This is a genomic window from Tessaracoccus rhinocerotis (genome assembly GCF_007197885.1).
GTDB lineage: Bacteria > Actinomycetota > Actinomycetes > Propionibacteriales > Propionibacteriaceae > Arachnia > Arachnia rhinocerotis.
On record NZ_VKKG01000006.1, the window covers coordinates 1 to 57,671 of the forward strand.

The following is a 57,671-nucleotide window of genomic DNA, read 5'->3' on the forward strand; positions in this document are numbered from 1 at the left end:
GACCAGCGGCCCCCAACCACGCCACCACCGGCCCCCAACGAGACAATCAGCACCGCCAGCCAGTGGCCCCCAAACACACGATCAACGGCCCCCAGCAGCGCTGATATTCAAGCAGTCGATCCTCGGTGGCGGACCCACTGCCAGGACGGACACCACGCTTGGCCAATGCAGTGGCATGGATAGCAATCACCCGCCCCTCCACGTCTTGTGGGGTACCAGTAACAAATGCTCCTGCGGCAGCCGTGATTCCACCAGGGTCAAGTCCGGCTTGGTGGTGTAACTGTCGTTCCTGGTGGTTGGTTGGGTTAGGCGGTCCAGAGTAGTTCTGGGTGGGGTTGGTCGGTGTTGTGCAGGACTTTGATGAGTTTGCGCATGGAGACTTCGGAGAGGTAGCGACGTTCGCCGTATTGCCACTCCTCGTGTTGTTCTTGGAGGACTGCACCGACGAGCCTGGTGACGGAGTCCCGGTTGGGGAAGATCTGGACGACGTCGGCTCGTCGTTTGATCTCGCGGTTGAGGCGCTCGATGGGGTTGTTCGACCAGACTTTCTGCCAGTGCTCCCGCGGCATGCCAGCGAACGCGGTCAGGTCCGGCTCGGCGGCCTCGAGCATCGCGGCGATGTCGGGGAACCCGGCGCGGAGACCGTCTGTGACCTGCTGGTACTGGGCTGTGACGGCCTCGGGGGTGGTTTGAGCGAAGATGGTGCAGATCAACGCGTTCACGGGCTTGGAGTGGGCCGAGCCGAGGTGACCGGTGATGTTGCGGGCGAAATGGACCCGGCAGCGTTGCCAGCCGGCTCCGGGCAGGATCGCCTTGGTCGCGGCCTTGATCCCGGCGTGGGCATCAGAGACCACCAGGGCGACGCCGAGGGGGTCGGAGTCGGTGGCGACCTTCAGGCCACGCTCCCGCAGGCCACGCAGGAACTCGGTCCAAAAGTCTGTGGTCTCGGCGTCCCCGACAGCCATCCCGAGCAGTTCCCGGCGTCCTTGGGCCGACACGCCGGTGGCGACCACGACGGCCTGCGACACGACCCTTCCCCGGATCCGGACATCGAGATAGGTGGCATCCAAGTAGACGTAAGGGAACCAGGTGTGATCCAAGCGCCGGTTCAGGAACTCACCGACCATCTCGTCGATGTCGGCGCAGATCCTGGACACCGTCGAGCGGGAGATCCCAGTCTCGTTGCCCAACGCCTTGACGAGGTGGTCAACCTTGCGGGTGGAGACCCCGTCGATCCAGGCCTGACAGATCACCGCGTAGAGGGCCTTGTCGACCCGGCGGCGTGGATTCAACAGCGACGGGAAGAACGACCCCTCCCGCAGCTTCGCCGATCGCCAGCTCGATCTCCCCGGCCGGGGTCGCCAAGGTCTTGCCGCGTGACCCGTTTCGGCGGGTCGTGCGCTCAGGGCTGCGTTCGTGACGGCCCGCACCGATCCGGGCGGTCGCTTCGGCCTCGATCAGGTCCTGCATCCCGGCCTGCAGCATCCGACGGAACACGTCGGAATGCGCAAGGTCGGGATCAGCCAGAACTTCACCGATCAAAGTCGACAGGGCAGACTGGGTACTGGTCATCGTGGGATCACTCCTAGGGTTCTTGGCGGAACAACAGGTCTCCCACGATGACCCCTCTCACGTCAACAACGCCGTCGAGGGCCTCACGGGAAGTGACACCACGCTATGGGACTCACCCACAAATATCCCCATACAGAGAACCTCTGGGAGCCTCTTGTGGACCAACTGCCGCAGAACTGAGGGTTTCACACTGAGATCTACGCGTTCGGACAGATCAGGCACCGCCGCAATCCGGGATCCACCCTGCTCCACCCGCATGCTGACGATCGTCCGGAGACGCTGTGCCTTATCCGGAAAGCGCGCCTCGACCCGTTCGGCGATTCGGGCGATCAGCAGGATCTCTGCCGCCAAGGACAGTGCCGGCCACAAAGCGGGATCTGTGCGCTCCCCTCCAATGATTCCACCCACGCCCCGATCCCAAGCATCGCCCTCATCTGATGAATTGTGCGCGTCCACGATGTCCTCTACCCCCAATCATCGACTCTAGGCAAGTCACGCCCTTGGCGTGGATCCACTCTGATCAGCACCGGGCGTCCCCTGCCGAGCAGGTTACAGCCGTCTGCGGCTGGATGAGCATCAATCCGAAACTCTGCTGAACAATCCCCAGTCACGATTGACGTCGTTTGGGCTTGGCCTAGATTACGTCCGTCAAGACAATCGTGACCTGAGTTCGGACAACAGCACGTGCTGCCTGCCAGTGTCCTGTTCCAGCTTCGACAGGAATCCGTTGATCGTCTTGCGGATCATCATCTTCTCGATGGGCGTCTGAACATATTCCAACTGCTCAGCCAACGCCAGGTAATACTCCTGCGCAAGGTGCTGAACCAAGATGGCGTCTTGTGGGTATCGCGACTTGTAGGCGAGGTAGAAGGACTCCTTGTGCTGGACCGCCATGCGGTTCTCGGCCTCGGCAGCACTGTCCTCGTCCCCCAGTGCGAGATGCAGGAGGTACAGGTCCCGATGCAGGTACCCGCGGTACAGGCTGCTGTAAGTGGCCTGCTGTGGGAACTGACCGACGATCTCCTCCAGGAGTTCAAGCGATTGCTGGGTCAGTGAAATGGTCTCCCGCAAGAACCCACGTCGGTCTTCCTCGCCGAAGTCAGGGTTCTCGGCCACTGTTCGCTGCAGGAGTGCCAATCGACGGACAGCGAAGAACTGGAACCACAGATCCAACTCCAGATCTTGGAAGGCAACGTCATAGGGTCGCTCGAAGAACGTCTTGAGTTCCATGTAGGCATCAAATGGGAGCGCCCGCTGCAGACCCCCGGTTTCACGGAACAGGCGGATATTCGCCTTCACTACTGCGACGGCGTACTCGAGGACGCTCGAGACCGGGCGCATCAGATCCAGGAGTTCCTCGAAACGCTCCTCAGCCATGTAGTAGTAACAGGTTTCGATGCTGTGCAGGAGGTAGTGGGCCAACTCGATGTCCGAACATTCGGGCTTGTCGTTGTAGGTCTCGACATAACGCAACACCTTGGTCCACATGTGCATGACCTCGAGCTTGTCCATCTCCACCTTGTGGCTGGCGTCCTGCTTGAAGGTACTGGTGATCCTGTCGGCCACCTCGTCCGGCGTCATGCCGTCCGTGACCACCTCGGATGCCCACGAACCCGCCAGGTCGCTGGGGAGGTCACGGGCTGAGATGTCGATCAGGAAGACATGCACCTTGTTGGGCGGGAAGGTCCCGGTGATGTAGCCCCATTCGAACATCAGGTTGTCGCTGAGGTTGTAGCCGGTGGCGAGTTCCGCACCGCTGGTGTCCTCAACCAAGATAATGGCCCGGGTGCACTGGTGGATCTGGGACAGGATCTGGGACCCGATGAACATGTCCGACGGCTGCCCACCCCCGACGACGGCGCTGAAGTGTTGTTCATGCAGACGATTCCCGACGAGCCGGGCCAAGGCCTGATTGCCTCCCCAGACCACGAACACCGACTCCGTGACGTTCCGCGCCATCCTGATCTCCCAACCGTCCATTGCAGCAGTGGCTCCGCCCAGCATGTCCATGACGGACGAAGCAGTTTGGTGAGCGGCCGACGACACAACGCACTCCCTCATCAGGAGGCTTGTGATCCAGCCACCCCCGTCCGTCTGCGGGCGACAAACCAGACGAGGAGCGCGATCAACCCAGCGGCAACAAGTCCCAGTGCTACGTAGGGAGACAACCCGAACCACCAAGGCTCCGGCGCTCCTACGCGCACGTCGAAGGTCTCCTCGTGCGGGCTGAATGACGGGTCGAAACCGGAGACTGTGATGCGATGTTGCCCTAGTTCCACGTCCGCAGGAATCAGCACCACCTCGTCCAACCGGCCTGATTCGTCGGCGCGAGCACTCAGCAGGGCCACACGCACCGAGTTGATAGCCACCACCGCAGGGCTCCCCGGCAGCATCCCCTCAGCCACCACACGGACCGGATCCCCCGCACGTACCTGACCGGAATCCGCGGCCCCCACCCCCAGGGTGAGATCAGGGTCCGCGTTGAGGTGCTCAATGTAGTCCTCCAGGATCGCTGGTGAAGGGAAGATGTCCGCGGGATCGAGGTCCTGGGTGAAGGACCAGTTCTGGATGGCACGGGTCACATCCATGTATCCGCGGGCATCCAGGTGTCCCCACTCCGGGGCGTCCCAGGTGTCGAGGAGCACGTCAGGCGCCGAGTCCACAATGGTTGGGGTGTTGAAATGCGGATCCTCCGTGCACATGCCGTGAACGCCTAGTGCGGTTCGCACCTGGCTGGCGAAGATGATGCCGTCGTGCATCCCGTCCGCCCGCAGGTAGTTGACGGCGTTCTCGATGGCGGAGTTGAGGCTGTTCACCAGCGCCTGCGCGAACCGCAGTTCGTCAGGATCCAGACCACACTTCCCCGTGGCCCGTGCCGGCACCAGGTTCGGGTATGGGAGGATCACGAGAGGCGCCACCCGAGTGTCCCTCGCGTTCAGCAGCTCGGGTGTGTTGATGGCGGTGTAGACGTCCTCGTAGGCGTCACGGAGGGAGTACTGCAGCATCGCTACGTTGCTGAACACGTGACCCCAGCCGTCGTCACAGGCTGGCACTGAATTGAACACGTGATCGGATCCCACCAGGCACTGTGTGAGGATGTCCGCGAACTGGACGTTGTTGCCGCCCATGGTCATGAAGGCAACCTCGACAGGGTCGTCCGTATTCGCGACCAGGGGGTTGTGGACCTGTGGCGGCTGGTCGTACTGGCCTGTCTCGGTCAGGTTGTACGTCATGGCCCCGGAACAGGCCACGATGCCCGTGTTCAGGGTCGTGTACGCCAGATAGGTCAGCCTGGTCTTGTGACAGTTGTTGGATTCGGACATCGTCTCGGGGTAGTATTTGCCAGCTCCCTCCCCGGAGGAGTATGAGTCTCCGAAGATCAGGATCCGGTGCTGGCTGCCCGACGCGACTACCTCGGAGAGCCAGGTCGGGGTGCGGACGTCGAAATCCGGGCCCAGCGCGGTTATCAGGACATCCTGCGACGCGGGCGTGACGAAGCCCGTCGACGAAGCCGTGGCCGTCAGCTTCACCGTTCCACCAACCTCGATCGAGCCGATCGGAAGTTGCCAACGGTATTCCCTGGCTGTTTCGGGAGGCAGGTTGCCGAGCGGGACCACCGGCGGGATGACGGCGGGGAAGATGGTGGTGGCGTCCCCCGCCTGCGGACGCATGCTCAGCGTCACGCCCTGGATCGGCTGGACGGAGTTGTTGGCGACGGTGACCGTCACGTCGACAACGTCACCCGATGCCACATGCCCCGGGGCGTCCACATCCAACTCCAGTCGCGGCACCCCGTACTCCTCGATCTTCTCGATGAGGTCGTCCGCGTCCTCCGCGTCGTAGTAGCTGCCGTCTGTTGCATTGGCGATGCACTCCAGTTCCCGACGGCCTGCCGTATCCACCTGGAATCCCATCGCCTGCACCGTCAGCTGGAACCCTTCGTTGACCAAGTCCTGGGCGACTTCGCATGGTGGCGTGCCGCAGTTGGAGAGGCCGTCGGAGACCAGGAGCAGGACGGCGCGGTCATGGCCTGCGGACTTCAGGTCGTCCGCGACCTCGCGCAGCGCAGGACCGGTGGGTGTTCCCCCGATGGCCGTGAGTGAGTTGATCCGTGCAACCAGTGTCGTGGGGGCCTCCCCAGCCCTGGAAACCCACGAGCCCGGCGCGCAGTCGTCCTCCGGCCCCGGGTAGGTCCACAGGCGGATCTGGTCTCCGCGGGCGGCCTGCGTGCGCACGACGCTCACCAGCGCCTCCTTGGCACCATCCAGCTTGATGGTTCCGGTCCCGTCGTCGTCGTTCATGGAACCGGACAGATCGAGCACCACTGCGAGGGGGCCGTAGTCAACCGGAGTGGGGCTCTCCGCAAGGGCTGCCCACGGCATCGGGGAAGCCGCCAGGACCGCCCCCAGGAGGATGGTCACCAGTGACCCGACGACGCCGCGGCGCGTGCGAGTGCTCATTCCTTGGTCAGCCCTTCCACGGCGCTCGCCTCTCCGACGATCTGCGTGTCCGCAAGAGCCACCACGGTGCTGTTCAGTTCGGCGTTCGTGTTGGTGATCCTGATGACCAACCGCAGGGCCCCTGTCGCGTCTATGTCGACCTGTGTCGCAGGCTGTCCATAGGCGACGGTGGTGTCCAATGCGACCGTGCCGTCGACGATGATCTCCACTCGTGCGGTGGTTGTGGGATCCGCGGTGTCAGGGATCCCTACCGCTCCTTCGATGCTGTCGACGACCCGAGCGAGGAGCCACACCGACTCGCTCGTTTCCCGCACCGAGCAGGACATCCCGAAGTCGTAGGTGGGTCCGTCGAGCCGGACGCTCTCAGCGCGGCAGTCGCTCTGCAGTGCCTCCACTTCGCGAAGGTACACCGACGATGCCGGGCTGGCCTGCGTGACTGTGACCATCGCTGGCAACGGGTTACCCGCAGCCGGTTCGATCCCCAACACTGTTCCGGCCTCGGCACCCGGCTGATAGGCCTCCACGATGGTCACTTGTGCACCGAGGTTCGAGACTTCCCTCGAGATGTCGGCTGCCCTGCGTCCCACCGCTTCCGGCACCTCCGCCGGTACCGACAGAACGAGGTCGATCTCCGCTGGCTCCGCCACGCCGAAGACTGGGCTCTGAGTGACGACCAGCCCCTCGGGACCGGCCCATTGGGTGCTGGATATGGTGATCTCCGACGAGCCCAGGGCAGCATCGGCAATCACCTGCCGAGCCGTCTCCTCCGAGAGCCCTCGGACATCAGGCATGCCGACAGGGGCGGTCTCGACCGGATCCGCCGTCACGGTTACGACGCTGGGGTGCGGGTGTGACTGGGCCATGGCTTCACCGTCGTGGACCCTCCAGCCCACAACCGCGCCACCAATGAAGGCCCCAGCAGTGAGCAGCACCACGGCGATCAGCAACACCCACCCCCACGGGCCACTTCTCGGCCGTCGGCCGGGCGGGGCGGCCTTCGGATCTTGGGTCATCGAGACCTCCCTAATGGAGACGAGCGCCTCAGCCGCCTACTTCCAGTGACCGCCGTGTTCACTGCACACAACACCGGTGGTGTTGCACTTGCTGCAGGTCAGCTTCCCGAACATTCCCGACGCACGGCCACCATTGCAGGCCTGACAGTCATGCAGGGGGCGATGGCACTTGGTGCACTTCATTCCAGTTCCTCCCGTCATGGCGGAACCCAGTGTTCCGCCATATGCACCGGCATGACGGACAGCGACCCTGGGGCCCGGCGGGAACCCCCCCATCGGTCTGTTCGCCAAGTGCTACCTGGGCGAACCATTCTAGGATCACATCGTCAGCTTCACCGGGGACATCGTGGAGCACTTCGAGCACACACAGGCGGTTCCCGGGGAGGTGGGCAGGCGAAACGGAGATTTCGGTCCCCGTGTCCGTCAAACCCCTACAAGTGAGTGCCTCGACGGTCAATTGGGGCGAACACGGAAGAGGAGAGATGGAGCATCTGGGTCTGAACCTCGGTTTCGCGCAGGACAGGCGTTGCGGGCTCGAAGCTGAGCGGAATCACGTATGCAGGATCAAATGAGGCTGGACGGACCCCGCAGACCGGTCGGCTTGTTCGCGGCGCTGATGACCGGGGTGGCTGTGATCGTCGCCGCGATCGTCGGGCATCCTGCCTGGGACGAGATCGCACCCGCCACTGATCTGAACCCACCGAACACAGCACCCGCCGTGGCCGAGCTATTCCCTGACGCGGATCTTATCGCAGAACCGTTCGGCCGCGACCTGATCCTTGTGATGGATTCCTACCCGGACAACAGGCTGTTCGACCTGGACACGGTGATGGCCCAGGACGTACGGGAAGCGACGGTGGACCAGGCCTGGGAGCGACGCTGGCAGGATTTCGACGGCCTGGGCGAAGTGGTCATCGTGGCAGATGTGATGCGGACCGCGGCCCTCACTCCACGCCGAGCAGTCTGTGAACCAGAGGTACCGTTCAACGTGGCCGGGGCCACCACCGCCGGCTATCGGTACAGCGGTGGGGCGTTCAGTGAGGCGTGCGCCCTCATCTCGGTTGGGAGGCAACACCTCGCCATCAGGGTCTCCGCGGTGGGAGAGGACCACGCAGACCGCAGCCGCAACACCGTCGAGCAGTTCGTGGACCACGTGGCACCTCAACTGGCCCCGCTGGCCGACCTGCCCCACGTGACCTCGCTGACGCGCTCCAGAACTGTCATCATTCGGGCCGAATTCGTGGGTTTGCTGGCTCTCACGGCCATCACCGTGCTGGCCTCTCTCCTCGACCGTCGCCGCTGGCAGGGGCTGGCGTCCGGGCTGCTGCGCCAGGCACCGGACCCCGAACGTGTGGATCTGGGACCAACGCGTCGCCACGTGTCCTCCACCATCACAGCACTGGCCCTGTGGCGCATCGCCCTGATCCTGTGGGCACACCGACTCACTTGCTCAGTTTCCCTGCTCAGCGGCACGTTGGCGACAATGGTGACGCTTGTGGTGGCGTACATCGTCGGCGTCGCTGTCGAACGCGCCGTGCTGACCCGCCTCTCACCGCTTAGGCGGGTGAAGCTCATCCGCGGCCCAGCGCGAATACCGGCACTCCTGGGAACGCTGGGCACTTTGGGGATCATCGCGAGTGCACTTGCCCTTGTGACACTGGGCTTCACATTCTCCGGGTTCAGCGGTACCGCCGACGTAGCCACGTGGCAGATTCGTGGCTTCGCCATCGTGTCGCTGATGGGCGCCGTGTTGTTGCTCACCTGGGCACTACTCCCCACCGCCCTGGGCAGGCGGTTGGCGATGGCGATGATGCGCAACAAGACCATCGGTTCGGGACGTCCTGTACTGTTCCTGCGCACCTTCGGCGATGACCGCCTGAAGTTGCGGGTACGGCGCAGCGACCGTGTCGGGTTCCTCGACTCCATCGTGATGAAGCGCAGGGAGCGATTCGAAGAACTCATCACCGTGAACCTCGCCCGCTACGGCTCCCCGCTTGCGGTGGGGCGCCCCGGAGAGGTCCTGCCGCCAGGTCTTGGCGGACAGCGGGTGACGTACTCCAACGACACCTGGCAAGCCGGCGTTGCCGGCCATGCCCAGAGTTCTGCCCTGATCTGCATGACCATCGGCAAGACTGCAGGCTTGAGCTGGGAGATGAACCTCGTTGCCAGCTCGGGAAACCTTCACAAAACCATCTTTCTGGTGCCACCGGTGAGGCCCTCGGAGCAAGTCCTCCGGCTGGCGTTGTTCGCGGACTCCTACGGCCTGCCGCGGGAAACCGTCCTGCCGGAGTCAACCGGAGACCGGGTGCTCGCCCTGTGCTGGCCGCTCGGTTGGGTGCGACCCATGGTGGTCACGTCGGGCAGGACTGATGACCTGAGCTACGATCTGGCGCTGCAGCGCTGCGTGGAGGCACTGGATACCCCCGCCACACCGCCAGCCAGTCACCTTGAGCAGCCCCCGGCACTGCCCGCGTACCGCGACATGGGGTTGGCCTCGGCTCCCCCTGACACCATCTGGGATGCTGCACGTCGTTCACTGCCAAAGGTTTGGATGGCGAACGCACTGGTGAGCGCCATTGCCATCCCCTTCGCACTCCCGCTCCTGAACGGTGACCCCATCGGCTCGGAGGAGACCATGACGAAAGCCATCTCCCTCTCCAGCGGGTACACCGTGACGCAGTCCCTCGGAGGCAGCGGCTCCACCGCATACGGCGTGGTCAACAGCAACGCAATCGTGCGCGGCGACTTCGATACCGGGAGTGTCCTGGGGCTGGACCAGTCCGAGGATGGCATCGCCGTCGCCACGCTGACAGACGACGCCGTGTACTACGTCAACCTCGGTCTGGGAAGTGACGACATCACCCTGACAGCCGTCAGCCTCACATCGGAGGAAAGGATCTGGCAGGTTCCGCTGCCCGCCAGGACAACCGAGCTGGTGGTGTCCGGGGACACCATCATCGTGCCGCACTCCCAGGCAGCAGAACTGCAGATCTTCGGCCGGGCCGATGGCGCACTACGGAACACCCTCGAGTTGCCGTGCAGGCCGCGGGGAGCCGCGGCCCAGCGCTCGGTCATCTGGGTCACGTGTCCGCTGGACGGGCAACTGCTGCAAGTCGAGGGGGAAGAGATCACAAGCCATGACGTTCCACCCGGTGCGATCGACGCCCACCTGATCGGTGACGACATCCTGTATCTGGCGGTGCCGGCGGAGAGCCGTTTCGTGAACGCGGCCAACCCTGAGGGGCAGATCTTCCACCGCAAGACGCTCCCGTTGGCCGCGTCCGGGATCGACTACCTCGTATCCGAAGGGGTGGACAGGGTATCGATCTTCGGTCCCGGGACAACCCTGAGGCGCAACACCCTCCCGAACATCCAGTCCCTGGCCCTGAACGCCGAGGGCAACATCCAGTACTCAAGCGGAAGTACATGGTTCCTGCTCTCGGTCGACGGGCAGTGGTGACACAGAACACACGGGGTGGGCCCGAAACGCAAGCACTCCAGGAGGACGTATGACAACGGAGATGACACCCGTGTGGCTGGCTGAACTTGGGCTTGTTGACCTCACACCGGAAGAGGCGCACGAACTGCTTGGCCTGGTCGCCGACCAACTGGAACTTCGGGTGGGCAATGACCTGTCCGAAGGAATGACCGACGAACAGCTCGATGAGTTCGACTTGATCACCCAAGGTGACCCACCCACCATCAAGGCATGGGCCAGCAAAACGGGACTCACCGGGGAACTTGCGGCATCGGTCCGCAGGACAGACGGCATCCCGGGCCTTGACCTGGACCAGGAGGTTCGCGAATGGGCGACTGGAAAGTGGTTGGCCATCACCCGGCCTGACCACAAAGACGTGGTCAAGTCCGTGATGGATCAACTGGCCTCCGAGATCCGGGCTGCAGCCAAAGCCCGGTAAGCAGTAACCCGTCCGTCATGTGAGTACAGGCCGACTGCTGCGTGGGAGTGATGTGGATGGGAACCGAGTCGATAGAGATCACCGAACTGCTCCGGAGCCCTGACGCAGGCATGACTGCGATGCTCTCGGTGCGACGACTGGTCCATGCGGTGGCCGAATGGTCCCCCGACGTGGGGCTGGACGTCACGTTCGCCAGCCACGACAACCACCGGGTGCTGTTGTTCGCCAAGTACGGCGGCGAGCAGCCGGGGTGGGATTCGGACCTGGCGTGGGCGTTGGAGCACTCCGCCGCGGTCGGACCCACACGCGCAGAGGTCCCACCCGGTGACTCCCCCGACTGGGGATCTGTGGTGGAGGTCCGCCCCACCCGTGCGGTCAAGCCATCGATCTCCGGTTTCATGGTCCCACCTTCGACCGACGACGATGACGACCCACTGGGCCCGGACAGGGTTGACCCCTTCCTCCGCAGACAGCTGACACGACTGCGCACCCCCTGGCCCATGTCGATGAACGACAGCCTTCACAGCACCGCCGAGTTGTTGGCCAGGCATCCCGAACTTATGATCCGGTTCCGGTTGTCGGCCGCGACAGCAGCCGAGACCGACATGCTCGCCACCACCATGCTGCGGACGTGGACCGGCGACGACGGTGAACTCTTCCCCTACCTGGGCACACCCATCCGCCTCCGTGCGCTTCTGGCGTCCACCACCGGGGACGTTCCGGCCCGCGCCAGAGCGCTGGCACGCCGCTGGGCCGTCGGCCTGACGGTGGCCCCCGTGCCACCCGACGAAGCCCCGTCAGCCTGGGACGGCGAGGTGGACAGCCTCTACGGAAGGACCGAGCCCGAAGGGGTGGCACTCAGTCTGCTTCGGTTGCCGGCCACCGGCAACCGCCCGTTCCCGGGAATGCGAACGCGCCATCCGAAGACCAAACTGAGGCCCCTGGACCCGGTGCCCCCTGCCCCGCCCACCCCGATCCGGCTGGGCAAGGCAGTGACGGTGACCGACGACGAGGTTGACGTTGCCGTGGATGTCCAGGACCTGCGGCGCCACCTCTACGTGGAGGGCCAGTCCGGTTCCGGAAAGTCCACACTCATCGCTGCGCTGGTGCATGAACTCATCGCCAAGGGCTACGGCTGCACCTTCCTGGACCCGCACGGCACCACCATCGACCTGATCCTGCGCGAACTCCCGGCCGACGCCGGCAGCAACTTCCTGGTCCGCCACCAGGACGCGGAGCACATCCCGCTGGACATCCTGACCGGGACCGTCGAGGAAACAGAGGTGGTGGTCGACGACTTCGCCGAGATGGTGCAGAACATGTACGACCGCGGGAACACGGGGATCGTCGGCCCTCGCTGGAGGCGGTGGTTCAGCCTGCTCGCCCAGGCGACGCGTGCTGTCATGGGAGATGCCGCCTCCCTGGTGGCGGTCACCGAGATTGGTTCCGACGTCGCCCTGGTCAAGAATCTCGCGGAGGCCGTCCGCCCGCTGGACCGCATGCTGCACCAGACGCTCATGACGGAGATCGTCAACAACCGCAGCCAGGAAGCGGGCGACATGCAGGCCTGGTGCGTCTCGAAGCTCAATCCCGTGATCCAGAGCCGCTACATGCGCGCCATCCTCGGCACCGGGTACGACGCCGTCGACGTTACAGAACTGATGGACGATGGCCGGTCCTTGCTCGTCGACCTCGCCACACCAACGCTTGGCACCCAGTCCTCCCGGCTGCTGGGGGCACTGTGGCTGCTGAAACACCAGATGGCAATGGGGCGCCGCAGGACGGATCGCCCGCACGTGATCATCGTGGATGAGGCGCACCTGTTCCAGTACGGGTCCCTCCCCAAGCTCCTGGCGGAGGGACGCAAGTTCGGGATCGGCGTGGTGGTGGCCACCCAGCACCTCAGCCAACTCCGGGAGGACCTGCAGGACTCCCTGGAGTCCAACGCTGGCAGCTTCATCTCGTTGGGCACCGGCCTCAAGGACGCCCAGCGGGCCTCGCTGCGCCTGGACGGCTGGCCCGTCGAGGAACTGGTGCGCCTGCCCAGCCTGACGGGTGCGGCCACCCTGTCCCGCGACGGCACCCGCACCGAGCCGTTCAGCCTCCGGGTGGACCACCATGACGTCATCGCGGCACTTGGCATCCGGGACAGCAAGGTGAGCCAGCAGGTCGCCCTTGACATGGACTCGTTCTCACGAAGGCGGCTGCGGGAGCCATACCAGACACATCCCATCTACGACGCCGCGAGGATCAACGCATTCCTCAGCTCGGCCGCACGTCCATCCAGTACACCGCGCCCAACCGGCGCGAACAGCAGTTTCATACAGGACTGGCTGGCCAAGCGTGCCGAGATGCGAGCCGGTGGCATTCCACCCGGGCCCGTGTCCCAGGCTTCGGTTCTCGAGGTGGAGTAGGGGCTGGATCGCATGCGTCATCCTCGTCCGCCATGCACAACTGAAGGGAGACAGATGGCATCGACTGCCGTACCGACTGTCAGCGGAAAGTGTCTCAGCAGTATTCGGGCTCGATGGCTGATCAGCGGTTTCTTAGCACTCTCAATGGTCCTCACAGCAGGATGCCATGAAGAGACCGGGCCGCAGCGTGCCGACTTTGGTCTCGCAAGTATGGACGACGGGCTCGCACGGCTTTTCGCCGACGGTTCGGTCACCCCGGTGGAAGTGGAGGGGAAAGGTGTCGACGGAGCCTCCGAGGTGGCTTGGCGGGCTGACGGGTCAGCGGTCATCCTCGCGGAAGGTCGGCTCATCGCGGTAGAGCGAACAGGCGCCTGGGCCGGGGCGAATTGCGTCGCCTGCTTGGGCTTGGTCACAACCTCTGACGGAGTCGTGACATCTCAGCCGGTCATGTCGGGATTCGAACTGGTCATGTTCGGGGATGAACTGACTGAGGTTTCCAGAGTGCCAGCGCGGCTGTCGTCACGCCGGGTCCCCATTCAGGGAATCACCGACGCAGCAGAGCCTGAGGTCATCGGTGTGGACCCCTGGGGAAGGATCGTTGTGAATTACCTGTCCCGCGATGCATCGTACCGGGGTGGTCCCTCGACATTGGCGCTGCACGGAACCGACGGTTCCATCCTGAATGAGGTGCAGTTGAAAGGAGTTCCGATCGAGCTCTTGCAGGATCCAAGCGGGTACCGGCTTGCCGTGGCAAGCCACTCATCTGGAGGGGTTTGCCTTTTCGAGGCGGGCCTAAGTGTGGTGGAGTTCAGATCAGACAAGATGCTGGTCCAGCCCGTGAAACAACTCCCGGACCCGAACCAATTCTCCACCTCAGTCTCTCAGCTTTCCATGGACGAAACTGACTTGGTTGCCTGGGTCCAACTGCAGCCGATCACCGGCGCGGGGGGCTGTAGCCCGGACGAGATCTCTGTAACCGGTCTCCGCATCGTCCCGGGCCCCACCACGGTTCTTGAGGCCGACCCTGACCCAGGTCCGGTTCCAATCGGATCCCTGGGGCGGAATTGTGAGGCAAAAGTTTTGCGGGACCCAATTTCCGGCACCTTTTGGCTTGATGGCAAGCCACTGCCCGCGTCGGGTATCAGGCTGCCCAGAGAGGGAGGTTGCGATGGCTGACTTGAACTACGACGCGTTCATCTCGTATCGCTCGACAAAGAAGCACGTGGCACGCGCATTGAAGAATGGGATGGACAGGCTGGCAAAGGCCCATCATCCTGAACGACAGTTCCGCGTGTTCCTGGATGAGGCATCACTTCTGGTAGGAAACCTGTCGGCAGAGATCCAAACCGCGCTCGATCGCAGTCGCTGCATGGTAGTGCTCCTGTCCAAGGACGTCACTGAGTCCACTTGGGTGGACATGGAGATCGAGTACTGGCTTGCCCACGGGGGAGCAGTGGACCGACTGTTCCTGGCCCGGACCGACGACGTCAATCTTGATTGGCGAGGTGATGGTTGGCAATCCCCAGAAGCACTTCCCCCCACCCTACGCACGCTCTTCAAGTCTGAACAGAAATGGTTGAACCTGACCGACGGCAAGAGCGCAACGGCCCGTGGTGACCAAGCTCGGCTTTATGCCGCAATCATCGACACCCCCCTGGAATCACTCCTGCTGGACGAGGCGGCACTGGAGCGTCGCCGCAAGGCCATCACTGTCGGCATCGCTGCGGTCATGGCAGTCCTCCTTGTTGCATCGGTGGGCCTAGGCTGGTGGGCCCTCGCAAGCCGCAACACCGCCCAGACCGCTGCAGCGGAGGCGCAGGCGGAGGCGCTAGCCGCTCAAGCCGTGATGGCAGCACCGAAGTCTCCCGTCCGAGCTGCGAGCCTCGCTCTCTCCGCCGCTGAACTATCGGACTCCGCTTCGGTTCAATCGGCCCTTCTGGCCGTCGGTTCGCAATCAGGGCACATTCTGCACACTGTGCCAGCCCCGGAAGGCCAACTAGTCGCGAAGGCCATGGCGCCTGACGACTCGACGTTTGTAACCATCAGCCGTCCTGGCGAGGAACCGCTGTTGACTGTGTACGACACGATTAGCGGTGAGGTCACTGCAACGGCTGACCTTGAACGATACACCGACGACGTCATGCTCGTGGATAGCTCCACCCTTTTGTTGTGCTCCCCCGCGACCGGGTCATGGATCGCACAAGTGCTGGGCACGACTGTTGAGCTCAGGGAGCTCGTCCAAGCTGATCTCGGATTTGACCCTGAGTTCCCCGAAGGGGTGCTCGGTGGCTGCCGGATGGAACGGGTACATGACGGGGTTCTGATGGCCTCGCGCAGCGGAACCACCGGATACGCCATTCATCACGTCACTGCAAGCGGTGGAGCACGGCTAATCGGCGAATCAGACGAGTATCTGGAAGCTTGGAACCTCCACCCGGGTGGCGACGGCGACCGAGTTCTGGTGACCACCTGGGACAGCGCCTACACGATCTCGACCAGGGGGGAGCCAGGACTTTCCCCGCTCGATGGCCTGTCGGTGGACTTCTTCTCCCTGAGGGTTATTGACACCGACTCCGAGGGCTCCTTCCTCATCAGCTCCACCGATGACAAGACAAGTTGGTACATCCTGCGGCGTAACGGGCACAGCTACGAGGTAGAGCCCGTCCCCACTGCAGGGTCGGTACATGCCGTGGCGGCCCAGCACGTTAACGGGCGTATCGCGGGGTTCGTGACCTTGGATGAGAACAGCGAGGTCACGGATGAACTCCAGAATGCATCGGGTCGGGTGGGAAACGCCCGCGGCGGCGATGGGACGTGGCGTCAGTACAGTCCAACGCTGGTGAGAGTTTCGTCGGATTATTCCAAAGAGTTCTCCAAGTACGTGGCTGTATTCGGTTCTTCGGCCTTCGTTCTTGATTTCACTCCGCAGTTCCCGCTCGGTGACGGATGGCTCACCATGGAGTCTGGATGGGTGATTCATCCTATCGGAATCTCACTAGGCAATCCTGACGTAATGGGCGCTGACCCAATCCTTGCGTCGTGCGAAACCAATGTCCTTCTCCGCACAACCGGAAATAGCGGCCCCATCCTTGTCGTCGAGGACGGCTCATACGAGGTGCTGGAGGATGACACGTGGAACGAATTCGATGCTGAGTGTCGTCTGGTGACCTCGTCGCCGTCATTCTCCATCCGTGACAGGCGGGGCGATGAGACAGTGCTCAAGTCAGTCACGGATTTCGGGGACCTGCTGCTTGGCTCTGATCACTCGGTGTCGTTCAACGGGGAAGCTCCCCTCGAGATCTACTCACATGCCGAGCTCGATGCACCGTGGAGGGTACGTGCGGACTCACGTGGAGGCGCGGCCACCCTCAACTCCGACTCGAATGGGGTCCTTAGTTTCTCGGATCGGGCGCTGTTTCTGCAGGGTGGGCATCCGATTGCAGAAGTCGAACTCAAGTCCGGACAGACGATCGCGGCAGTTGCGCCGAATGGCCACGCCGTGGTGCTCAGCGACGAGGACGGAACTATCATTCCTGAGATCCTCACCCCATTGGGGTCCGAATCTCTCATGCACTGCACAGACCCCGACCAGTTCCACACACCCCGGTTCGTACCGCCGCCAGGCTTCGCGACCGATAGATCTCTGGCTACTGAACCTGTTCTTGTGATGCGCAACTCGCAGGATCATGACTACGTGAACTGCTTCACCGGGGAAAGTTGGGTTGGGTTGGATCCTGAATCCTTGAGCGAGTACGAGATCACTACATCTGGCGGGCGAGTCGTGGTGCAGGACCGTACGGACTCCAGTCTCAGGCTGGTGACTTGGGTCGGACAGGATAACCCCCGTGTCACCACCGTCGCACAGGAGAACTTCGAACGGTACTCATGGTCGGAGGATGGCAACTGGTTCGTCACCGCGGTTCATGACCAACCGACCGTAACCATCAGTCGGACCGGCGGTGACAAGGTCACTGAATCGCGCATTCTGGATGCCGGGCTCGGTAGTGGTCTCATGGTGCAGTTTCTCACCGACAAGGGGCTTCTCGTCATCATGAACCCCGCCGGGGAGTTCATCCTGGTAGACGCAGCCACGGGTTTCGAGTTGGGACGCGGTGTCACGGGAGTCGAGGTCCTTGGATTGTTCATAGCAAAATGGGGCGACTTCGTCTCAGTTGGGCTACAGACAGAGGCTGTTGGTCTCGGGTCCGCTACGACCTTCCTCGACATCCCCATCGGTACCGATGCCCTCACGGAGAACCTCTGCGCCATCTACCACGATCCCAACTGCTGATCCCGTTCCGACCCCAGCAGGACAAGAGCCCTCTCATCAGATCGGCGCTCCCCGGATCAGTCCTCGTCGCCTATTGAAACCCCCGCGAAGGCGAGGATCTTGATTACCTCACTGGCAATGTGGCGGTCATACACCTTCGCGCCGTCGCTCACCCTGCTCCCCTCGGGGCCGTCCCATGGCAGCATCCACCTGTGATCCTGGGCTCCGTTTCGGCGCTGGTTGATGGCCCAGCGGCGGTGCTCGAGCTGTGCAAGTCTCTCAACCTGCTCGGGGGTCGGCCTCACAGCTGTCGCGGCGCCGTCGGAACGCTGCCAGCCCCACCCCATCGCGGCGTGGACGACGGCGGCCCCGATCAGCACAGCGCGGTTTCCGGCCCTGTTGAACTCGCTCAGGTGGTCCCAAATCTCGTTGGCCAGATCGGAGTCCGTGGCGTTGCCGGTGTCGGTACTGACCGTGTTGTAGGCCAGGTGGACCAGCGGGGCCAGGGCCTCCACCGTCTCGAACGGCAGCACTTCCTCGTAGTCATCCGGCCGTCGGCACGTCCACCCGGATCGAGCCGCCAACGCCGGCAGCCGGGAGGCGAGCTCGACGGCAGTGAACTCGTTGGCAGGGTCGCACGGCAGGCCCAGCAAACCAAGGATCTCGGCGGCCATGGCCCTGAGCTCCCCTGGAGTAGGGATGATCGGACGGGCTGGCTCCCAATGCCGATCCAGGAGGATGTCCCCGGCTGACAGGATCCTTGTGATTGCGCCCGTCAGGATTTCGATCTGATCCCGCAACTCGGCGCTCTGGTGGGTCAGGGGGACCGGATCACCGGACTCCAGCAGTTCCGGCGTGAGCAGGATCGGCGGCTCCGGGCGAGTCACGGCCGATTCGGTGGCGCACACCCACGCTGTGTCCTGCAGCAACTGTTCAGCCAACAGTGCCTCCGGCTGAAACCAGCTGGACCTTGCCCGTCGACGAACAGACCCCATCCTGAAAGAGGTCACACCCGCCACCGTCGGAAGGAACTCACCGTCCTCCAGCACTGCGGCCACCCGGGCCTCGGGAAAGGCGACGGCCACGGCATGGGCGAGGCTGAGGCCCACGATCGGGTCCGCCAGCGCCACCAGAACCGTCGGGCCCGTGCTTGAGCCCCGCCGTTCCTCGGGCCGCGGCCAGTCCGCCACCAACTGGCGCACCACCTCGACCACCGGGACCGCTCGCGAGGGACAGCCCCGCCACTCCAATTGGCCCTGCGGCCAAGTGACAGCTGCAACCTCGTCCACCCAGTCCCGGCCACCACCGACACAGCTGACCACCAAAGGCTGGCCGGGGTCGGACCAACCCCTCACCAAGGCCTCGACGAGGTATCGCGCCGTGGCATCGTCACCCACAACGACCGGCGGCGGCGCCACAGCACCGCGCGGCCTTGGCGGAAACGCTGCTGTCACCTCCCTCGCCAGCACCGGGAGCCATGCAACGGAATCCACCAGATCGCTCCGGAACACTTCAGCCACAGCCGGTTCACTGAACACCGCGACCGCCCGCGCCCCGGGGTTGGAGCGGCGAAACCGGGACAGGAGCATGGCCGTCTCCCTGTCAGACTCCCCGATGACCAGGTTCTGGGGTGCTTGCTCGTGCTGCGTCGTCACTGATCTGCTCCTGTGTGGTCTGGCATGCTAAGTCTGGCACCCGACACTCCGGGTGACGGACATTCTACGGGGGACGGATGGTGGCGGTTCGGACCGTTCAGATCGTCGGACACAGCGACGGTCGCTGGCTCACCTGGCGCTGGTCGGCGCGTTATCCTCTTGGCGTCGCTGAAATCCGGAAGGCCGACGCCCCACTCGCGCGCCTGCACGCGGCGCTCCCGAAGGATGAGCAATCCCTGGCGTTGGAGGGCGATCTCACCGATCGCGACACGGAACTCACGCTCATGCAGGAACTGGCAGCGGTCCTGCTGCCGCAGTCACTGCTCACGCAACTCATCGAGGCGGCAGCATCCGGGGATCGCCTACAGGTTCGAATAGCGCCCCCACCCAACGCTGCGGCTGTCCCCTGGGGTCTGCTTCCCGTTGATGAGGAGCGACGTCTGCTCGATATCGCTGATGTTTCCTGGATGGCACCCATCCTGCCCAGGGACCTCCGCCACGACGCGCCGTCGCCGATGCCCTGGGGCACTGCGCGCAGTCTCCCGCCCCTGCACGTCATCGACCCGTTCCTCCCCCACAGATCCCGTGTCCTTTCGGAGGCGGACCGGCAAGATCTGGGCATCGCCAACCCATCCGATATGGGACGCCCGTGGAGCGCCGATGGCCTCTCGCGGGCGCTCGGGCAGCCACGATCCCGGCTGTTTCTGCTCGGCCACTGTGAAACCCCGGGCAGTTCAGGAAACATGGGATTCCTGCTGGCCGACGACACGGGCGCCTCCCCGGACCCGCTGACCGCCCACGAACTCATGGCTGAGCCGGAGAAGTGGCCCATGCCACCGAGGGTCGCCGTCGTGGCCTGCGCCTCGGGCACCGACATGCTGGATCTCGAGCCGTTCGGTCTGGCAGCCGCAATGCTCCACAACGGCGCAGACACCGTTCATGCCACCTTGTGGACGCTGCCAACCGAGACTGCGCTCCGCGCCGACAAATCCAACGCCACCCGGGCCTTCCTTCAATTGGCCAGGGGGTTTGAGGCGGCTCAGTTGGCTGATGACCCCGTCGAGGCCTTGAACGCCTGGCAGCGTTTGTGCCTGCGGGAGTGGCGGAACCCAGCTTCGCGGGGTACCTCGCCCTTGCTCTGGGGGGCGGCCATGACCATCACCGCCCCTCCCCGCCAGTTACAGGAATAGGCAGGAGCCTCCACTGCCGAGGTCGGATCTGTTTCCGTCGGTGTAGTACAGACGGGGCACGGCGGTGAGCGGCAGTTCACCCTGCCTGGCCGCCAGGTCCCCCGGAGCCACCACTCCTGCCACTCGTGAGAAGATCACCAGGTCCGCAGCCACCTCGGTACGACCGCACTCCAGTGCGAGTTCGATCGCGAGGTGGGAGGCAGGGTGGAACACTTCGGCAAGCCAGTTCCCGCGCAGGTCACGATGCCGCATCCGGAACCGCTCCTCGTCGAGGCGTTGCACCGCCGCCAGGGCATGGCGGAGCGCTTCCTCCCGGTTGTCGGAGCGCAGGACCTTGGCCAGGGCCAGTTCGGCCCGGGCCCGCCACAACTCCAGGCCGGTCAATCGTTCGAGCCGGACCAACGCCCTGCGCAGCAGTCGCTCCGCCTGCAGGGGATGCAGGGAGTCCGGCCGAGCCAAACCCTCCCCGGCCTCAACCAGCAGCATGGCCTCCGCGCGCTCACCGTCAGGCATCCCTTCGAGCCGCTCAACGCGTTCGACTATGGCATCTGCACCTTCAGTGTCCTGCACCATAAGCAGCGCGAACCGCACGGATCCAAGGTCCCTGCGCCACCTTCCGGTGGCGAGCCGCACCCCCCTGGAGGTGACGTCCGATTCAACGGCTACGGACAGTTCGTCCGCACTGGCCTGGAGTTCCTCCAGCGGATCCTGTGGTGCGATCACGGAGGCAACGGGTAGCGGAGTGTCCGGGACCGGGCTGCGGTCATGTCGCAGTCCAGGACGGGGCACTCCGGCCAGGCCGGCCCGAACCTGTTCACCCAAGTCGAACTGGTGTTGGGCGTCGGCAAGTTGTCCCCAGATCCGCAGGCAGGTTGCGTACTCGTGATGAAATCGCACCCTGGTGAAATCCATTCCGGTTCGACCTGCGAGCAAGGCATCAACCTGCCGCAGCAGTCGGACGGCCCCACCGATCTCCCCCGTGCCGCGCAGCGCTGCAGCGGTGGTGAGGTGGTGCTGGATCCGCAGCCGACGCGACGCCCCCGGCTCGCGCCACGAGGGTAGGTCACCCGTCAGCAGGTCCGCAGCCTGCGCCACGTCCCCGGTGGCCAACAGTGCCGCCCCAAGCCGGGTCCTGGTTCCCAGAATCCGCTGACCTGGATCTGCTCGTGCAAACTCGGCGAGGGCGTTTGAGATGGCTGAGACGGCTGCGGCTGGGCGGCGGGCTCCGAGATTGGCCTGACCCATCGTGCTCCAGGCCCAGCCTGCCAGGCGGTGGTTCGGGTGGTGTCGCAACACCTTGGCCGCCTCGTGTGCCTGCCGATACAGCCCCGCAGCGGCAAGGCAGGCTGCCAGCTCCAACTCCGCGGCAGCGGTCAGGGTCCCACCTCCGGATTCGGTGAGCCGGGCCAGCGCCAGCACCGTCCGGGTGAGCGAGCGCGCATCGGCGAGGCTGCTGTGGTCCTCCCGGTGGCGCAGGGTGCGGGCGAGCAGGAGCAGGGTGCGAACACGGACCGCGAGGTCCTCGGCGGAGTCTCCCGCATGGATTGTGGCTCGGGCGAGGTCAACCGCCAGATCCAGATCCCCTGCCAGATCCGCCGCGACGACTTCCTCACGCTTTGGCGGCGAGGTTGCAGCCCTCGCCGATCCGCCCAGCCCGCTCCCCATGTCAGCCCCATCTCCTTTGCCACATCGTATTGCCGGAATCCCCGAACTTGTCGTCAGTCGCTCCGCCTATTGGTCAAAAGCAAGGCACGGTTCCGGCCCCGGACGAAAGATCTGAAAGTCGTTCCCGGGATTCACCGAAACCTGGCATCTCTGGTCCGCCAAGTAAGTGAGAGCCACCCCTCTGGAAGGAGAACTCCCTAGTGAAGAACCCCATCACCGCCCTGCTCTGCTCGGCCACGCTGGTCGTCGGGCTCGGCGCCTGCACCTCGTCCCAGGCCACCGAGCTGGAGCCCATCGCCACCGATGGCGTCGTCATCGTCACCGCATCGCACGCCAACGTACCCATGCCCCGACTGTCCCCCAGCAACCGTGAACAGTTGGGACTCGCGCTGGAGCGCTCGATGCCGGTCAGCGTCGTGTCTGCGGATGGTTCACCGGAACCGGTGGCCATCCAGATTCCAACGGTCACGGGTGGCAACGGACCCGCCCGGCAGCGCAGCGTTTCGAAGGCGCTGAGCACAGTCGAGGTGGCGGTCACCGCACTGCCGAACTCAGACGAGGTGTCGGCCTACGGTGCCCTCGCCGTCGCACGGGACTCCGCCCTGGCACTGGGGCTCAAGCGGCCCGTCATCATCTGCCTGCTGTGCGGGATCGACACCGTCGGGGCGCTGGGCATGACCGCCGACGGGGCGCTCCGTTCGGACCCGGGCGACGTGACGGACTACCTCCGCGCCAGCGGCCAACTGTTGGAGCTGGGTTCCGGATTCGAAGAGATCGAGATCCACCTCACCTCAACGGGCTGGACGGCCGGCCCGCAGGCTCCCCTGTCCCCGCAGGATCGCGACAACCTCACCGCCATCTGGACCGCGGCGCTGGAAGCAGGCGGCGCCGTCGTGAAAGTGGATCCCAACCCCCTGAGCGGCGACGCGGTGGTGACTCCCCACACCGTGACTCCCGTCTCGGTGGCTCCGCCGGAGCCAGTCGTCCCGGTGGAGCCGACGCCCGAGGAAACAGCTTCGTGCACCCCGCAGCAGTTCAGCTTCGACGGCGCTTCCGGCGCCCGTTTCCGTCCGGAGACTGCCGAGTGGGTGAGCCTCGATGAGGCCCGCGCCGCTCTGACTCCAATCGCCCGGTGGCTCGCAGCTGTCCCGTCGCGCACTGCCCGCATCCAGGGCACGACGGCCAACGTCCACTCAGGAGATCCGGATGAGGGCATCGAGCTTTCCCGGAGGCGGGCAGAGGCTGCAGCGGCTCTTGTGATCGAACTCGGAGCCGCACCTGAGCAGATCGTTGCGACCGAGGGCCTCGGCCCCAACTACCCAGAGTACGTGCCCGACCACGACGCCGACGGCAACCCCGTCCCCAGCCTCCGGACCAAGAACCGCAAGGTCATCGTGATCCTGCGCGAAGAATGCTGAACCCGACCCAAGAAGGAGCCAGTCAGATGAAGAAGAAAACCTCTGTTGCCATCAGCGCCGACCAGGCACACATCCCGGACGCGCTGCCGGTCTTCCTCCTGGTCCCGGACGAGCCGCTGCGTTACGGCTGGTGGACCCGCACCCGCGACCACTGGGCGGGACGGCAGGACCGCCTCCGCGGAACCGAGCACATGGAGCCGCTGCAGACCGCCTCATCGGCCTGGCTGCAGCGGCTGTTCGCCGAGTGCGGCAACGCCGTCGCCCAAGGGCGCTCCCGCACCGACGCGCTGGTGGCGTTGCTGGACAAGGAGCAGGCTGCCCTCGCGGCGGAGGAGCGCGTCGCCGCCGACCACATCGGGCAACTGGCCTCGGACCTTGCCGAACTGCAGGGCAGCCCGTTGCGCGAGTCCCTGGGCGCGGGAGAAGGCTTCAGCGACGACGACGAGGTGCTTCGACGCAAGGCCCTCGAGCGCCAGACTGCGCTGGCCCAACTGCGGACGGCACAGACCCAGGCGGCCGAGCGGCGGCGGACCGTGCTCCAGCAGATCGACGTGATCGTCACGCAGAAGCGTTCCCACTGGAGCGTGCTGCAGGAACGCACCCGTCAACTGCTGGAGCACTACCAGCGTCGCGCCAGCACCTACGCCCGCGGGATGAGCCGCCCCTCCCGTGGGATCACGTTCCTGGCTCCCGTACTGCCAATGCCTGACTGGGCTGCGGCGGAACTCGGCACCGGTGGTTACACGGCTGCCACCCCAACCCAGCTCACCCACTGACGGAAGGACCCAAGACATGAGCTTCTTCAGCCGACTGCGTTCCCTCTTCCGGGGCCAGCCCGCGCCCGCGACGCCCCGGCCTCTGGACCGAACGCTGCCTCCCCCGACCCGCATCGCGCTCTCCGACGTCGAGGAGGACAGCGAGCACTTCAGCCACATCAAGGACTGGGCCACCCTTTCACCCGGGGACCCCGCCTGGGAGTTGCCGGAGATCGGGCAGCAGTTCGCCTGGATCTCCGAACGGATCCAGGGCCACGCCGACAGCGGTGGGCTCGATGGACTGGTTCCCGACCTGATGGATCGCGAGATCCACCACGAGATGGCCGAACTCCGGGACAAGATCCGTTCCGCCGACGTCCAGTGCCACAAGGTCGAGGCCCGTCTCTTCGAGCAGGCCAAACTCGCCCAGTCCCAGGTGGCAGGGAAAGTGTCACAGGCGCGCAGCGACCTGCAGACGGCCTACGCCGCCTACACCGCCACCTACGAGACCCTGACCGGCAGGCGTCCAGTGCTGCCAGAAGTGCCGCTGACAGTTCGGCCCATCCTGATCAACACCGAGAAGGCAGACTTCCCCTTCGGCGTCGACGACTGGGAGAACTTGCTGGATGGTCCGGCCGGAGAGATTCCTGACCCGCCCCACGAGACCCCGGACAACGTTCGTTCCATGAACTTCAACTCGCACGAGCCCCACGAAGGAGAACTCCCATGAGCCCAAACCCCCAGACCTCTCCCTACCACCGCCCACCGGGGCTCAACGTGCCCCCGGTCGCGCGGGTCCTGATGATCGTCGCGTGGCTCGGGATGACCCTGGATACGCTCCTGGGCTACCCGGTCATCGCCCAGCTTTTCCCGGACTTCAGCGAGGCCATCATCATCGGCCTCATGATCGGACTTGGAGCAGCGTGTGCAGGGCTCGCGACGAAAGTGGGTACCGAGTTCAACCACGGGAACAGGATCGTCGGTTGGCTTCTGCTCGTCTGCGTACTGGGCGTGGGTGCTGCACTGGCCTTCGCCCGCTGGCGTCTGGGCTTCACCGGTGGCGCGGTGGGAGCAGAAACCGGCCTTGTGGTGGAGCACACCGACACCGAGCTCCCCGCCACCGTGCTGATGCTGGTGCTCTACGTGGCATCGGTCATCGGTACCGTCTGGTCAGCCCGGAAGGTCCTCGTGCCGGAGCGGCGGGAACTGCGTCGCCATCGCGCGGAGATCGACGGCCTCGTCCAGCAACTGGCTCTCCTCGAGGCAGAATCTGTGGCTGTCCACGAACGCATCGGCGCCCGCAGTGACGGCCTGAAGCAGTTGGGCGAGTTGCTGACCCACGCGCTGAAGCAGGCCGACGCCCGCGAATCTCGCCTGAAGTCCTTCTCCAGGGACTTCATCGCAAGGGTGGTCGGTCGGCCAGATGCCACGCCCTTGGTCCGCGCTCCGCTGGAGCCCGGGGCGAACTAGTAGCGGGCGGGGCTGTTCTCGCTCCCCCTCCATCGTCGCCACCCTAGAATGTGCGAGAACGATGGAGGGGGAGTCCATGACCGAAGGATCAGACGAGCTGGCGCCAGAGGACCCGACGCCAGAACAGGCCGCCCTGACCAGGCTGATGGACACCGTCGCCCAGTTGATACGCCATCCGATTGAGAGGACGGGCTCCGGACTGGACTACGTCGAGGCCGTGATGAGAACCAAGGAGTACTTCCTTGGACTGATCAGCCACGGCATGGACCCTGCTGCCCTGACCTCCACCGGGGTCAGGACCAAGTTGCGAAACGTCCTGACTGACCTTGCCCGGGCCAAGACTAGCCGGGAGCGCAGGGAGGACCGCTACGTCGCAGGGGATCTGGTGGGCATCTCAGCAGAGGAAGCATTCCTGAGCGACGTGCCGGAGATCCTCGTGGAGGTGGCCATCCGAACCCTCCAGGTGAGCATCGAGCGGGACAGTACGCCGCAGTTGAAGCACCCTGCCGGCCTCGTCGTCAGGCTCTATCTGGAACTCGAGCACCGCATTGAGATCATGACCGACGAAGACTGGGAAATTGTCAGAAACTTCCCGGACCAGAGACAGTTCTGGCGCAAGGACCTGGCTGATCACCTGGGAAGAAGACCCAACTTCATCAGCGACACCACAGGCGCGGCAGACTCGTTGATGCGGCTGGGGATCTACCTGTTCATCGTGCTCGCTCCTCCGCAGGCCGCCGTCGTGAAACACGGCGTCATGAACAAGTTGTTGGATCTGGTTCACAAGGCCGGACCGCTGATTCCCACCGACGGCCGCAGGCTGATGCAGCGTGCCGGCGAGCTGCTTGCTTTCGCAAGGGGCAGGTACCCAATCCCTCAGGCCCAGCTCATCGAATCCGCACGGGCGCTGCAGAACCTTGCCCAGGCCACTGACGAGGCAATCATCAGTGCGCTCCACAACGCCGAGGCACTCTACGCAGTGCACGTTCCCCACCAACACCAGCACGCCCCGCAGTTCCTCTGCGTTGAGCGATGCTCCGAGCATCTTCCCGTCGAGGAGGGCTGAGGAAAATGGACCCACACATCACTCCGGACCCGGAGATCGCAGCGCTGCTGCGAAGCGCGCCACGCGCCAATGACATCATCGACGGCATCCTTGAGGGCTTCACCGCCGAGCTTGCCGAAACCATACTCGCGAGTCCTGAGCGATCAGCCCAGTTCCGTCGCCTCGTACGCCACATCGCGCCCAGCGAGGGCTGGGCCGAAGCCTGCCTTCGGGCCGACAGTGCCGGGGACCTGAACCTGCAACTGTTCGAGATGGCGGTCGCGGAGCGGAGCGCCTCGAGTCCCGGCACCAGGCTGGTCCTGGAGACGCGAGACGACGAAACCATCATCGCTCCAGGCTGGGCAATTGCCTTCGACAAGGAGGACCTGGCCGCGGCTCAACTGGCCGAGGGCGGCCGTGTTTACTGGCACCCCGGCGACATCGGGCTCGCCCCCCTGCTCGTCGCACCGGTGACGCGGGCTCCACGGCTGGCCAGCATCTTCTACACCGCCCGGGCCTGGGATGAGCTACAGGGTTCCGGTTCCGCCACGCTCCATCCCCTGGACGTCGAGCCGCACACCCTGAGCCGGGTGGCACTGGGCGAGTGGCTGCAGCGTTCCCACCCGGGGACCGGCTCGGTCACATCTCCGTTCGAAACCGATCTGGTTCGTCTGGAGACGGGTATCGCTGCGCTCGCCGAGATGCCCCTGTTGGGGCGCGCCCGGGTGGAGGCTATCCTTGACGGCGCCGCCGGTGCCGTCGCGACAGCCCATTGGCTGAGCAAGGAATGGTCCGAGCAGGATTCCGGAAAGGCTGCGGAGGTTGCCCTCGCGGGTGCGCGGGCGCTGCTCCAGACCCACCCGGAACAACTCCCGGACGCACTGAAGGCCCTGGCAGAGGGAACAGGGCGGCTGGACGACGACGCGATCGTCGCTCTGGCGCTCCGGCCTCCACTGCAGGAAGACCTGGCGCTGGCCGCAGCCGGCGAAGGCCAGGAGCCTGGTCAGGTGCCTGTTCTGGTCCAGGACGTGCTGCTCGCACGCCGCAGGCTGGCAAGGGCGCTTGCTGCGGAAGGCCTTGAAACCGGCGACTTGCCTGACCGCCCATTCCTTGCGGAGTTGGCGGCCTGGGAACTGCTGCCCCCACTGCCAGACGACTGACACTGCGCACCCGGAGCAACGACAGGGAGCCGACACCCACAGGGGTCGGCTCCTTTCCGTTGTTCCACAACGCCTACAAGTAGTCCGGTTCACAAGATCTCCGAAGAATGCGTTCCCGGCTCCGCCTTTTCGGTGAGGGACAACCCTCCCGAAAAGGAAGGAGCCATCCATGTGGTTCTACTGGTGATAGCCAACCAGCCCAAGCGTCCACCGTCTCGCGAGCGGTCACGACCCGCCCCTGGCCAGCGCCCTGCTGGCCAGGGTGTTGGCGTGATTGCTCAGGTAGGTCAACAGGATCACTTGGAGCTCGATATCGGTGAGTCGAATCGAGTCTGCATCGAACTGGTCCATGGCCTGCAGGAGCTTGCGTGCCATGTCGGGGGATGCGCAGTTGATCCCGCGGCGCTGCGCCTCACCGATGCCGTCCGGCAGCACAGTGTTGAGCACCCGCATGCGGGAGGCGAACCAGAGATCTTCTGTCAGGAGCAGGCATCTGACATCGCGTTCCTGTTCCGGGGACAGATCGTGGGACGCACCCGGCGGATGATTGTCAGAGGCTCTTGCCATTCTTGGAACAAGTAGCGCCTGCGCGACCAGATCGGCGGTGATTCCGTGGGCAGCCCTCGAAACCTCAGCCCAGACCGGCTGTTGCGTGACCCATTGCGCGCACAGGGCAACCAGTTTCACCGCCCACCTGCCTTCCTACGTCCGATGTCTTCTGACGGACGGATGGCCGATGCGCACCCCAGAAACTTGGGCCGAGCCCAAACCATGGTTGCCGACCACTACTATTTGGCACAGCGGAGAGGGGGAGGACATGCTCGACCGTCAGGGTGATGTCCATGTGCTGGCCGAGGTCTTCGATGAATGGAGGACCAAGGGAATCAATCACATCGAGGCGTTCTCCCCCGAGCTTCTTCGGATTCTCAGCATTGACGCGGATACCTCCGCCAGCGCACAGCACGGTGCAGTCAAGCGCGCCATGTTGACAGTCGCCGAGAGATTGACCGAGAGGACGGATGACCGCAAGACAAGAGCGCACCGCACCGTCTTCATCAAGGCTGCCGGCTTCAGCCGGAAATCCCCCGAGTCGGCCAGGGAGCGGATGTTAATCGCCGGGGAGGCGGTGGGGAGATCGGCTCGCACGGCCTACCGCTACTACGACGACGCGGTTGCGCGCCTGACCCGAATCCTGCTCGGCGAACCGCGCATGTCGGAGGGTACCATCCCGACGGATGACCACATCGACGTGAGGTCCCGCACCTGGGTGGATCTGCGAGAGGATCAGCCGATCATCTCGAGCCAGCGCACCATCCGGTCCCTGGTGGACCGGCTCGACCACGTCATCGAGCACGTGCGCATGCCGTGGTGGACCGGCCGGGAGACCTTCCCGTTGAAGGCGCTTGAGGGTTGTGCATTGGAAGAACCCCTCAAGGTGGGCGAGTCCACCTGGCAGTACCGACTCCGTTTCCGCAAGCCCCTCGAAGTGGGCGACGAGCAGTCCTTCGCCACCTCCATCCAGTTCCCGAGCCCGGACGCGCTAGCCCCGATGATCGGGTTCCGCCCCAGAGGCAGCGCCTACAAGGCCCAGGTTGATCTCCAGTTCGGCAACAGGCGCCCCGCAGCGCTGGAGCAGTTCGCGTCGCGGCTGCACATAGAAGACCTGCACCGGGTCCCCGGATCCACCCTGATCCATCCGGTCCAGGCCCGCCACACCATCGAATTCGACCGGATGTATCCCGGTGTCTCCTACGGGGTCCGTTGGCACTGGGACGGCACCAATATCGGCATCTGAGGCCGGGGACCACTGATAAGAACCCAGGGATTCCATACAGTGCGACATTCCCCGGCGGGTACCCACTTCGCTCTGATCTGTAGCAAAACTCGCCTGCCGAGCAGCGTCCCTTGACAAAGTTGTGACACTTTCCACACTTCCTGTGGCGAAACGGGATGAACGGCTTCAAGCTGATCTCCATGGGGGAAATCACAACAGGCAATAGCAATCTCGGACCACACGATCTGCTCCAGCTGGCCGCGGAGGCCGGCTGGAACGCCAGCCGCGAGGACCGCGGCACCAAGTTCCACAACCGCGGCACCTGCTACACCCGCGAAGCACCGTACGGGCCGCAGGATCCGCACGGGCGCGGTCTCCACGAGGTCTGCCGCGGAGCCGGCTGCCTCGACCTGCTCCACGAGCTCGTCGCCGCCATCCTGCTGAAGCTCATGGCCAAGCTGGATGGAGGCACCGTCGCCGACCCGGGGGCCTACGCCTACCGGGTGGCCAGGACGGCCCTGGTGGAGCTGAGCCGCAGCGCACGCACGGCGGCGGGCTACCCGGCCAAACCGGGGCGCGACGACGGGGTCCCGGCCCGCGTCAACGTCGCACTGCTCGACGCAGCCGGGCACCGGGGCCCCTGGCTGGTGGTGCTGTTCCGAATCCTGCGTGCCTACCCGTTCAGCCCCAACCACGTGGCCGGGCGCTGGCCCATCGACGGTCTCCTCCAGGAGCGCGAGAAGCACTTCCCCGACGAGGGGAGCACGACGTCGATGGTGCGGCGCGAGGTGGCCATGGTGATCCAGGTCGCCAAGCAGGTGGCGGGGCAGGACTGGGTGTACAGCAACCTCACCCTCCCGCTCCTGTCCAACGGCGGGGGCCAAACCCTGCCGGAGAACCTGTGCAGGCCCGAGGATGACCACATCGAGCAACTGCTCGCAGCGATGTTCAAGGATGCCTACCTCCGCCTTCGGAGATGCGGGCACGTCGCGCTCGATGCCTACCGGGTGGCAACCGTCGAAGTCACAGGCCGACCGGCCCCGAAGCCCACCCCCCAGATCCTCACCGCACTCAGGGAACTGGAGGACGAGGTCTCGAGCCGCGGGTATCTGCTTGCGATTGCCTGACCGCCGGCGCTGGTAGTTGAGAAGCCGGACGGGCGCCTACTGGGCAGCCGGCTTGGGCCGGTAGTTGGCCTCGAACTTATCGGCAGGAACCAACCAGGAGTTACCAGCATCGTCCGTGACCCGCCACTGACCAGCCTCGGCCGTCTGCGGGCCCTCTCGGGACTCCACCGTTTCCCCGGGGTAGGCCAGCTGCGCGGTCACCTCGCCAGTGCGGGCCCAAATGTCCGCCGAGACTGGCCGGTAGGTCTTTGCCAGCTCTTCGGGCCCGATGGTCCACTCGCGTGTCCCGTCGGACAACACGTGGTCCCCGGGTTTGGCCTGCATCTCCTGACCGGTCTCCGTCGTCCAGGACTCTCCGGCATCTCCGACAGTACGGACCAACCGCACCTCCCCACTGCGAACGTAGCGCCTGGGCGCGATCCTGACGGGATGGATCCCCTGGACGGCGAGCACCTGCAGAACCAGTTCGACGCTACCCAACGTGTTGGTCCGGGCCGTCTTCCTTCGGTCCTCCGGCAGGTCCTTCCACGGGAACAGCAGGTGGTTCTCCCGTGCCTTCTTGTCAGTGGTCTCAGCCTTCGTCCCCACCCAGCGGTGATGCCTCTTGAACTGGACCCAGTTCTCGTGCTCCTTCTCCACGAAGGAGTCCAGCAGATCCGGTGGAACCGGGTCTGCCCGGATGCCGACGTCGCGGGAGGCCACCCACTCGAAACCGTTCGAGGTCAGGTACCACAGCACGTGGCGCAGCGCGCGCATGTTGCTCTCCCGCGCCTCTGGGTCGTCGTCGACCCAGGAGTTCGGTCCATAGCTGATCCCGTACGCATCGGAAGCCAGCCGCGCGGACCGCAACCAGACATCCGGCGGCACTCCGACGAGTGGGTCGCGGGTGAAGAGCTCTTCAGGATCTGGTGTCCGCTCAATCCTGCGACCTCCCAGTGACAGCCCGAACGTGTGCAGTGTGCCCAGCATTGGGAACTCGGAGAGACCGGAGGTGGACTCGTTGAGCACGAAGATCCGGATGCTCCCGCCGTCGAGCTTGAGGGCGGCATCCTCCAGGGACGCGAGGCCCTGCTCGTCGAGGACGGTGGTGATCACCACGCTCGTGCGCCGATGCTCGTCCTGCAGCCGGACCAGCTCGTCGAGCCCCGGGACGTCGTCCACCCTCACGACGTCGGGCAGCGAGGCCTTCGTGCTCTGGAACTCCAGCATCCTGACAGCCATGTCGTTCGGCCCCTGGATGCTGGCGGCAAGGAGACCGGCGGCAGCGCGTTGCGTCGAGTAGTCGTCGCAGAACGCCTCGGCGAGGTCGGTGCGCCCCACCACGACGACGTGGTCCGGTTGGCCGCGCTCGGCGATGTGCTGCGCGAGCATCTGGGCAGTCAACTGGTGCCGACCGATGACCGAGATGAAGGCCGAGACCGGCTGGTGGGAGCTCTCCGCAGACTCCGGCCCCGGTGCCCAGTCCTGCAGCTGTTCGGTCACGTAGTGCCTCGCCTGCCGGTACCTGTCCACGCGGACGATGATCCGCGGTGGCGGCAGGTAGTCGTGCTGCTGCTTCAACTCGCGCAGCACATTTCGCAGGTGCTCGGCCCTCGCGACGTTGCGCCGGTCGTCAGAACTGAGCAGGTAGGCACGCTCCAGCGCGATCACTCCCCGGCCGGAGGTCAAGAGCTTCTTGAGCCGACGACGGTCCCGCTCCCCGCCCCCCAGGATGTTGCGGACCACCACCGCCCCCGATCCGCGTACCTGCGCCAGCAGGTGGTGCTCCGGATCCGGCTCTTCCACCACCACCATGCAACCGTTCGGGTCGTCGAGCAACGCGCGGATCACCCGCAACGAATCCACCTCGAGACCACTGACCAGAATCACGCGCCTGGCCCAGTTCGCCCGCAGGCCGGCGAGCTGCCGGGAAGTCATTGCCGCGACGACGCTGGCGGCCGCTGCCAGCAGCACGCCCATCCCGGCGAAACCTGCCATTTGGGCTGCCAGCGGCACCGGCGAACACGCACCTCTGGACGATTCCCCCACCATCATCAGAAGCCCGTAGTAGAGCTCGCTCCAGAATGGGACACCGCCCACGATGCACCCCCGCAGCCCCACCACGGCCATGAACAGCACGTACAGGACCACAGCCCCCATCACCCACAGCCTGGGATGGACCCCATGCGAGGTGAGGATTCTGCTGGCAGCGACGGCCAGGTAGCTGCCGTTCAGCAGGACCATCGCAACCAATGCAAACTGCTGCCACGCTACGAGCAGGTCTCCAGCGCCGCTCAAGAGGTCGATGTGTCCCACCACGAAGAGCACGACCGCGATCACCGTGAGTAGCAGGGCGGGCAATGACAACCCCGTGAACCGTCGTACCCGACCCATCAGTTTCGGGCGCGAGGTCCGCCAGAACCTGCGCATGGTTCGAGGAGCCCTGCTGCCGCCAGTCCCAGACATCACCCCTCCTCACGCCATCACCAACAATTGAAGATGACGGACGGTGAGGACCACCAGCGGGCGATTGAAGGGGCTTCGACGACGCCCGGCTCTGCCGCTCGCGCGTGCTGCTCAACCATCGGTGGCTGAGCCGGGCTACCCCCCGGTGGTTGAGCAGCGAGCGAAGCGAGCGTCGTCGAAAAGACCATCCCGCGCACCACATACCCTTGTCACATGGCGAAGTTCTCCCGGCGCGGGCTGCTGCTGGCTGGCGGGGCCGTGCTGCTCGCCGGCTGCGGGAGCGACGTCGTCCCTGACATCCCGGGGATCCCGGACGGCGCCGACCGCTGCCGCACCCCGGAGTCCCTCGTGGACTTCTCCACGGTCGGCACGGGAACGCTGGGCTACGAGATCGACCGCACACCGACGCCGATGCGCTCGGATCCCGCCTTCCTCGAGCGCCTCGAGCTGTGGGCGGAGGACTGGGCGGCGCTCAGCGGACTGGGCGCGATCCGGGAGGTCTGGAGCTACGGCGCCTACGTCGACAAGTGCAGCTCCTTCCACCAGGCCGGACGCGCCTTCGACTTCGCGGAAGTGGTCCACGACGGCGGCACCATCTCCTGCCGCTACGACACCTGGAACCCCGGCACCGACGCCCAACTGCGGGACTACTGGCGGCTGGCGGCGTCGCTGCACCTGCACTTCACCTACACGCTGACGTACCTGTACAACGCGCAGCACCACAACCACATCCACGTGGACAACTCGGTCTCGGGCGAGGAGTTGAGCACGTTCCGTCAGCGCTCCGAGGTGCAGGTGCAGTTGGTGCAGTCGGCGCTGCTGCACGTCCATGGCCGCGACGTCGAGGTCACCGGTTCCTACGACCAGCAGACCCGCGACGCACTGCGGCCGGTCCAGCAGGAACTCGGGATCACCGCCCCGTTGGCCGACGCCGCCGGCTGGCAGGCGTTCCTGCGCGCGACGGCGTCGGGTTGATCACTCCTGGGTGCCGGTGATGTTCACCATCCAGCGAACACCGAACCGGTCCGTGAGCTGACCGAAGGCGTCACCCCACGGGGCGAGTTCGAGCGGCAGGTCGATGGTGCCGCCGTCGGTCAGCTTGTCCCAGTGGCTGCGCAGCGGGTCGTCGTCGGCCGGGTTGGTGCCGTCGGAGCTCAGCGAGAGGACGCCGTTGACGGGATCCGGCATCCCGGCCATGGTGTCCGACGCCATGATGTGGAAGCCGCGCTCGACGAACAGCGAGGCGTGCATGATGCGATCCGCTGTTGCCGGGTCGGCCATCTCGCCCATGCCCTCGCCGAAGGTGCTGAGGGTGAGTTCGGCTCCGAAGACGCTCTGGTAGAACTCGACGGCCTCGCGCGCGGTGCCGTCGAACTGCAGGTACGGGGTGAGGGAAATGGTCATGTGAGCCCTTCCGTGGTGGGCGGATTGTTCCGCCCAGACCGTTTGTGAAGAGAGCTGGCCAGCGACGTGCCGAAATGCCCAGATTCGCGGGGCAATTCGCTGATTCCGCCGACGCGTGGCCAGACGCTACGCCCCCGCCCTGACGCTAGCGCCATGGGCGTGGCGTCTGGCGTGGGGCGTAGCGCCTGCTGGCTTCGACCTCCCCAGGTGGGTGGGTCCGGGATCAGTCGAAGATCGGGTCCACCGTCCGGGTGCGCTTGAGCTCGAAGAAGCCCGGGTAGGCGGTGACCTTCACGAAGCCGTCGAACAACTCTCCGGCCTCCTCACCCTTCGGCGCGGGCGAGATGACAGGCCCGAACAGGCTCATGCCGTTGACGCGGACCACCGGGGTGCCCACCTCGTCGCCAACCGGGTCCATGCCCTCGTGGTGGGAGGCGCGCAGGGCGTCGTTGAGTTCGTCGGTCCTGGCGATGTCCAGGAGTTCCGAGGAGAAGCCGACGTCTGCGAGGGCCTTGAGGATGGTGGCCTCGTCCTTCGGCTCGCCGCCGGGGTGGAAGCGGGTTCCGATGGCGGTGTAGAAGTCCCGAAGTCCCTGTGAGCCGTGGGCCTGCTCGACGGCGAGCGCGGTGCGTGCGGGGACCCATGCGTTGTCCATCGCCTTGCGGTAGTCGCCGGGAAGGTCACGGCCGTCGTTGAGGACGGAGAGGCTCATGATGTGGAAGGTGGTCTCGACGTCGCGGACCTTCTCCACCTCGAGCATCCAACGGGAGGTCATCCAGGCCCAGGGGCAGGTGGGATCGAACCAGAAGTCAACAGAAGTCGTCATGGCCCCATCGAACCACAGCGCGCAAGCAGCGTGTCAGTGTCCCGCACCCGGCTACTGGTTGTCGCTCCCGGAGTTGAGCAGGCGGCCCTGGGCTGCCGCTCTGGCGAAGACCTGTCTGGCGGCGTAAAGGGCCTCGTCCGGGTCCACGTGGCCGATGTAGGACTCGTCGAACAGTCGGTTGTGGATGTCGGCGGCCTGCTCGGGTTCGGTGATGCCCGTGTGCCGGAACAGCGTCTCCAGGTCGTCCATGTCACGCTCGCGCATGGCCCGCAGTTTCATCGCGATCAGGTGCTCCGCCGAGGCCACCGCGATCCGCAGACCGGGGAGGTTGAGTTCCTCGGCATCGTCATCGGGTTCGTTCGACATGAACGCGGTGGCGGCAGCGTTGACCCAGTCCCGGCCAAGACCGTGCCGGTCAGCAACCACGGCCGCTGCCTCGCGAAAGCCGTCATGTTCAGCCCTGATCTGCGCGTCGACGTCACGCGTGACGCGGCGCGACTGGTACTCCAGTGCCATTGCCGCCCCACCGACGACGTAGATACTCGCCTCGATACCCTTCGCCTGGAGGATCTCACCGGTTTCGGTGAGCAGGCTCAACAGGTCCTCACGGCTCAGGTCGCGTCCGTCGCCGTTCATGCCTGGGTGAACTCTCGCTCGTCGATGAAGATGCCGATCCGCATCAGTTCCGCCGGGGTGTGGGCCATGTCGACGTAGGCCTTCTCCTTGCTGTAGGCCACGGGCCACCAGAACTGTTTGAGGGGCTCCACCTTGGTCCAGGCCGGCGCCTTGCGCCCCATCTGGTGGAGGCGGTACCTGACAGCCCCCTTCAGGAGGGCGTCCCAGCGATGGTCTCCCGTGGTCGGGAAGTCAGTCAGGGCTTCGTCGAGCCGGTCTGCACTGAGTGCCGACGGGAGCCGGTTGACGCCATCCATGAGCATCCTGAGGGCGTGGCCGGTGTCACCACCAGCAAGGTTGGCACGGACGTCCTCGGCGATCTCCGGCACCGTCGCCCATGACCACCCGGGAGTTGCCGGCCGAACGCCTCGGGCAGCTTCTGTGACGGAGCGTCCGTCATCTGCTTGCCCGATGGACACAATGGCCTCCAAACCTTTGCGGCAGTTTAGCGCAGCACTCCGGGCGCCGAGTCAGTACAGGGTGACCGCCGTCGCCTTGATCGAGGCCACCAACCGCAACCCCGGCTCCACCCCCAACTCGGCCACGGCCCCGGTGGTCAGGTCCGCCGCCAGCGCCTGCCCCGCCAGGTCCACCACTACCCGCACCACCGGGCCGCGCGGCTCCACGGCCCGCACCACGACGTCGACCGCGTTGCGGGGGCTGCCGTGCGGGTCCGCGAGGTGCAGACCCACGGCGTTGGCGGGGATGCTGGCCCAGCCGGGGCCGGCGGTGGCGTCGTCGCCCGCAAGCCCGGCGACGACGGTGCCGTCGGCCAGCCGCAACCCACCGTCAACGAGGTCTCCGAAGAGCAGGTTGACACCGGTGAAGTCGGCGAGGAACTGGCTGCGGGGCCGGGGCAGCACGTCGGCCACCCGCCCCTGCTCCACCACGCGGCCGCGCTCGAGGACGACGACGTGGGAGGCAAGGGTGAGGACGTCCAGCAGGTCGTGGGTGACAAGCACAGATGTCCGCCCGGCCAGGTGGGTGCGGAGCAGGCTGCGAATCTCGGGCGCCGCCGCCACGTCCATGGCCGCCATCGGCTCGTCGAGGAGCACGACGTCGGGTTTGATCGCCAGCGCCCGCGCCAGCGCCACCCGTTGGGCCTGCCCTCCGGAGAGCTGGTTGGGGCGGCGGTGGGTCAGGTCGGCGCAACCCACCCGCTCCAGCTGGGCGAGGGCCTCCGCGCGGGCGGTATGGCGGGGAACTCCCCGGGAACGAAGGCCGAACATGGCGTTGGCAAGGACGTCGAGGTGCGGGAACAGCAGCGACCGTTGCTCCAACAGCGCGACGCCACGCTTGTGCGGGGGGACGAAACCGCCCGGCCCGGCGACGGTGCGGCCGTGGATGGCGACAGTGCCGGTGTCGGGACGCAGCGCACCGGACAGCAGCCCGACGAAGGTGGACTTGCCGGCACCGTTGGGTCCGATGGCGGCCGTGCAGGACCCCTCGGGCAGGTCGAGGTCGAGCACGACGTCGCGGACCCTGACTGCGGCGTCGACGCGGATGCCGGTCATGTGCTCACCGGCCGGTTGAAGCGGGCCGAGACGGCCACCACCACGAGCGCCACCAGCACCAGCACGAGGGCCAGGGCGAGCGCGAGGTCGGTGTCCTGCTCCCGCGTGAGGTACACCAGCAGCGGCAGCGTCCGCGTGGTCCCGGCCAGCGAGCCGGCGAACGTGAGCGTGGCGCCGAACTCTCCCAGGGCGCGGGCGAACGTGAGTGCCGCCCCGGAGACCAGCGCCGGCATCGACATGGGCAGCGTGACCCGCCACAGCACCCGGGTGGGCGAGGCGCCGAGGTTGGCGGCGACGGTGCCGTAGTCGCCTGAATCGGCCCGGAGCGCCCCCTCCAGCGCGATCACCAGGAACGGCATGGCGACGAACACCTGTGCGCAGACCACGGCCACCGTCGTGAAGCCGATCTCGATCCCCCACGCGGACAGGTGCTGCCCGACGAGCCCGCGGCGGCCAAGCGTCGAGAGCAACGCCAGGCCGGCCACCACCGGAGGCAGCACCATCGGGATGGTCACCAGTGTCCGGACGACGACGGCCGTGCGGCCCGTCATCCGGGACATGGCCAGCGCCAATGGGACGCCGAGCACCAGCGAGACGGCCGTCGCGACGACGCAGGTCAGCAGCGAGAGGCCGAGCGCCTCCACCGCCTCGTGCGAGACCAGCAGTGCCGGCAGCTCCGCCCACGGGACCCGCGCCAGCATCCCCGCCAGCGGCACCACCAGGAAGGTGAGACCGAGCGCGAACGGGAGCCAGGTCCAGCGCGGCATCAGGCGGGCCCGAACCCGAAGTCAGCCAGCAGTTCCTGCCCGGCCGCAGCGGTGACGAGCTCGATGAACGAGGACGCGGAATCGGCGTCGCCGCCCTTCACAGCGACGATCCAGTACTCGTTGACATGCTGCGACGACTCCGGGATCTCGAGAGTCTCCACGTCTTCCCCCGCGCCCGCGGCGTCGGTGGCGTAGACGAGCCCGGCGTCGGCCTCACCCGAGGTGACCTTGCCGAGCACGTCCGTGACAGCCGACTCCTCCGAGACGGGCTCCAGCGTGATCCCGACCGTTTCGGCCAGCGCTGCGGTGGCGGCACCGCACGGCACCTCCGGGGCGCAGATAACCAGCTTGGCGCCGTCGAGGGATTCATCGAGGCCGGTGATGCCGGCGGGGTTGCCAGCCGGGGTGACGAGGACCAGCAGGTTGGTGGCGAACCGCACGGGCTCACCCGCGGTGACGCCCTCCTCGACGGCCCGGTCCATGGTGGCCGTGTTGGCGGAGGCGAAGACGTCGGCCGGGGCGCCGCCCACCAACTGGTCGACAAGTCCGTTGGAGCCTCCGAACGAGTAGTCGACGTTGACCTCCGCGTTCTCCGCGAGGTCCGCGAAGGGGTTGGTGAGGGAGGCGGCTGCGAAGACCACCGGGTGGGCCTCCTCCCCCGCCGAGCAGGCCGCGGCGCCGATCAGTGTGGCGGCCAGGAGCACGGCGGCCGCGCGGCGGACGTAGTGGTTCACCGCGGGACCTCGATGGTGACGTTGGTGGCCTTCACGACGGCGGTGGCGATGCTGCCCACCTCCAGACCGAGCTGCTCGACGGCCTCGGTGGAGATCAATGACGTGACGCGGTTGGGCCCGCTCTGGAGCTCCACCTGGCTCATCACCTTGTCCGACAGGATCCGGGTCACGATGCCGGTGAAGTGGTTGCGCGCGGAGCGCACCCCGGCGCCACCGTCGAGTGCGGCGAGGGTGTCGTCGGCGTGGAGGGACTCGGCGAAGCGGGCGAGCTCCGCGCCTTCGATCACCTGGCGTCCGACGTCGTCACTGACCGTGGCAAGTTTGCCGTCGGCGGCCCAGCGGCGGATGGAATCGTCGCTCACCCCGAGCAACAGAGCAGCCTGCGATATCCGTATCTGCGTCATATTTCCGACGATAGCACCGCATCTGCGTGCAAGTTCGCTGCACGAGTGTTGGTTTCCACACGAGCCACCTGCTCTAGCATGGGCGCATGGCAATCCGAGCAGCCGTGATCACCGTCTCAGACCGCGCCCACCACGGCGACTACGAGGACCGCTCCGGCCCCGTCGCCCGCAACGCGCTGGCGGCAGCTGGCTTCGACGTTGCCGGGATCGTGGTGGTTCCCGACGACGTGGCGCCCATCCAGGAGGCCATCCGGGCCGCCATCGCCGACGGTGCCCGCATCGTGTTCACCACCGGCGGCACGGGCGTTGCACCGCGGGATGTCACGCCGGAGGCCACCGCCGCGCTCGGAGGCCAGGAACTCCCGGGTATCCCGGAGCAGATCCGACGCCGTGGCCTGGCCAACACGCCGCTTGCCATCGCATCCCGCGGGCTCGCCGTGGCCATCCGCGACGGCGAACGCTCAGCCCTGGTGGTCAACGCCCCCGGGTCACGCGGTGGCGCGCGGGACGCCGTCGCCGTGGTGGCGGAGGTTGGCGCCCACGTCGTCGGGCAGTTGGACGGCGAGAGCCACTAGCGGCCGGCCCGCACGCGTCAATCGTGGGCGCGTCCGCGCCTCATCGCCGCGGGGACTACTCCCGGCGCCAGTCCCCGGAGCGGCCGCCGGACTTGGCGGTCACCCGCGCGTTGACGATCTCGGCGCTGCGGTCCACACCCTTCACCATGTCGACGATGGCCAGCGCGGCGACGGTGGCGGCGGTGAGCGCCTCCATCTCGACTCCGGTGCGGTCCGCCGTGCGGGTCTCCACCTCGATCTCCACGCCGTCGTCGACGATCTTCAGGTCCACCCGGGCACCGTGGACACCGATGACATGGGCCAGGGGCAGCAGGTCAGGGACCTTCTTGGTGGCGGCAATCCCGGCCACCCGGGCGACGGCGAGGACGTCGCCCTTGGGGACGGTGCCGTCGCGCAGGGCGGCCACCACCTCGTCGGAGCACGTGACCTTGGCCCTCGCGGTGGCGGTGCGGACGGTGGGCTGCTTGGCGGTGACGTCCACCATGCGGGCCTGGCCCGCGGCGTCGAGGTGTGTGAACTCAGGCATTGGTGTCGATTACCTCCAGGACATCGCCGGCGTGGACCTCGTCCACATCGGCGGGGACGACGGCGAGCCCGTCGGCCAGGTGCAGGGACGCGATGGCGTGGGAGCCGGAGCCCAGCGCGTGGGCCGGGCGGACGCCGTCGGGGGTGATGGCAACGGGGACGTACTGGCGGCGTCCGGGCGGGGTGCGCCAACCGTCGAGCGCCGGGAGTTGCCGGGTGGCCAGCTGGGCGGGGCGGCCGGCGAGGTGCGCGATGAGAGGCCTGGCGAACAGCCAGGCGGAGACGAACACGCTGACGGGGTTGCCGGGCAGCGCCAGCAGCGGGACCCGGCGGCCCGCCATGCCCCAGTGGCCCAGACCCTGCGGCTTGCCCGGCTGCATGGCAACCTTCACGAACTCGACGCTGCCGCTGGTGACCTGACGGACCACCTCGAAGGCCCCGGCGGAGACCCCTCCGGTGGTGAGCGCCAGATCGACGGAACCGGCCGTGGCAAGGGCTTCTATGAACTCCTGCGGCTCGTCGCCCACGCGCAGGACGGCCGCCACCTCGCCGCCGAACTGGGTGACGAGCCCGCTGAGGAGGAGGCCGTTGGAGTCGGGGATCTGGCCCGGCCCGATCGGGTCACCGGGCGCGACCAGCTCAGCCCCGGTGGCGACCACCAGCACCCGCGGTCGGGGGCGGACCTGCCACTGCGCGTGGCCGATCGACGCCGCGGCCGCCGCCGCCGCGGGGGTGGCGGGGTCTCCGGCGGCCAGCACCTTCGCACCCACCTCGATGTCCTCGCCCCGACGGCGCACGTGCCGCCCCGCGGGCACGGCCGCGCGGACCTCCACCTGTGCGGGCAGCGGTTGGTCCCCGGGCAGTTGGTCCGTGTGCTCCACCGGCACGACGGCGTCGGCGCCAGCCGGCAGCGGGGAACCGGTCATGATGCGGATGGCCTGCCCGGGCTGCAGGGTCTGGGTGCTGGCGGTTCCAGCGGGGACGTCACCCACGACGGCGAGCACGCAGGGGGCCGAGCCCACGTCGTCGGAACGAACGGCGAAGCCGTCCATGGCCGAGTTGTCGAAGGGCGGCACGGGGTAGCGGGCGACGACGTCGGCGGCCAGCACCGTCGCGGGGTCCGGGTGCACCGTCGCGGTCACCGGGGGGAGGGGGTCCGCGAGCGCGAGGACTGCACTCAGGTGTTCCTCAACGGTGCGCACTGTTTCCTCCTCCATCGACTCCGGTCCCGAGGATAGCGGTGACCAATCGGCTTGGACTCCGAAGGCGCGGTCACGAACTCGGGAAGTGGTTCCAGGCCCGTTGATGGGCTGCGATCCACTTGTTGATGCGTTCCAGAACACCGGGGCCAGTCACCGGCCGCGACGGGGGTGGGCACCGTCCCAGCCCGCCGCCATCAACGCCTGCCGGATCTGGGCAGCCACCTCCGCGGGGCGCTCGTGGATGTCGTGCCAGCCGTAGCGGAGCGTGACGTACCCCTTGAGCGCGGCCCGGTTGTCCCGGTCCAGGTCACGGAAAGCGTCCTCGTGGCCGAGGTGGCCGTCGAGTTCCACCAGCAGCCCGTACTCCTCCCACACGTTGTCCGAGCGGCTGTGCTCCACCACTGACACCTGCCGCGTGGGGAGCGGCAAGCCGTGAGCACGCAGCACCAGTTCAAGGAACCGCCACTCGAGCACGGACTCAACTCCCTTCGACGCCTCGTCGCACACCCGCTCCAGCACCTTCCGATGCCGCACCGCACGTCGCTCCTCCAGCGCTTCCAGGATCCGCGACGGCGTGGTCTTCCCCTCGGCGATCGCCCGAGTGGCGGCCATGATGGTCGCGTTCTCGTCGCACTCCCCCGCCAGGTCCAGGATGCTGACCTCCACAGACGTCCGCGGCGGTGTCCCTCGCCCTGCCCGGCTGCCCTGCTTCAGGTCAACGGCCACGCCATCGCCGCCCATGGACGCGAGTGGCTTTCCTGCACCATGGAAGATCGTGATCCGCGCGGGCGGGGTCGTCATGAAGCCGTGCAAGTACGCGGCAGCAGCACCTCCCACCACACTCGTTGTTCCTCCCCTCCGCACTCCGGCCCAGCACCAGCTGTGCCACGTCGGTTCAGTCGTGCAGTAGTAGCCCGGGGCCATCCGCACCAAGCCGGCCGCCCAGCGACGGCGGATCTTCTCCGAGCGCTCGTGCTTCCTCAGCTGTGACATGGTCAGCACACCCGACTGCGCTTTGGCCAGTTGCACCAGGCCCGCCGTCGGAGATTTCCTTCCCTTCATGCTCCACACTCTGGTTGTGCGGTGGTCCCGTGCGTCACTTTCCACAAGGGAGGAACTCAACAAGTGGTTCTACGCCCGTTAACGGGCTCCCAACCACTTGTTGATACGTTTCACCACCGCCCGGGACGAGCGGAGTGGTCTAGCGGACCGAGTGGGGAAGGGCGCGCGGGGGCGACGACGGCGGGGAGTCGGCGCGCACCGGGCTACGGCAGGTTCGACCAGTCCGACGTGCCGTCGGTGTAGTGCTGGTGCTTCCAGATGGGGACGGTCGCCTTCACGCGGTCGACGAGGTCCGAGGCACAACTGAACGCCTGGCCACGGTGCGACGCCGCGACGACGGCGAACAGCGCCACGTCGCCGATGGCCAGCTCACCCACCCGGTGGACGACGGCGACGGCGTGGACCCCCTCGCGACCCCGGAAGGACTCCGCCACCTCCCGCAGGACCCCCTCCGCCGAGGGGTGGGAGGAGTAGGTCAGCGAGTCCACGTCGCGGCCACCGTCGTGGTTGCGCACGGCACCGACGAACGTGACGACGGCGCCTGCTCGGGCGTCGTCCACCAGGGCGGCGACGGCGGCGGTGTCGACGGCGACGTCGGAGATCTCGGCCAGGCGGACGAAGGGGTGGCTCACTTGGGTTCCTCTCGTGCGGGTGGCTCCAGCCTAGGCGCGACGACGCCGCCCGGCACGCGGCCGGGCGGCGTCGGGGCGGTGATTCAGCCCTTCTTCGGTGCGTTCGGCCCGGCGTAGCGGACCCACGTGATGATGATGCACATCACTGCCCAGGCGGCGCCGATCCAGTAGAAGGTGGTGGGGCTCATGATGGTGAGGCCGACGCCGAACAGGAACGGTCCGAAGGCCGCGACGGCGCTGGTCCAGCCGATCACGCCGCCGGCCTGGCGCTTCTCGAAGATCATCGGCATCTGCTTGAACGTGGAGGCGTTGCCGATGCCGGTGAAGAAGAAGATGGCGATCATGCCGTACAGGAACCAGTTGAAGCCGCTGGTCAGCGCCTCGGCCGAGGAGACGTCGGGCGTGAGGGACGGGATGGTGAACAGGATCGCCCCGAGGATTCCGATGCCGGAGATGAGGGTCCACACGGCTCCGCCCATCCTGTCGGTCAGCGGTGCGAACACGATTCGGGCGGCAGCACCGACGAGCGGGCCGAGGAAGATGTAGTTGACCACGTCGGGCAGGTTGTAGCCGGGGATCAGCAACTCCCCGTTGGCGACGATGCTCTCGTTGTACTGCCCGTACATGTTCTCCATCATCAGACCGAACTGCGCGGCCAGGCCGGAGAAGGTGCCGAAGGTCATGATGTAGAGGATCGTCATCAGGTGGGTGTCGACGTTGCTGAAGATGTCGAACTGCTGCTTGATGCTGACCCGCATCGGCACGGACTTGAGGACGATGTAGGCCCAGATGGCGATCGCGAAGATGAACGGCAGGTAGACCAGCGCGGAGTTCTGGTACCAGACCAGCACGTCGGGCTTGCCGGTGAAGGTCATGGTGTTGCTCTGGAAGATCGAGTAGCCGAAGTTCTTGAGGAAGTCCGAACCCACCCTGTCGAAGAACGCGAACCCGAACAGCGGGAACGAGATCAGCCACGGGGTCAGCAGCTGCACCAGGGACACGCCGAAGTTGCCGATGCCGGCCTGCAGGCCCAGCGCGGTTCCCTGGAGGCGCTTCGGGAAGAAGTACGACGTCGACGGCATCAGGCCGGAGAAGGCACCGCCGCCGATGCCGGAGAGGATGGCCAGACCCATCAGCCGCCAGTACGGGACGTCGGGGTTGGTGATCTCGAAGGCCCAGCCGAGGATCGGCAGCAGCAGGAGCAGCGTGGTGAGCGTGACGAGCTTCCGGGTCCCGATCTTGGGCGGCAGGATCATCCACAGGATGCGCAGGGCGCCGCCGGAGAGGCCGGGCATGGCCGCCATCCAGTAGAGCTGCGCGGGGGTGAAGTCATAGCCGAGGGGCCGCAGCTTCGGGATGATGGCACTGGGGAGGAACCACGCCACGAAGCACATGGTCAACGAGAACGTCGTGATTACGAGCGTGTGCCAGGCGAGCTTCTTGTTCCAGTTCTGTTCGTCCTCCGGGTCCCAGTCCTGGAGCCAGTCCCCCTGCGTCTGCTGCTTGGTGCTCACTACGCGGCCTCCTCAATGGGCAGTTCAATGGCGCCGGCCAGATCCGGCGACAAGGCGCCGAGCATCCTCACCACAGTCAAGTGCATCCAGATGCCGCACACAGCCGTAACGATGAAGATGACGAAGAACGTGCTGGTCGGGAATCCCGACCACTGCTTCGTGTAGGCGAACAGCGGCGGCAGGAAGAAGCCGCCCAGCCCACCCAACATCCCGACGAGGCCGCCGACGGAGCCGACGTTGTCGGGGAAGTACTCGGGGATGTGCTTGAACACGGCGGCCTTGCCGAAGCCCATCGCGCACCCGAGCAGGAACACCAGCACCGCGAACGCCCACAGCGGCAGGTGGTAGGCGAGGTGCTCCGAGGTGGAGCCGTCGGCGTGGGAGATGACGATGTGGCCGTTGGGCATCATGAGGATGCCGGAGGTGAGCAGCATCAGCCCGAAGGTGAGGTACATCACCCGGCGCGCTCCCCACCGGTCGGCCATCCAGCCACCGACCGGCCGCAGCAGCGAGGCCGGGAAGATGAAGGTGGCGGTCAGGAGGCCGGCGACGGCGAGGGTGACGTCGAAGTTGTCGACGTAGTACTTGGGCAGCCACGCCGAGAGCGCGACGTAGGCCCCGAAGACCGCGACGTAGTACAGGCTGAACCGCCACACCCGCACGTGGCGCAGGGGCTGCAGCATCTCGCGGATGCTCTTCGAACTGCCCGGGGTGAGGTCCTGCCGGGGCACGACGATCCAGGTGGCGATGCCGACCAGCACCAGCAGCACCGCGTAGATGACCGGGACCAGGCGCCAGCCGCCCTGGATGCCGAGGAAGAAGGTGGCGCCGGAGGTGGCGGCGATCAGCGGGGGGCCGATGAACTTGGTGACCGAGGCGCCGACGTTGCCCGCGCCGAACACCCCGAGCGCAAGCCCTTGCCGCTCACGACCGAACCAGGCCGCGTTCCAGGCGGTGCCGACGGAGAACAGGTTGCCCGCGAAGCCGACGAGGAACGCGAGGAACAGCAGCATCCCGTAGTTGTCGGCGAGCGATACCAGGTAAGCGGGCACCGCGACCACGAACAGCATCGCCAGCGTCACCTTCCGGCCGCCGATGCGGTCGGTCAGGATGCCGGCGGGGAGCCGCCAGATGGAGCCGTTCAGCACTGCGAACGCCGAGATCCATGACAGCTCGACGTCGGTCAGGCCGAGCTCGGCCTGGATCGGGACGCCGAGGATGCCGAACATCAGCCAGACCGCGAACATCAACGTGAACGCGATGGTGGACATCGTCAGGACGCGTCCCGCGCCCTGGCCGACGTTTGCCTGGGTGGTCAAGTCTCTTACTCCTCGAAGCACGGGCTCTCAGCGGCCCGGACCGCACCTGGTCAGGGCCTCGCAGAGTGTCGCAAGGTCTGTTTGTGGATTTTCGGGCGGGGTCGGTTTATCGACGTCCCTTGTCACGGTCCGACGTGCCCACCGGGTCCCAGCCGCGGCCGCCGGCCGAGACCTGCCTGGCCTTGGACGTGTCCCGGGAGCGATACACGATGTAGGGGCGGAACAGGTAGTGCAGCGGGGCGGTGAAGGCGTGCACCAGTCGGGTGAACGGCGTGATCGCGAACAGGAACAGGCCGAAGAACACGTGCGCCTTGAACTGCCACGTCGATGCCGCCATGGGCGCGACGTCGGGCTGGAAGATGACCATGGAGCGGAACCACACCGAGACCGTCTCGCGGTAGTTGTGGTGCTCGCCGTTGAGGTGGGTCTCGCCGGTGAAGGTGGCCAGCAGCCCGAGGATGATCACGATCGCCAGGACCAGGTACATGAACTTGTCGTTGGCCGTGGTGGCCTTGAACACGCGGCCGGTGCGGCGTCGTCGCCAGATCAGCATCCCCAGCGCGACGGCCAGCGCCAGCCCCGCGAGCCCGCCGCCGTAGAACGCACCGAGGTGGTACATCTCCTGCGAGAGGCCCGCCCAGTCGGTGAACGCCTTCGGGACCAGCAGCCCCACGAGGTGGCCGATGAACACGGCCAGGAGCGCGAAGTGGAAGATCGGGGAGGCGATCTTGAGGATCCGGGACTCGTAGAGCTGCGAGCTGCGGGTGGTCCAGCCGAACTGGTCGTACTTGTAGCGCCAGGTGAGTCCGCTGATCAGGATCAGCAGCACGACGTAGGGGAGCACTCCCCAGATGAAGAAGGTCATGAGACGGGCCTGCCTGTCTGGATCTGATAGGTCTCTAGGCCGACCTGCTCGATCGGCGGGGCGTCGACGTAGGTGGCGCCGTAGATCTGCTGCACGTCCGCGCGCGACGACGCCAGCGGGCCGGCGAGCTGGCGGCAGACCGCCTCCACCACGCCCTCCTGCGGCAGGCCGTCCTTGCGCAGTCCCAGCCGCAGCAACTCCAGGCTGGCGCGGTAGGTGTTCAGCAGGGCGAGGCCGCGCTCGGTGTCGCCGCGGGCGGCGAACTCGAGCACCATCGGCAGGTAGTCGGGCAACTCGCCGTCGAGGTCGACGATGAGGCCCGAGTCCCGGTAGGTCTGCTTGATGGCGGCCAACACCTCGCCGCGGCGGCGCGTGTCACCGTCGGTCCAGTAGGTGAGGTGCATGGCGTGGCGCCGGGAGAGGTCGAACTCCTGGACGTGGAACTCCTGCAGCTCGCGCAGCGGCTTCGAGCGCAGGTGCGCCAGCGTGGCGGCGAACAGCGGCTCGGAGCGCGAGCCGGCGAGCGAGCGCTCCACCAGGTCCAGCCGGGACATGAGGTCCTCGTCCGGGTACTGGAGCACCATCGCCGCGGCCTGGAAGCAGACCTGCATCTGGCCGGCCACGTCAGGTCATGCTCTCGTCGTCGCGGTGCGCCTTCATGGCGTTGAAGCTCTGGATCGTGACGGGCACCGGCTTGCCGGAGGAGCCGCCGTAGGGCTCGTCGAAGGCCGGGTCGCCGTCGAAGTTGACCGAGCAGCCCATCTCCTCGAGGTTGTGCGCCTGCTCGACGTGGGCCTTGGGGATGACGTAGCGCTCGTTGTACTTCGCGATCGCCAGGAGCCGGTACATCTGCTCCATCGCCCCGCCGGTCATCCCGACGGCCTCCGCGATCTCCTCGTCGCCCGGGCGGCCCAGCGTGATGTCGCGCATGTAGGCGCGCATCGCGGCGAGCTTCTGCAGCACCCCGGTCACGACGGCGGAGTCACCGGCGGTGAACAGCTCGGCCAGGTACTCCACCGGGATCCGGAGGGCGTCGATGGCGCCGAACAGGTTCCCGGCCGCCTCGGCGTCGTGGCCCTGCTCCTGCAGGAGGTCGACGACGGGCGACAGCGGCGGGATGTACCAGACCATCGGCATGGTGCGGTACTCCGGGTGCAGCGGCAGGGCCACCTTGAAGTACTTGCAAAGTGCGTAGATCGGGGACTTCTGGGCCGCCTCGATCCAGTCGTCGGCGATGCCGTTGGCGCGGGCCGCGGCGATCACCTCCGGGTCGCGCGGGTCCAGCATGATGTCCAGTTGCGCCTCGTAGAGGTCCTTCGGGTCCTCGACGGCTGCGGCCTCGGTGACGCGGTCGGCGTCGTAGAACACGATGCCGATGTAGCGCAGGCGGCCGACGCACGTCTCGGAGCACACCGTCGGCAGCCCCACCTCGATGCGCGGGTAGCAGAAGTGGCACTTCTCGGCCTTGCCGGTGCGGTGGTTGAAGTAGACCTTCTTGTACGGGCAGCCCGTGACGCACTGGCGCCAGCCGCGGCACCGGTCCTGGTCAATGAGGACGATGCCGTCCTCCTCGCGCTTGTAGATGGCCCCCGACGGGCACGCGGCCATGCACGACGGGTTCAGGCAGTGCTCGCAGATGCGGGGCACGAAGAACATGAACGTCTTCTCGTACTCCGCCATGATCTTGTCGTTCGACTCCTTGCGGAGCTTCGCGATCACCGGGTCCTGGTGGATGGTCTCGTGGATGCCACCCAGGGCGTCGTCCCAGTTGGCAGAGGCCTTGATGGCCATGTTCTCGCCCGTGATCAGCGACTTCGGCCGCGCCACCGGGAAGTCGTCGGTGAGCGGGGACTGGATCAGGTTCTCGTAGTCGTAGGTCCACGGCTCGTAGTAGTCGTCGAGGCCGGGCTGCACGGGCGAGGCGAAGATGCTCAGCAGCTTCTTGAACCGCCCGCCCGACTTGAGCTTGAGCCGCCCGGACTTCGTGCGGACCCAGCCGCCCTGCCACTTGTCCTGGTCCTCGTAGGTCCGGGGGTAGCCGAGGCCGGGGCGGGTCTCGACGTTGTTGAACCAGACGTACTCGGTGCCGGCGCGGTTGGTCCACGCCTGCTTGCAGGTGACCGAGCACGTGTGGCACCCGATGCACTTGTCGAGGTTCATCACCATCGACACCTGTGCCATGACTCGCATCAGTACTGAACCTCCTGGGAGCGACGGCGCACCGTCGAGACGATGTCTCGCTGGACACCTGTTGGACCTAGGTAGTTGAACGCGTAGCTGAGGTGGGCGTAGCCACCGATCAGGTGCGTGGGCTTCATGAGGATTCGCGTCACCGAGTTGTGGATGCCGCCGCGCCTGCCGGTGGCCTCGGACTTGGGGACGTCGATGGTGCGCTCCTGCGCGTGCTGGACGTAGGCGACGCCGTCGGGGATCTTCGGCGAGACGACGGCGCGGGCCACGAACACGCCGTTGGCGTTGGTGAGCTCGATCCAGTCGTTGTCCGCCACGCCGATGGAGCGTGCGTCGTTCACGCTGAGCCAGGCCTGCGGCCCGCCGCGGCCGAGGCTCAGCATGAACAGGTTGTCCTGGTACTCGGAGTGGATCGACCACTTGTTGTGGACGGTCAGGTAGCGCAGCACGATGGACTTCTCGCCGTTGGGGCCGAGCTCGGGCTCGCCGAAGGAGCGCGCCATGTCCAGCGGGGGCCGGAAGATCGGCAGGTTCTCGCCGGCGTCGGTGAGCCAGTCGTGGTCCAGGAAGAAGTGCATGCGGCCCGAGAGGGTGTGCCACGGCTTGAGCCGCTCGGTGTTGATGGTGAACGCGGCGTAGCGGCGCCCTCCGGTCTCCGAGCCGGACCACTCCGGCGACGTGATCACCGGCTGCGGTGCCTGCTGGGTCTGCACGAACGTGATCCGACGCTCCTCGGAGCCCTCGGAGAAGTCGACGAGCTTGCGGCCGGTCTTCTTCTCCAGGTCCCGGAAGCCCGCCGTGGCGAGCTCACCGTTGGTGGTTCCGGAGAACATCAGGATGGCCTCGGCCATCCGCTCGTCGGTGTCGATCGCCGCACGGCCGGCGGCTGGGCCGCTCGGGTAGACGCCGTGCAGCTCGGCCAGCTGTTGGACCTGGTGTTTCACGTCGTAGGTGATGTTCTTGACCGTGAAACCGAGCCGGTCGGCGAGGGGGCCGACGGTGGCGAGCTTGTCAGCGATCGCGGTGTAGTCGCGCTCCACCACCATCAACTGGGGCATGTTGACGCCCGGCACGGGTTCGATCGTCTCGTCGTGCTTCCAGTCCCGCTGGATGCCGCCGGGCTGCTTCACCTGCCCGGGGGTGTCGTGCTGCAGCGGGACGGCGACGAGGTCGCGACGAGTGTCCAGGCGACCCTTGGCCATCCTGGAGACCGCCTCGGCCAGGTCGTGGAACAGCTGGAAGTCCGTGCGGGTCTCCCACGGGGGGCTGATCGCCGGGGTGAACGCGTGCACGTAGGGGTGCATGTCGGTGCTGGAGAGGTCGTACTTCTCGTACCAGGTGGCCGCCGGCAGCACGAGGTCGCTCAGCAGCGTCGACGACGTCATGCGGAAGTCCGCGGTGATCAGGAGGTCGAGCTTGCCCTCGGGGGCCTCCTCGTGGAACCTGACCTCCTTCGGCTGCCGGTCCGCACCGTGCTCGTTGGGCATCAGGTTGTTGTGCGTGCCGAGCAGGTGCTTGAGGAAGTACTCGTTGCCCTTGGCCGAGGAGCCGAACAGGTTGGAGCGCCACAGCACCATGGTGCGCGGCCAGTTGGCGGGTGCGTCGACGTCCTCGATCGCCGAGGTCAGCGCGCCGGACTTCAGCTGCTGCGCCACCCAGGTCCCGACGTCGGGGGCCTCCCCCGCGTCGACGGCGGCCAGCGCCTCGTCGGCCAGGTCCAGGGGGTTGCGGTCGAACTGTGGGTAGAACGGCATCCAGCCCTGCCGGGCGGACTTCACCAGCGCGTCGGCGGCGTGCAGGCCGTCGAGGTTGCCGGTGGACAGCGGGCTGGTGATGGCGTCGGAGGAGAAGCCGTCGGTGCGCCACTGGTCGGTGTGCATGTACCAGTAGCCGGTTCCGATCATCGTGCGCGGCGGCCGCGACCAGTCCATGGCGTTGGCCATGTTGAACCAGCCGGTCATGGGGCGGGCCTTCTCCTGGCCGACGTAGTGGGCCCAGCCGCCGCCGTTGCGGCCGATGCAGCCGGTCATCATCAGCAGCGACATGATCGCCCGGTAGGTGGTGTCCGCGTGGTACCAGTGGCAGATGCCGGCGCCGATGATGATCATCGTGCGGCCCTCGGACTCCTCGGAGTTCTTCGCGAACTCGCGGGCGGTGCGCAGGCACGCCTCGGCGGGGACGGCGGTGATCGGCTCCTGCCAGGCCGGGGTGTAGGGCACCGTGGCGTCGTCGTAGCCGGTGGGCCACACGCCCGGCAGGCCCTCGCGGCCGACGCCGTACTGCGCGAGCATCAGGTCGAAGACCGTGGTGACCAACTGGCCGGCCACGCGCTTGGCGGGGACGCCGCGGCGCAGGATGGAGCCCTCGCCGCGCGGGTCCTCGAAGCAGGGCTGCGCGATCTCGACGTGCTCGACGTCGCCGGAGCCGTCGTCGAGGAGGCTGAGTGCGGGGTCGAGGTCCTCGAGGTCGAGGTTCCACTTGCCCTGGCCGTCCTCGTTGTAGCGGTAGCCCATGGAGCCGTTCGGCACGGCGGGGGCGCCGGTGGCCCGGTCCCACAGCACCGTCTTGAAGGCGGCGTCGGGGACGTCCTGGCCGAGATCTGCGGCGGTGATGAACTTGGAGGCGGTCAGGCCGTGGCCCTCGGGGTGCTCGACGAGGCTGACCAGCATCGTCATGTCGGTGAACTGCTTGACGTAGTTCTCGAAGAACGGGACGCGCTTGTCGACGAAGTTCTCCTTGAGCATCACGTGTCCCATGGCCATGGCCAGCGCGCCGTCGGTGCCGGCCTGCGCGGGCAGCCACTCGTCGGCGAACTTGACGTTGTCGGCGTAGTCAGGTGCGACGGTGACCACCTTGGTGCCGCGGTAGCGGACCTCGGCCATCCAGTGCGCGTCGGGGGTGCGGGTGACGGGGACGTTGCTGCCCCACATCATCAGGTAGGTGGAGTCCCACCAGTCGCCCGACTCGGGCACGTCGGTCTGGTCGCCGAAGACCTGCGGCGAGGCCACGGGCAGGTCCGCGTACCAGTCGTAGAAGCTGGTCATCGCGCCACCGAGGAGGTGGGTGAAGCGGGTGCCGATCGCGTGGCTGACGAGGCTCATCGCGGGGATCGGGGAGAAGGAGACGATGCGGTCGGGACCGTAGTTCTTGATGGTGTTGACGTAGCTGGCGGCGGCGATCTCGAGCGCCTCGTTCCAGTTCATCCGCACCAGACCGCCCTTGCCGCGGGCCTGCTGGTAGCGCTTGCGCTTGACCGGGTCGGTGGTGATCTCGCGGAACGCCTCGACGGGGTCGCCCAGCCGGGCCTTCGCCTCGCGGTACATCTCGATCAGGACGCCGCGGCCGTACGGGTAGCGCACCCGGGTCGGCGAGTAGGTGTACCAGGAGAAGGAGGCGCCGCGGGGGCAGCCGCGGGGCTCGTACTCGGGGCGGTCGTCACCGGTGCTCGGGTAGTCGGTCTGCTGCGCCTCCCAGGTGATGATCCCGTCCTTGACGTAGACCTTCCAGGAGCAGGAGCCGGTGCAGTTCACGCCGTGGGTGGAGCGAACCACCTTGTCATGGCTCCAACGGTCGCGGTAGAACACGTCGCCCGCGCGGCCGCCCTGCCGGAACACCGCCCGGCCGTCGGGGGTCTCGTCCCATCCGGTGAAGAACTTTCCGATGTTCAGGAGGGCATCGCTGGCGGGTCCGTCGAGGCGTGCAGATTCCGTGGTCATGGTTCCTATCGAAACACTCGAGGGGACGATTTACAGGTGAATCACGGGAAGTTTTACACAATGTTTTGGGTTTTAATAGGTGACGCGACGATGTCGTATTTCCCGATCCCTGAAAGCAGGAGGAGGGCGGCATAGACTCTGTGTGCATGACGGTTGCACTCATCATCGGAGGCGGGCGCTCCAAGCGCATGGGAACCAACAAGGGAGAGTTGACCCTTGAGGGCCGGACGCTGCTGGAGCGGGCAGTCGACGCCGTCACCGACGCCAGCCTCGCGATCGTCGTAGCCCAGGAGGTGGAGCTCACCCCCGCGCCGCGTTGGCCGGAGGTCAGGTTCACACTCGAGAACCCGCCCTTCGGCGGTCCCGTCGCCGGCATCGCCGCAGGGGTGGCACAGCTCTCGGACCGCTCGGACGCCGAGGAGGTCATCGTCCTGCCGGTGGACGCCCCGTCCGTCAGCGACGCCGCCGGTGAGCTCGGCGCCGCCCGTCCAGGACCCGACGGCGTGGTGCTGCAGGACCAGCAGGGCTGGCCCCAGTACCTCTTCGGCCGCTACCGCCTCGGCTCACTGCGGCGGGCGCTGGGCGAACTCGGCCGGGTCCGAGGGGCGTCGGTGAGGAGCTTCGGCGAACTGCTGAACGTGGCCCGCGTCGTCGTCGACCACGACCTGATCGCCGACGTCGACACCCCCGAGCAGGCCATCGAGGCCGGGATCGACCTGCCGCGGGAGCGCCGCGACGACCCGGGCGTCGTCGAGCGCGTCCACAACTGGCGCGACATACTCGCGGGTGAACTCGGGATCTCCGACGCGCCCTTCGACATCGACCAGATCCTGAAGCTCGCGGCCATCGTCTCGAAGGACGTCGCCCGCCCTGCGGTTCCGGTGACCGCCTACGGCATCGGCGTCGCCGTCGGGATGGCCCTGGGCCGCGGCAAGGACGCGGACGCCGCGCTGGCCCGCGCCATCGACATCGCCACCGCCCCCGGCAACACCGACCCGGCCCGCAGGCCGCACACCGGAGCCTGAGCCCGCCGGTGGGCGACCAGCCCGCGCGCCCCGTCGTCCTCGTGCACGGGCTGCGCACCTCGGCGACGATGTGGGACCAACAACGACCCATCCTGGAGGCCACCGGCCGGGCCGTGTTCACGCCCGACCTACCGGGCCATGGCACCCGGCGCGACGAGCCGTTCACGCCCGAGGGCGCCGTCGCCGCGGTCTCCGGAGCCGTGGCGCGCGCGGCAGCCGCCACCGGCCGGGACGTGGACCTCGTGGGCTGCTCCCTCGGCGGGATGGTTGCGATCCACGCCGCCGCCGACCGACCCCCACACGTCGCCTCGCTCGTCGCGGCCAACTGCGCCGTCCAGCCCGGGAGGCGCACGGCGGGTCTGTACGGACTCGCGATCCGCGCGCTCCACGGCCTGCCCGGGGCCCCCGCCCGGTCCGGCGGTCCCCTGCTGCGGCGCCTGCTCGGTGAGTCCGGGGCGCTCGCCTACGTCCGCGGCGGCACCGCCGACGACGACGCCGTCCGCGCCGCGCTGGGCGCCGTCGCCGCCTGGGACCTGCGGGCGGACCTGGCGCGCATCGACGTCCCCGTGACGATCCTCAGCAGTCGCTTCGACCAGCTCCGGCTGCAGGAGCGCTCATTCGCCGTGGCCGCACCCCGGGGGCGGCTGGTGGTACTGGACCACGGAACACACTTGGCGCCGCTCGCGGAGCCGGACCGCTGGACTGCGGCACTGGTCAGAGCACTGGCGTGACGAAGCTCGGGCGGGCCAGAGTTCGCGGCCGGCACCAGGTTCCACGAGTTCGCCGTTCGACCTGCCCCTGACACACGGAGGGGCCGGGCCCCAAAAGGCCCGGCCCCACTCGCTACTCAGTTCAGCTGAAGCGAACCATGTTGTTGAAGACCTCCTTGGTCACAACGCGGTAGCCGGTGGCCGTGCGCTCGACGACCTTCGCGTCCACGTAGGTACGGCAGCCGTTCCCGCCAACAGCGGGTGTGTTGCACTCGGTGCGCCAGTTGCGGCCAGCGTCGTCGGTCCAACGCCCGGTGTTGCCCAGCGGGTTGTTGGCCCACATCGCCTTCGGGGAGGCGACGTAGGTCAGGTTGTTGAACGTCCAGCCGTTGGTCTGCACGAACTGCCCGCCGCTCTGGTGGACCTGCGTGCCCCAGATGAAGGTGTGGCACCGAATCGTCTGCGAGTACGGCTCACACACAGTCATCCAGTCACGACCACCGGACTTGTGGAAACCGGGGGTCTCGTACAGGTCAGCTCCACCGACGGGCTTCGGTGAGGCGGTGACGGTAACCGTCGGGGCCGGCTCCGCGGTGGCGGTCACGGTGACGGTGGGCGTCGGTTCGGGAGTGGCCGTGGCCAGCCATGCCTCCGGGTCAGCGACTGCCGGGGCGGAGAGCTTCTGGGACCAGTCGCCGTTGAAGATCTGCGGGTTGTGGTTCCTTCGCCAGTTGAGGGCGTCGGTCAGTCCCCAGAAGGTGACCCGGTCCATGTCCTGGGCGTACTTCTTGTAGACGGCGAAGTACTCGGCGAAGCGCTGCGCCTGGATGGCCTCGAGCTCGGTTCGGCTCTGGATCTTGCCTTCCCAGTAGGTGAATCCGGGCTTGGAGATGAGGTCAGCGGCCGCCGGGTCGTTGAGGTCGTAGTAGGTGCCGCCCTCTCCCTGGGGCTCGGCGTCCCATGCCTCCCAGACCTGCAGGTCCAGTTCGCTCACGTTGGCGGTGAAGCCGGCCTCGGTGATCATTTGCAGTGAACGTTCGACCGACGCATGGTCGGAGCAGGCGCCCGGCTGCCACTCCTCGGCCTCCTCGTTGACCAGCTCCGGGAGATCGGTCAGGTCGGAGCAGGCGAACGCCGGGGTCTGGTTGATGTAGTTGTGGGACTGCAGGCCGATGGTCTCGATCAGCTGGCGCGGGTCGTCCGGGTTCTCGGCGGCATAGCGCTCGTTGAACTCGGTGGCCATGGCGAGGATGGCCTTGGCCTTGCCCTCGGACTGGAAGACGTTGAAGTCGTTGTACTCGAGCTTGACGTCGGGATCGTACTTGCGGGCGAAGTAGAAGGCGTCGTAGATGAAGTCGCCCGGGGTTTCGCCGGCCGCCTCGTCGATGCCCCGGGTGTAGGCGCTGTACCAACCCGAGAACGCGTAGTCCGCCGGGGCTCCCCGGAGGTAGGTTTGCCAGTCCTCTGTCGCCGGGTCGAACGAATCGACCCCGTCGGCGAAGGCCTCGTTCACGACGTCCCACGACACGACTCGACCTTCGAAGTGGGCGAGCACCTCCTTGATGTAGCGCTCCATGTTGGCCTTGGCCTCGGCACGGGTGCCGCTGTACAGCTTGGAGGGCGACTGGCTGTGCCACACCAGCACGTGACCGTGGACGCCCATGCCGCGATCGATGGTCTCGTTGACGAACTCGTCGGCGTCCTCGTAGGTGAAGGTCCACTCCCCGGTTTCGGAGTTGATGTTCGCGTCGGGAAGCAACTGGTCCGGCTTCATGATGTTCTCGGCAGTCATGATGTTGTAGTGCTTCTCAACCTGGGACCAGTTGGGGGAATCCTCGGCGTAGGTCTGGGGTCCGGAGTAAATGTTGCCGACGTTGAAGTAGTCCTCGTAAACCTCCTTCAACGGGGCGATGGGTGCATCTGCGGTAGCTGTGGGTTCCCCGTGGGCGGGCACGGCGTACCCGATCGTGGCGACGGCTGCGGCCAGGCCGGCGCCCATCCAGCGAGCGGCCCCTCGGCGGCGGTGACGAGACAACATGGTCTTCCTTTCGGATCGTTGCTCCGCAGGGGAGCAAGTGGTGCCAGATCGCCATGCGTGACTGCTTCGTCCGTGAGAGCAGTCGGAGATCTGCTGCATTTGGTGTAGTCCCAAACAAAAAGAACCCTAGCCGTTTGCGCGCGCGGTTCGGAGAGTTTCGTAAAGTTTCGTTGACTGGGACGAAATGCGGCCTGCTGACGCCCGAGATCTGGCGAACCGAAACGCCTCGTCGTCCTCGTGTGACCCCAACGGCCCCGGAGTACTTGCCGGCGGTCAGCCCAGCCGGCGCGAAGAGATGCGGATCAGCCGCCGGCGAACGGTGGCAGCACGTCGAGTTGCGTCGCCGAACCCACCGCGACGGAGCGGTCCCGCACGCGTGCACCGTCGAGCAGCAGTGAGCTGGCCCCCACCACCTTGGCCAGGCGTGCGTCGTCGCCCACCACCTGCTGCACGACGTACTCGACCGTCTGCTCGGGCGTCACCTCGACGGTTCGCGACGGCGTGCCCGCGGCCTCGGCGGCCCCGGCGAAGAATCGGATCTCCATGTCAGCCTCCAATTGCGCTCATGTTGCGGTCGGGCTGCTGGAAGGTCGGCTCCCCGATACCGTGCCCGGCACGCTTCTC

At 66.4% G+C, this 57,671-nt stretch carries 47 protein-coding genes and 1 pseudogene (1 of these 48 running past the window's edge); 18 read left to right on the forward strand and 30 right to left on the reverse strand.

What is annotated here, in order from left to right:
- Positions 1-305: 305 nt before the first annotated feature.
- From FOJ82_RS13385 to FOJ82_RS13405, 5 genes and pseudogenes are all read right to left on the reverse strand, one after another.
- Positions 306-1,572 (reverse strand): annotated as a pseudogene (locus FOJ82_RS13385) (IS256 family transposase).
- Positions 1,573-1,629: 57 nt separating this feature from the next.
- Entirely contained in the window at positions 1,630-2,046 is a 417-nt protein-coding gene (locus tag FOJ82_RS13390) for a hypothetical protein (RefSeq protein ID WP_143939003.1), read from the reverse strand.
- 174 nt (positions 2,047-2,220) lie between these two features.
- A complete protein-coding gene (locus tag FOJ82_RS13395; RefSeq protein ID WP_185975798.1) occupies positions 2,221-3,531 on the reverse strand; it encodes a TIR domain-containing protein in 1,311 nt (436 codons plus the stop codon).
- A 101-nt stretch (positions 3,532-3,632) separates the two neighbouring features.
- On the reverse strand, positions 3,633-6,032 hold the full coding sequence (locus tag FOJ82_RS13400; protein WP_143939005.1) for a VWA domain-containing protein: 2,400 nt from the start codon (positions 6,030-6,032) through the stop codon (positions 3,633-3,635).
- Complete coding sequence (locus tag FOJ82_RS13405) at positions 6,029-6,982, reverse strand: NPCBM/NEW2 domain-containing protein (RefSeq protein WP_185975799.1); 954 nt, start codon at positions 6,980-6,982, stop codon at positions 6,029-6,031. The genes FOJ82_RS13400 and FOJ82_RS13405 overlap by 4 nt, the downstream gene beginning before the upstream one ends.
- Positions 6,983-7,613: 631 nt before the next feature.
- Between FOJ82_RS13405 and FOJ82_RS13410 the strand changes: the two genes are divergently transcribed.
- The 5 genes from FOJ82_RS13410 to FOJ82_RS13430 are packed head-to-tail and all read left to right on the forward strand — an operon-like array spanning position 7,614 to position 17,667.
- The gene (locus tag FOJ82_RS13410; protein WP_143939007.1) at positions 7,614-10,505 is read left to right on the forward strand and encodes a hypothetical protein; all 2,892 of its coding nucleotides are present in this window, start codon (positions 7,614-7,616) and stop codon (positions 10,503-10,505) included.
- A gap of 49 nt (positions 10,506-10,554) precedes the next feature.
- Entirely contained in the window at positions 10,555-10,962 is a 408-nt protein-coding gene (locus FOJ82_RS13415) for a DUF5663 domain-containing protein (protein WP_143939008.1), read from the forward strand.
- Between the two features lie 56 nt (positions 10,963-11,018).
- Positions 11,019-13,376, forward strand: a complete 2,358-nt coding sequence (locus FOJ82_RS13420; protein WP_185975800.1) for a type IV secretory system conjugative DNA transfer family protein — start codon at positions 11,019-11,021, stop codon at positions 13,374-13,376.
- Between the two features lie 54 nt (positions 13,377-13,430).
- The gene (locus tag FOJ82_RS13425) at positions 13,431-14,552 is read left to right on the forward strand and encodes a hypothetical protein (RefSeq protein ID WP_143939010.1); all 1,122 of its coding nucleotides are present in this window, start codon (positions 13,431-13,433) and stop codon (positions 14,550-14,552) included.
- Positions 14,545-17,667, forward strand: a complete 3,123-nt coding sequence (locus tag FOJ82_RS13430; RefSeq protein ID WP_185975801.1) for a toll/interleukin-1 receptor domain-containing protein — start codon at positions 14,545-14,547, stop codon at positions 17,665-17,667. The genes FOJ82_RS13425 and FOJ82_RS13430 overlap by 8 nt, the downstream gene beginning before the upstream one ends.
- Positions 17,668-17,723: 56 nt before the next feature.
- Here FOJ82_RS13430 and FOJ82_RS13435 read toward each other — a convergent pair whose 3' ends face one another.
- Complete coding sequence (locus FOJ82_RS13435; RefSeq protein WP_143939012.1) at positions 17,724-18,860, reverse strand: hypothetical protein; 1,137 nt, start codon at positions 18,858-18,860, stop codon at positions 17,724-17,726.
- Positions 18,861-19,378: 518 nt separating this feature from the next.
- Here FOJ82_RS13435 and FOJ82_RS13440 point away from each other — a divergent pair.
- On the forward strand, positions 19,379-20,491 hold the full coding sequence (locus tag FOJ82_RS13440) for a hypothetical protein (protein ID WP_143939013.1): 1,113 nt from the start codon (positions 19,379-19,381) through the stop codon (positions 20,489-20,491).
- Here FOJ82_RS13440 and FOJ82_RS13445 read toward each other — a convergent pair.
- Positions 20,480-22,156 (reverse strand): hypothetical protein, encoded by a 1,677-nt coding sequence (locus tag FOJ82_RS13445; protein ID WP_143939014.1) that lies wholly within the window; start codon positions 22,154-22,156, stop codon positions 20,480-20,482. The genes FOJ82_RS13440 and FOJ82_RS13445 overlap by 12 nt on opposite strands.
- 200 nt (positions 22,157-22,356) lie before the next feature.
- Between FOJ82_RS13445 and FOJ82_RS13450 the strand changes: the two genes are divergently transcribed.
- From FOJ82_RS13450 to FOJ82_RS13475, 6 genes are all read left to right on the forward strand, one after another.
- The gene (locus FOJ82_RS13450) at positions 22,357-23,574 is read left to right on the forward strand and encodes an OmpA family protein (RefSeq protein ID WP_143939015.1); all 1,218 of its coding nucleotides are present in this window, start codon (positions 22,357-22,359) and stop codon (positions 23,572-23,574) included.
- Positions 23,575-23,600: 26 nt separating this feature from the next.
- Positions 23,601-24,350: a hypothetical protein gene (locus FOJ82_RS13455; protein ID WP_143939016.1), complete on the forward strand. Its 750-nt coding sequence runs from the start codon at positions 23,601-23,603 to the stop codon at positions 24,348-24,350.
- 16 nt (positions 24,351-24,366) lie between these two features.
- Positions 24,367-25,059 carry a hypothetical protein gene (locus tag FOJ82_RS13460; RefSeq protein WP_143939017.1) on the forward strand — a complete coding sequence of 231 codons (693 nt, stop codon included), beginning with the start codon at positions 24,367-24,369 and terminating at the stop codon, positions 25,057-25,059.
- On the forward strand, positions 25,056-25,799 hold the full coding sequence (locus FOJ82_RS13465) for a hypothetical protein (protein WP_143939018.1): 744 nt from the start codon (positions 25,056-25,058) through the stop codon (positions 25,797-25,799). The genes FOJ82_RS13460 and FOJ82_RS13465 overlap by 4 nt, the downstream gene beginning before the upstream one ends.
- Before the next feature lie 76 nt (positions 25,800-25,875).
- Positions 25,876-26,865, forward strand: coding sequence for a hypothetical protein (locus tag FOJ82_RS13470; RefSeq protein ID WP_143939019.1), 990 nt, complete (start codon positions 25,876-25,878; stop codon positions 26,863-26,865).
- A gap of 5 nt (positions 26,866-26,870) precedes the next feature.
- Entirely contained in the window at positions 26,871-28,004 is a 1,134-nt protein-coding gene (locus FOJ82_RS13475; protein ID WP_143939020.1) for a hypothetical protein, read from the forward strand.
- Positions 28,005-28,229: 225 nt separating this feature from the next.
- On the opposite strand, the gene FOJ82_RS13480 is transcribed toward FOJ82_RS13475, so the two are convergent.
- Positions 28,230-28,691, reverse strand: a complete 462-nt coding sequence (locus FOJ82_RS13480) for a hypothetical protein (RefSeq protein WP_143939021.1) — start codon at positions 28,689-28,691, stop codon at positions 28,230-28,232.
- Between the two features lie 130 nt (positions 28,692-28,821).
- On the opposite strand from FOJ82_RS13480, the gene FOJ82_RS13485 reads away from it, so the two are divergent.
- Both FOJ82_RS13485 and FOJ82_RS13490 read left to right on the forward strand, forming a co-directional pair.
- A complete protein-coding gene (locus tag FOJ82_RS13485; RefSeq protein ID WP_143939022.1) occupies positions 28,822-29,799 on the forward strand; it encodes an aldo-keto reductase family protein in 978 nt (325 codons plus the stop codon).
- Between the two features lie 155 nt (positions 29,800-29,954).
- Positions 29,955-30,905: a hypothetical protein gene (locus tag FOJ82_RS13490; protein ID WP_143939023.1), complete on the forward strand. Its 951-nt coding sequence runs from the start codon at positions 29,955-29,957 to the stop codon at positions 30,903-30,905.
- A gap of 36 nt (positions 30,906-30,941) precedes the next feature.
- On the opposite strand, the gene FOJ82_RS13495 is transcribed toward FOJ82_RS13490, so the two are convergent.
- Entirely contained in the window at positions 30,942-33,245 is a 2,304-nt protein-coding gene (locus FOJ82_RS13495) for a hypothetical protein (RefSeq protein ID WP_185975802.1), read from the reverse strand.
- Positions 33,246-33,563: 318 nt separating this feature from the next.
- On the opposite strand from FOJ82_RS13495, the gene FOJ82_RS13505 reads away from it, so the two are divergent.
- On the forward strand, positions 33,564-34,325 hold the full coding sequence (locus tag FOJ82_RS13505) for an extensin family protein (RefSeq protein ID WP_143939025.1): 762 nt from the start codon (positions 33,564-33,566) through the stop codon (positions 34,323-34,325).
- Here the strand turns inward: FOJ82_RS13505 and FOJ82_RS13510 are convergent, their stop codons facing one another.
- The 8 genes from FOJ82_RS13510 to FOJ82_RS13545 all read right to left on the reverse strand — a co-directional run bounded on the left by FOJ82_RS13510 (position 34,326) and on the right by FOJ82_RS13545 (position 39,674).
- The gene (locus FOJ82_RS13510) at positions 34,326-34,754 is read right to left on the reverse strand and encodes a VOC family protein (RefSeq protein ID WP_143939026.1); all 429 of its coding nucleotides are present in this window, start codon (positions 34,752-34,754) and stop codon (positions 34,326-34,328) included. It abuts the gene before it with no gap.
- A 223-nt stretch (positions 34,755-34,977) separates the two neighbouring features.
- The gene (locus FOJ82_RS13515; protein ID WP_143939027.1) at positions 34,978-35,580 is read right to left on the reverse strand and encodes a DsbA family protein; all 603 of its coding nucleotides are present in this window, start codon (positions 35,578-35,580) and stop codon (positions 34,978-34,980) included.
- 51 nt (positions 35,581-35,631) lie between these two features.
- A complete protein-coding gene (locus FOJ82_RS13520) occupies positions 35,632-36,216 on the reverse strand; it encodes a DUF6036 family nucleotidyltransferase (RefSeq protein ID WP_143939028.1) in 585 nt (194 codons plus the stop codon).
- Positions 36,213-36,584 carry a hypothetical protein gene (locus FOJ82_RS13525; RefSeq protein ID WP_143939029.1) on the reverse strand — a complete coding sequence of 124 codons (372 nt, stop codon included), beginning with the start codon at positions 36,582-36,584 and terminating at the stop codon, positions 36,213-36,215. Before FOJ82_RS13525 ends, FOJ82_RS13520 begins: the two co-directional genes overlap by 4 nt.
- Positions 36,585-36,725: 141 nt before the next feature.
- The gene (locus FOJ82_RS13530) at positions 36,726-37,769 is read right to left on the reverse strand and encodes a sulfate/molybdate ABC transporter ATP-binding protein (RefSeq protein ID WP_143939030.1); all 1,044 of its coding nucleotides are present in this window, start codon (positions 37,767-37,769) and stop codon (positions 36,726-36,728) included.
- Positions 37,766-38,536 (reverse strand): ABC transporter permease, encoded by a 771-nt coding sequence (locus tag FOJ82_RS13535; protein WP_143939031.1) that lies wholly within the window; start codon positions 38,534-38,536, stop codon positions 37,766-37,768. Before FOJ82_RS13535 ends, FOJ82_RS13530 begins: the two co-directional genes overlap by 4 nt.
- Positions 38,536-39,270 (reverse strand): molybdate ABC transporter substrate-binding protein, encoded by a 735-nt coding sequence (modA, locus tag FOJ82_RS13540; RefSeq protein ID WP_143939032.1) that lies wholly within the window; start codon positions 39,268-39,270, stop codon positions 38,536-38,538. Before modA ends, FOJ82_RS13535 begins: the two co-directional genes overlap by 1 nt.
- On the reverse strand, positions 39,267-39,674 hold the full coding sequence (locus tag FOJ82_RS13545) for a TOBE domain-containing protein (RefSeq protein ID WP_143939033.1): 408 nt from the start codon (positions 39,672-39,674) through the stop codon (positions 39,267-39,269). The genes modA and FOJ82_RS13545 overlap by 4 nt, the downstream gene beginning before the upstream one ends.
- 86 nt (positions 39,675-39,760) lie before the next feature.
- On the opposite strand from FOJ82_RS13545, the gene FOJ82_RS13550 reads away from it, so the two are divergent.
- On the forward strand, positions 39,761-40,249 hold the full coding sequence (locus FOJ82_RS13550) for a MogA/MoaB family molybdenum cofactor biosynthesis protein (protein ID WP_143939034.1): 489 nt from the start codon (positions 39,761-39,763) through the stop codon (positions 40,247-40,249).
- Positions 40,250-40,304: 55 nt separating this feature from the next.
- Here FOJ82_RS13550 and moaC read toward each other — a convergent pair whose 3' ends face one another.
- The 10 genes from moaC to FOJ82_RS13600 all read right to left on the reverse strand — a co-directional run bounded on the left by moaC (position 40,305) and on the right by FOJ82_RS13600 (position 53,274).
- Positions 40,305-40,775: a cyclic pyranopterin monophosphate synthase MoaC gene (moaC, locus tag FOJ82_RS13555; protein WP_143939035.1), complete on the reverse strand. Its 471-nt coding sequence runs from the start codon at positions 40,773-40,775 to the stop codon at positions 40,305-40,307.
- A complete protein-coding gene (locus FOJ82_RS13560; RefSeq protein WP_246099894.1) occupies positions 40,768-41,976 on the reverse strand; it encodes a molybdopterin molybdotransferase MoeA in 1,209 nt (402 codons plus the stop codon). Before FOJ82_RS13560 ends, moaC begins: the two co-directional genes overlap by 8 nt.
- Before the next feature lie 150 nt (positions 41,977-42,126).
- Positions 42,127-43,038 carry a DUF559 domain-containing protein gene (locus tag FOJ82_RS13565; RefSeq protein ID WP_143939037.1) on the reverse strand — a complete coding sequence of 304 codons (912 nt, stop codon included), beginning with the start codon at positions 43,036-43,038 and terminating at the stop codon, positions 42,127-42,129.
- Positions 43,039-43,241: 203 nt separating this feature from the next.
- Positions 43,242-43,670: a molybdenum cofactor biosynthesis protein MoaE gene (locus FOJ82_RS13570; RefSeq protein WP_246099895.1), complete on the reverse strand. Its 429-nt coding sequence runs from the start codon at positions 43,668-43,670 to the stop codon at positions 43,242-43,244.
- Positions 43,671-43,753: 83 nt separating this feature from the next.
- Positions 43,754-45,070: an MFS transporter gene (locus FOJ82_RS13575; protein ID WP_425472508.1), complete on the reverse strand. Its 1,317-nt coding sequence runs from the start codon at positions 45,068-45,070 to the stop codon at positions 43,754-43,756.
- Between the two features lie 113 nt (positions 45,071-45,183).
- Positions 45,184-46,503, reverse strand: a complete 1,320-nt coding sequence (locus tag FOJ82_RS13580; protein WP_246099896.1) for an MFS transporter — start codon at positions 46,501-46,503, stop codon at positions 45,184-45,186.
- A 106-nt stretch (positions 46,504-46,609) separates the two neighbouring features.
- Entirely contained in the window at positions 46,610-47,368 is a 759-nt protein-coding gene (gene narI / locus FOJ82_RS13585; protein WP_143939039.1) for a respiratory nitrate reductase subunit gamma, read from the reverse strand.
- Complete coding sequence (gene narJ, locus FOJ82_RS13590; protein ID WP_221933167.1) at positions 47,365-47,991, reverse strand: nitrate reductase molybdenum cofactor assembly chaperone; 627 nt, start codon at positions 47,989-47,991, stop codon at positions 47,365-47,367. The genes narI and narJ overlap by 4 nt, the downstream gene beginning before the upstream one ends.
- A gap of 1 nt (position 47,992) precedes the next feature.
- Positions 47,993-49,558: a nitrate reductase subunit beta gene (narH, locus tag FOJ82_RS13595; protein ID WP_143939040.1), complete on the reverse strand. Its 1,566-nt coding sequence runs from the start codon at positions 49,556-49,558 to the stop codon at positions 47,993-47,995.
- Entirely contained in the window at positions 49,558-53,274 is a 3,717-nt protein-coding gene (locus FOJ82_RS13600) for a nitrate reductase subunit alpha (protein WP_143939041.1), read from the reverse strand. Before FOJ82_RS13600 ends, narH begins: the two co-directional genes overlap by 1 nt.
- 146 nt (positions 53,275-53,420) lie before the next feature.
- On the opposite strand from FOJ82_RS13600, the gene FOJ82_RS13605 reads away from it, so the two are divergent.
- Positions 53,421-54,299 (forward strand): NTP transferase domain-containing protein, encoded by an 879-nt coding sequence (locus tag FOJ82_RS13605; protein WP_143939042.1) that lies wholly within the window; start codon positions 53,421-53,423, stop codon positions 54,297-54,299.
- 8 nt (positions 54,300-54,307) lie between these two features.
- Complete coding sequence (locus tag FOJ82_RS13610) at positions 54,308-55,030, forward strand: alpha/beta fold hydrolase (protein WP_143939043.1); 723 nt, start codon at positions 54,308-54,310, stop codon at positions 55,028-55,030.
- A 121-nt stretch (positions 55,031-55,151) separates the two neighbouring features.
- Here the strand turns inward: FOJ82_RS13610 and FOJ82_RS13615 are convergent, their stop codons facing one another.
- The 3 genes from FOJ82_RS13615 to moaA all read right to left on the reverse strand — a co-directional run.
- Complete coding sequence (locus tag FOJ82_RS13615; RefSeq protein WP_185975803.1) at positions 55,152-57,047, reverse strand: endo-1,4-beta-xylanase; 1,896 nt, start codon at positions 57,045-57,047, stop codon at positions 55,152-55,154.
- A 302-nt stretch (positions 57,048-57,349) separates the two neighbouring features.
- Positions 57,350-57,592, reverse strand: a complete 243-nt coding sequence (locus tag FOJ82_RS13620) for a MoaD/ThiS family protein (RefSeq protein ID WP_143939045.1) — start codon at positions 57,590-57,592, stop codon at positions 57,350-57,352.
- A gap of 1 nt (position 57,593) precedes the next feature.
- On the reverse strand, positions 57,594-57,671 hold the 3' portion of the coding sequence (gene moaA, locus FOJ82_RS13625; protein WP_221933168.1) for a GTP 3',8-cyclase MoaA. 957 nt of this gene lie beyond the right edge of the window; 78 of the gene's 1,035 nt are visible here — the last part of the coding sequence; its start codon lies beyond the right edge, outside the window — the gene reads right to left on this strand; its stop codon occupies positions 57,594-57,596.

Bases quoted from the DNA above. Each gene is read 5' to 3' on its own strand.
- FOJ82_RS13550 (WP_143939034.1), top strand. From the start codon at position 39,761: ATGGCAATCCGAGCAGCCGTGATCACCGTCTCAGACCGCGCCCACCAC.
- FOJ82_RS13410 (WP_143939007.1), top strand. From the start codon at position 7,614: ATGAGGCTGGACGGACCCCGCAGACCGGTCGGCTTGTTCGCGGCGCTG.
- FOJ82_RS13485 (WP_143939022.1), top strand. From the start codon at position 28,822: ATGCTCGACCGTCAGGGTGATGTCCATGTGCTGGCCGAGGTCTTCGAT.
- FOJ82_RS13475 (WP_143939020.1), top strand. From the start codon at position 26,871: ATGGACCCACACATCACTCCGGACCCGGAGATCGCAGCGCTGCTGCGA.
- FOJ82_RS13440 (WP_143939013.1), top strand. From the start codon at position 19,379: ATGGTGGCGGTTCGGACCGTTCAGATCGTCGGACACAGCGACGGTCGC.
- FOJ82_RS13535 (WP_143939031.1), bottom strand. From the start codon at position 38,536: ATGCCGCGCTGGACCTGGCTCCCGTTCGCGCTCGGTCTCACCTTCCTG.
- FOJ82_RS13620 (WP_143939045.1), bottom strand. From the start codon at position 57,592: ATGGAGATCCGATTCTTCGCCGGGGCCGCCGAGGCCGCGGGCACGCCG.
- FOJ82_RS13545 (WP_143939033.1), bottom strand. From the start codon at position 39,674: ATGACGCAGATACGGATATCGCAGGCTGCTCTGTTGCTCGGGGTGAGC.
- FOJ82_RS13465 (WP_143939018.1), top strand. From the start codon at position 25,056: ATGAGCCCAAACCCCCAGACCTCTCCCTACCACCGCCCACCGGGGCTC.
- FOJ82_RS13510 (WP_143939026.1), bottom strand. From the start codon at position 34,754: ATGACCATTTCCCTCACCCCGTACCTGCAGTTCGACGGCACCGCGCGC.
- FOJ82_RS13520 (WP_143939028.1), bottom strand. From the start codon at position 36,216: ATGAACGGCGACGGACGCGACCTGAGCCGTGAGGACCTGTTGAGCCTG.
- FOJ82_RS13400 (WP_143939005.1), bottom strand. From the start codon at position 6,032: ATGAGCACTCGCACGCGCCGCGGCGTCGTCGGGTCACTGGTGACCATC.
- FOJ82_RS13600 (WP_143939041.1), bottom strand. From the start codon at position 53,274: ATGACCACGGAATCTGCACGCCTCGACGGACCCGCCAGCGATGCCCTC.
- FOJ82_RS13490 (WP_143939023.1), top strand. From the start codon at position 29,955: ATGAACGGCTTCAAGCTGATCTCCATGGGGGAAATCACAACAGGCAAT.
- FOJ82_RS13505 (WP_143939025.1), top strand. From the start codon at position 33,564: ATGGCGAAGTTCTCCCGGCGCGGGCTGCTGCTGGCTGGCGGGGCCGTG.
- FOJ82_RS13605 (WP_143939042.1), top strand. From the start codon at position 53,421: ATGACGGTTGCACTCATCATCGGAGGCGGGCGCTCCAAGCGCATGGGA.
- FOJ82_RS13455 (WP_143939016.1), top strand. From the start codon at position 23,601: ATGAAGAAGAAAACCTCTGTTGCCATCAGCGCCGACCAGGCACACATC.
- FOJ82_RS13460 (WP_143939017.1), top strand. From the start codon at position 24,367: ATGAGCTTCTTCAGCCGACTGCGTTCCCTCTTCCGGGGCCAGCCCGCG.
- moaC (WP_143939035.1), bottom strand. From the start codon at position 40,775: ATGCCTGAGTTCACACACCTCGACGCCGCGGGCCAGGCCCGCATGGTG.
- FOJ82_RS13430 (WP_185975801.1), top strand. From the start codon at position 14,545: ATGGCTGACTTGAACTACGACGCGTTCATCTCGTATCGCTCGACAAAG.
- FOJ82_RS13445 (WP_143939014.1), bottom strand. From the start codon at position 22,156: ATGGGGAGCGGGCTGGGCGGATCGGCGAGGGCTGCAACCTCGCCGCCA.
- FOJ82_RS13615 (WP_185975803.1), bottom strand. From the start codon at position 57,047: ATGTTGTCTCGTCACCGCCGCCGAGGGGCCGCTCGCTGGATGGGCGCC.
- FOJ82_RS13565 (WP_143939037.1), bottom strand. From the start codon at position 43,038: ATGAAGGGAAGGAAATCTCCGACGGCGGGCCTGGTGCAACTGGCCAAA.
- FOJ82_RS13415 (WP_143939008.1), top strand. From the start codon at position 10,555: ATGACAACGGAGATGACACCCGTGTGGCTGGCTGAACTTGGGCTTGTT.
- FOJ82_RS13425 (WP_143939010.1), top strand. From the start codon at position 13,431: ATGGCATCGACTGCCGTACCGACTGTCAGCGGAAAGTGTCTCAGCAGT.
- FOJ82_RS13420 (WP_185975800.1), top strand. From the start codon at position 11,019: ATGGGAACCGAGTCGATAGAGATCACCGAACTGCTCCGGAGCCCTGAC.
- FOJ82_RS13395 (WP_185975798.1), bottom strand. From the start codon at position 3,531: ATGGCGCGGAACGTCACGGAGTCGGTGTTCGTGGTCTGGGGAGGCAAT.
- FOJ82_RS13530 (WP_143939030.1), bottom strand. From the start codon at position 37,769: ATGACCGGCATCCGCGTCGACGCCGCAGTCAGGGTCCGCGACGTCGTG.
- narH (WP_143939040.1), bottom strand. From the start codon at position 49,558: ATGCGAGTCATGGCACAGGTGTCGATGGTGATGAACCTCGACAAGTGC.
- FOJ82_RS13515 (WP_143939027.1), bottom strand. From the start codon at position 35,580: ATGACGACTTCTGTTGACTTCTGGTTCGATCCCACCTGCCCCTGGGCC.
- narI (WP_143939039.1), bottom strand. From the start codon at position 47,368: ATGACCTTCTTCATCTGGGGAGTGCTCCCCTACGTCGTGCTGCTGATC.
- FOJ82_RS13470 (WP_143939019.1), top strand. From the start codon at position 25,876: ATGACCGAAGGATCAGACGAGCTGGCGCCAGAGGACCCGACGCCAGAA.